This is a genomic window from Paenibacillus azoreducens (assembly GCF_021654775.1).
In the GTDB taxonomy this organism is placed as follows: Bacteria; Bacillota; Bacilli; order Paenibacillales; family Paenibacillaceae; genus Paenibacillus_AQ; species Paenibacillus_AQ azoreducens.
Window position 1 is genome coordinate 7,160,001 of record NZ_AP025343.1, and the last position, 57,671, is coordinate 7,217,671.

The 57,671-nt window shown below is 49.6% G+C and carries 56 protein-coding genes and 1 riboswitch (2 of these 57 cut by a window edge); of the genes, 2 read left to right on the forward strand and 54 right to left on the reverse strand.

Annotated elements, in window-relative coordinates; all coding sequences use genetic code 11:
- Nucleotides 1-189, forward strand: the final stretch of a protein-coding gene (locus L6442_RS32095; protein WP_212980897.1) for a TetR/AcrR family transcriptional regulator. The gene continues 417 nt to the left of window position 1, outside the view; 189 of the gene's 606 nt are visible here — the last part of the coding sequence; its start codon lies off the left edge, out of view; the stop codon is at nt 187-189.
- A 213-nt stretch (nt 190-402) separates the two neighbouring features.
- Here L6442_RS32095 and lysS read toward each other — a convergent pair whose 3' ends face one another.
- The 49 genes from lysS to L6442_RS32340 form a co-directional block, all read right to left on the reverse strand.
- Nucleotides 403-1,920 carry a lysine--tRNA ligase gene (gene lysS / locus L6442_RS32100; protein ID WP_212980898.1) on the reverse strand — a complete coding sequence of 506 codons (1,518 nt, stop codon included), beginning with the start codon at nt 1,918-1,920 and terminating at the stop codon, nt 403-405.
- 246 nt (nt 1,921-2,166) lie between these two features.
- A complete protein-coding gene (gene greA, locus L6442_RS32105) occupies nt 2,167-2,643 on the reverse strand; it encodes a transcription elongation factor GreA (RefSeq protein ID WP_194234397.1) in 477 nt (158 codons plus the stop codon).
- A 229-nt stretch (nt 2,644-2,872) separates the two neighbouring features.
- A complete protein-coding gene (gene dusB, locus L6442_RS32110; protein WP_212980899.1) occupies nt 2,873-3,886 on the reverse strand; it encodes a tRNA dihydrouridine synthase DusB in 1,014 nt (337 codons plus the stop codon).
- Nucleotides 3,887-3,969: 83 nt separating this feature from the next.
- Nucleotides 3,970-4,173: a helix-turn-helix domain-containing protein gene (locus L6442_RS32115; RefSeq protein ID WP_194234399.1), complete on the reverse strand. Its 204-nt coding sequence runs from the start codon at nt 4,171-4,173 to the stop codon at nt 3,970-3,972.
- Nucleotides 4,125-4,673 carry a 2-amino-4-hydroxy-6-hydroxymethyldihydropteridine diphosphokinase gene (folK, locus tag L6442_RS32120; RefSeq protein ID WP_212980900.1) on the reverse strand — a complete coding sequence of 183 codons (549 nt, stop codon included), beginning with the start codon at nt 4,671-4,673 and terminating at the stop codon, nt 4,125-4,127. The genes L6442_RS32115 and folK overlap by 49 nt, the downstream gene beginning before the upstream one ends.
- A gap of 9 nt (nt 4,674-4,682) precedes the next feature.
- Nucleotides 4,683-5,045 (reverse strand): dihydroneopterin aldolase, encoded by a 363-nt coding sequence (folB, locus tag L6442_RS32125; RefSeq protein ID WP_212980901.1) that lies wholly within the window; start codon nt 5,043-5,045, stop codon nt 4,683-4,685.
- Nucleotides 5,046-5,096: 51 nt separating this feature from the next.
- A complete protein-coding gene (gene folP, locus L6442_RS32130; RefSeq protein ID WP_212980902.1) occupies nt 5,097-5,960 on the reverse strand; it encodes a dihydropteroate synthase in 864 nt (287 codons plus the stop codon).
- A complete protein-coding gene (locus tag L6442_RS32135; protein ID WP_212980903.1) occupies nt 5,941-6,849 on the reverse strand; it encodes an aminotransferase class IV in 909 nt (302 codons plus the stop codon). The genes folP and L6442_RS32135 overlap by 20 nt, the downstream gene beginning before the upstream one ends.
- Nucleotides 6,846-7,427, reverse strand: a complete 582-nt coding sequence (pabA, locus tag L6442_RS32140) for an aminodeoxychorismate/anthranilate synthase component II (protein WP_212980904.1) — start codon at nt 7,425-7,427, stop codon at nt 6,846-6,848. Before pabA ends, L6442_RS32135 begins: the two co-directional genes overlap by 4 nt.
- On the reverse strand, nt 7,424-9,025 hold the full coding sequence (locus L6442_RS32145; protein ID WP_237100148.1) for an anthranilate synthase component I family protein: 1,602 nt from the start codon (nt 9,023-9,025) through the stop codon (nt 7,424-7,426). Before L6442_RS32145 ends, pabA begins: the two co-directional genes overlap by 4 nt.
- A 302-nt stretch (nt 9,026-9,327) precedes the next feature.
- The gene (gene cysK / locus L6442_RS32150; RefSeq protein ID WP_212980905.1) at nt 9,328-10,266 is read right to left on the reverse strand and encodes a cysteine synthase A; all 939 of its coding nucleotides are present in this window, start codon (nt 10,264-10,266) and stop codon (nt 9,328-9,330) included.
- Between the two features lie 282 nt (nt 10,267-10,548).
- The gene (locus tag L6442_RS32155; RefSeq protein ID WP_212980906.1) at nt 10,549-11,496 is read right to left on the reverse strand and encodes a peptidyl-prolyl cis-trans isomerase; all 948 of its coding nucleotides are present in this window, start codon (nt 11,494-11,496) and stop codon (nt 10,549-10,551) included.
- 12 nt (nt 11,497-11,508) lie between these two features.
- On the reverse strand, nt 11,509-12,393 hold the full coding sequence (hslO, locus tag L6442_RS32160) for an Hsp33 family molecular chaperone HslO (RefSeq protein WP_212980907.1): 885 nt from the start codon (nt 12,391-12,393) through the stop codon (nt 11,509-11,511).
- 116 nt (nt 12,394-12,509) lie between these two features.
- Nucleotides 12,510-13,277, reverse strand: a complete 768-nt coding sequence (locus L6442_RS32165) for a type III pantothenate kinase (protein WP_212980908.1) — start codon at nt 13,275-13,277, stop codon at nt 12,510-12,512.
- Between the two features lie 17 nt (nt 13,278-13,294).
- Complete coding sequence (nadC, locus tag L6442_RS32170; protein ID WP_212980909.1) at nt 13,295-14,155, reverse strand: carboxylating nicotinate-nucleotide diphosphorylase; 861 nt, start codon at nt 14,153-14,155, stop codon at nt 13,295-13,297.
- Nucleotides 14,145-15,761, reverse strand: coding sequence for an L-aspartate oxidase (locus L6442_RS32175; RefSeq protein ID WP_212980910.1), 1,617 nt, complete (start codon nt 15,759-15,761; stop codon nt 14,145-14,147). Before L6442_RS32175 ends, nadC begins: the two co-directional genes overlap by 11 nt.
- A 138-nt stretch (nt 15,762-15,899) precedes the next feature.
- Nucleotides 15,900-16,838, reverse strand: a complete 939-nt coding sequence (nadA, locus tag L6442_RS32180; RefSeq protein ID WP_194234410.1) for a quinolinate synthase NadA — start codon at nt 16,836-16,838, stop codon at nt 15,900-15,902.
- A gap of 401 nt (nt 16,839-17,239) precedes the next feature.
- Nucleotides 17,240-19,312 (reverse strand): ATP-dependent zinc metalloprotease FtsH, encoded by a 2,073-nt coding sequence (ftsH, locus tag L6442_RS32185; RefSeq protein WP_212980911.1) that lies wholly within the window; start codon nt 19,310-19,312, stop codon nt 17,240-17,242.
- Nucleotides 19,313-19,428: 116 nt separating this feature from the next.
- Nucleotides 19,429-19,968: a hypoxanthine phosphoribosyltransferase gene (gene hpt, locus L6442_RS32190; protein ID WP_194234412.1), complete on the reverse strand. Its 540-nt coding sequence runs from the start codon at nt 19,966-19,968 to the stop codon at nt 19,429-19,431.
- A gap of 47 nt (nt 19,969-20,015) precedes the next feature.
- Complete coding sequence (gene tilS / locus L6442_RS32195; RefSeq protein ID WP_237100149.1) at nt 20,016-21,467, reverse strand: tRNA lysidine(34) synthetase TilS; 1,452 nt, start codon at nt 21,465-21,467, stop codon at nt 20,016-20,018.
- A gap of 76 nt (nt 21,468-21,543) precedes the next feature.
- Nucleotides 21,544-22,491: a serine/threonine protein kinase gene (locus tag L6442_RS32200; protein WP_212980912.1), complete on the reverse strand. Its 948-nt coding sequence runs from the start codon at nt 22,489-22,491 to the stop codon at nt 21,544-21,546.
- Nucleotides 22,475-23,215: a vWA domain-containing protein gene (locus L6442_RS32205; protein WP_194234415.1), complete on the reverse strand. Its 741-nt coding sequence runs from the start codon at nt 23,213-23,215 to the stop codon at nt 22,475-22,477. Before L6442_RS32205 ends, L6442_RS32200 begins: the two co-directional genes overlap by 17 nt.
- Before the next feature lie 168 nt (nt 23,216-23,383).
- Nucleotides 23,384-25,831: a stage II sporulation protein E gene (gene spoIIE / locus L6442_RS32210; RefSeq protein ID WP_373871857.1), complete on the reverse strand. Its 2,448-nt coding sequence runs from the start codon at nt 25,829-25,831 to the stop codon at nt 23,384-23,386.
- 433 nt (nt 25,832-26,264) lie between these two features.
- Entirely contained in the window at nt 26,265-26,750 is a 486-nt protein-coding gene (locus L6442_RS32215) for a S1 domain-containing RNA-binding protein (RefSeq protein WP_212980913.1), read from the reverse strand.
- 125 nt (nt 26,751-26,875) lie between these two features.
- Complete coding sequence (locus L6442_RS32220) at nt 26,876-27,238, reverse strand: FtsB family cell division protein (protein WP_194234417.1); 363 nt, start codon at nt 27,236-27,238, stop codon at nt 26,876-26,878.
- Nucleotides 27,239-27,599: 361 nt separating this feature from the next.
- Complete coding sequence (gene yabQ, locus L6442_RS32225) at nt 27,600-28,184, reverse strand: spore cortex biosynthesis protein YabQ (RefSeq protein ID WP_212980914.1); 585 nt, start codon at nt 28,182-28,184, stop codon at nt 27,600-27,602.
- Nucleotides 28,181-28,462 (reverse strand): sporulation protein YabP, encoded by a 282-nt coding sequence (yabP, locus tag L6442_RS32230; protein WP_194234419.1) that lies wholly within the window; start codon nt 28,460-28,462, stop codon nt 28,181-28,183. The genes yabQ and yabP overlap by 4 nt, the downstream gene beginning before the upstream one ends.
- A gap of 315 nt (nt 28,463-28,777) precedes the next feature.
- Nucleotides 28,778-29,056 (reverse strand): RNA-binding S4 domain-containing protein, encoded by a 279-nt coding sequence (locus tag L6442_RS32235; RefSeq protein ID WP_194234420.1) that lies wholly within the window; start codon nt 29,054-29,056, stop codon nt 28,778-28,780.
- Nucleotide 29,057: 1 nt separating this feature from the next.
- Nucleotides 29,058-29,330, reverse strand: a complete 273-nt coding sequence (locus L6442_RS32240) for an HU family DNA-binding protein (RefSeq protein ID WP_212980915.1) — start codon at nt 29,328-29,330, stop codon at nt 29,058-29,060.
- 249 nt (nt 29,331-29,579) lie between these two features.
- Nucleotides 29,580-31,070, reverse strand: coding sequence for a bifunctional methyltransferase/pyrophosphohydrolase YabN (yabN, locus tag L6442_RS32245; protein ID WP_212980916.1), 1,491 nt, complete (start codon nt 31,068-31,070; stop codon nt 29,580-29,582).
- Between the two features lie 96 nt (nt 31,071-31,166).
- Nucleotides 31,167-32,807, reverse strand: a complete 1,641-nt coding sequence (locus L6442_RS32250; protein ID WP_212980917.1) for a putative polysaccharide biosynthesis protein — start codon at nt 32,805-32,807, stop codon at nt 31,167-31,169.
- Nucleotides 32,808-33,176: 369 nt separating this feature from the next.
- Nucleotides 33,177-33,719 carry a stage V sporulation protein T gene (spoVT, locus tag L6442_RS32255; protein ID WP_194234424.1) on the reverse strand — a complete coding sequence of 181 codons (543 nt, stop codon included), beginning with the start codon at nt 33,717-33,719 and terminating at the stop codon, nt 33,177-33,179.
- Between the two features lie 419 nt (nt 33,720-34,138).
- A complete protein-coding gene (locus tag L6442_RS32260; protein ID WP_212980918.1) occupies nt 34,139-35,227 on the reverse strand; it encodes a peptidylprolyl isomerase in 1,089 nt (362 codons plus the stop codon).
- Nucleotides 35,214-38,738, reverse strand: coding sequence for a transcription-repair coupling factor (mfd, locus tag L6442_RS32265; protein WP_212980919.1), 3,525 nt, complete (start codon nt 38,736-38,738; stop codon nt 35,214-35,216). The genes L6442_RS32260 and mfd overlap by 14 nt, the downstream gene beginning before the upstream one ends.
- A gap of 386 nt (nt 38,739-39,124) precedes the next feature.
- Nucleotides 39,125-39,355, reverse strand: a complete 231-nt coding sequence (locus L6442_RS32270; protein WP_212980920.1) for an anti-sigma-F factor Fin — start codon at nt 39,353-39,355, stop codon at nt 39,125-39,127.
- Between the two features lie 89 nt (nt 39,356-39,444).
- On the reverse strand, nt 39,445-40,005 hold the full coding sequence (gene pth / locus L6442_RS32275) for an aminoacyl-tRNA hydrolase (RefSeq protein WP_194234428.1): 561 nt from the start codon (nt 40,003-40,005) through the stop codon (nt 39,445-39,447).
- A 90-nt stretch (nt 40,006-40,095) separates the two neighbouring features.
- On the reverse strand, nt 40,096-41,049 hold the full coding sequence (locus tag L6442_RS32280) for a ribose-phosphate diphosphokinase (protein WP_127606669.1): 954 nt from the start codon (nt 41,047-41,049) through the stop codon (nt 40,096-40,098).
- Nucleotides 41,050-41,153: 104 nt separating this feature from the next.
- Nucleotides 41,154-42,536 carry a bifunctional UDP-N-acetylglucosamine diphosphorylase/glucosamine-1-phosphate N-acetyltransferase GlmU gene (gene glmU / locus L6442_RS32285; RefSeq protein WP_212980937.1) on the reverse strand — a complete coding sequence of 461 codons (1,383 nt, stop codon included), beginning with the start codon at nt 42,534-42,536 and terminating at the stop codon, nt 41,154-41,156.
- Between the two features lie 120 nt (nt 42,537-42,656).
- On the reverse strand, nt 42,657-42,941 hold the full coding sequence (gene spoVG / locus L6442_RS32290; protein WP_036712730.1) for a septation regulator SpoVG: 285 nt from the start codon (nt 42,939-42,941) through the stop codon (nt 42,657-42,659).
- A 195-nt stretch (nt 42,942-43,136) separates the two neighbouring features.
- Complete coding sequence (gene purR, locus L6442_RS32295) at nt 43,137-43,964, reverse strand: pur operon repressor (RefSeq protein ID WP_194234429.1); 828 nt, start codon at nt 43,962-43,964, stop codon at nt 43,137-43,139.
- Nucleotides 43,965-44,283: 319 nt separating this feature from the next.
- Complete coding sequence (ispE, locus tag L6442_RS32300) at nt 44,284-45,138, reverse strand: 4-(cytidine 5'-diphospho)-2-C-methyl-D-erythritol kinase (RefSeq protein ID WP_194234430.1); 855 nt, start codon at nt 45,136-45,138, stop codon at nt 44,284-44,286.
- 153 nt (nt 45,139-45,291) lie between these two features.
- Nucleotides 45,292-45,471, reverse strand: coding sequence for a small, acid-soluble spore protein, alpha/beta type (locus tag L6442_RS32305; RefSeq protein WP_194234431.1), 180 nt, complete (start codon nt 45,469-45,471; stop codon nt 45,292-45,294).
- Nucleotides 45,472-45,945: 474 nt separating this feature from the next.
- Complete coding sequence (veg, locus tag L6442_RS32310) at nt 45,946-46,212, reverse strand: biofilm formation stimulator Veg (protein WP_194234432.1); 267 nt, start codon at nt 46,210-46,212, stop codon at nt 45,946-45,948.
- A 201-nt stretch (nt 46,213-46,413) separates the two neighbouring features.
- On the reverse strand, nt 46,414-47,310 hold the full coding sequence (yabG, locus tag L6442_RS32315) for a sporulation peptidase YabG (protein WP_212980921.1): 897 nt from the start codon (nt 47,308-47,310) through the stop codon (nt 46,414-46,416).
- Between the two features lie 136 nt (nt 47,311-47,446).
- Nucleotides 47,447-48,331, reverse strand: coding sequence for a 16S rRNA (adenine(1518)-N(6)/adenine(1519)-N(6))-dimethyltransferase RsmA (gene rsmA, locus L6442_RS32320; protein ID WP_272880365.1), 885 nt, complete (start codon nt 48,329-48,331; stop codon nt 47,447-47,449).
- The gene (gene rnmV, locus L6442_RS32325) at nt 48,331-48,879 is read right to left on the reverse strand and encodes a ribonuclease M5 (RefSeq protein WP_212980922.1); all 549 of its coding nucleotides are present in this window, start codon (nt 48,877-48,879) and stop codon (nt 48,331-48,333) included. The genes rsmA and rnmV overlap by 1 nt, the downstream gene beginning before the upstream one ends.
- Before the next feature lie 196 nt (nt 48,880-49,075).
- Entirely contained in the window at nt 49,076-50,236 is a 1,161-nt protein-coding gene (locus L6442_RS32330) for a resuscitation-promoting factor (protein ID WP_212980923.1), read from the reverse strand.
- Nucleotides 50,237-50,509: 273 nt separating this feature from the next.
- Nucleotides 50,510-50,730: riboswitch (cyclic di-AMP (ydaO/yuaA leader) on the reverse strand.
- A gap of 206 nt (nt 50,731-50,936) precedes the next feature.
- Nucleotides 50,937-51,707, reverse strand: a complete 771-nt coding sequence (locus L6442_RS32335; protein ID WP_212980924.1) for a TatD family hydrolase — start codon at nt 51,705-51,707, stop codon at nt 50,937-50,939.
- A gap of 166 nt (nt 51,708-51,873) precedes the next feature.
- Entirely contained in the window at nt 51,874-53,154 is a 1,281-nt protein-coding gene (locus L6442_RS32340; protein WP_212980925.1) for an HD domain-containing protein, read from the reverse strand.
- Between the two features lie 313 nt (nt 53,155-53,467).
- On the opposite strand from L6442_RS32340, the gene L6442_RS32345 reads away from it, so the two are divergent.
- A complete protein-coding gene (locus tag L6442_RS32345; RefSeq protein ID WP_036712714.1) occupies nt 53,468-53,722 on the forward strand; it encodes an AbrB/MazE/SpoVT family DNA-binding domain-containing protein in 255 nt (84 codons plus the stop codon).
- 200 nt (nt 53,723-53,922) lie between these two features.
- Here the strand turns inward: L6442_RS32345 and rsmI are convergent, their stop codons facing one another.
- The 5 genes from rsmI to holB form a co-directional block, all read right to left on the reverse strand.
- Complete coding sequence (rsmI, locus tag L6442_RS32350; protein WP_212980926.1) at nt 53,923-54,807, reverse strand: 16S rRNA (cytidine(1402)-2'-O)-methyltransferase; 885 nt, start codon at nt 54,805-54,807, stop codon at nt 53,923-53,925.
- Nucleotides 54,804-55,565 (reverse strand): tRNA1(Val) (adenine(37)-N6)-methyltransferase, encoded by a 762-nt coding sequence (locus tag L6442_RS32355; RefSeq protein WP_212980927.1) that lies wholly within the window; start codon nt 55,563-55,565, stop codon nt 54,804-54,806. The genes rsmI and L6442_RS32355 overlap by 4 nt, the downstream gene beginning before the upstream one ends.
- A 159-nt stretch (nt 55,566-55,724) precedes the next feature.
- The gene (gene yabA, locus L6442_RS32360; protein ID WP_212980928.1) at nt 55,725-56,087 is read right to left on the reverse strand and encodes a DNA replication initiation control protein YabA; all 363 of its coding nucleotides are present in this window, start codon (nt 56,085-56,087) and stop codon (nt 55,725-55,727) included.
- A 29-nt stretch (nt 56,088-56,116) separates the two neighbouring features.
- The gene (locus tag L6442_RS32365; protein ID WP_194234441.1) at nt 56,117-56,917 is read right to left on the reverse strand and encodes a PSP1 domain-containing protein; all 801 of its coding nucleotides are present in this window, start codon (nt 56,915-56,917) and stop codon (nt 56,117-56,119) included.
- Between the two features lie 46 nt (nt 56,918-56,963).
- Nucleotides 56,964-57,671, reverse strand: the 3' portion of a protein-coding gene (gene holB / locus L6442_RS32370; protein ID WP_212980929.1) for a DNA polymerase III subunit delta'. The gene runs 267 nt beyond the window's last position; the window shows 708 of its 975 coding nt (coding positions 268-975); its start codon lies beyond the right edge, outside the window; its stop codon occupies nt 56,964-56,966.

Consider the following 57,671-nt stretch of genomic DNA (forward strand, 5'->3'; position numbering starts at 1 on the left):
GAATTAACGGCCATAGGCATGGCTCTACCGGATCTGGACATTGAGCTTGAAATCGAACGCTTCTATGCCCTGATTGACGGCCTGGCCATCCATGCCATCCTCAGACCGGAGATTGTGACGGCGGACATGATGCGAAGAGCCGTGCACAGGCATCTTATGTCCCTCTGCCGGCCGCCATCCGGTTCATAAATAACCCCACAAAGAGTAACGGAAGAAGTCCGACGCCTCTCACAGAGGGGCGCTCTTGCGAGCAAAAGTACTGAGTGACGTGTAGACTTTGAAGCTTATTCCAATTACTTTGTAGGGCCCCAAAAGCTTAAAAAAAAGGAACAAACGTGAGGTATCACGCTGTTCCTTTTTTTATCCGGCCATTGTTGTTCCGGATCGTATTTCCATTAAAAATTACTCCTGCGTACGATTTCTCATATGAGGGAAAAGCAGCACGTCACGGATCGATGGAGAATTGGTCAGCAGCATGACCAGACGGTCTACGCCGATACCCAGTCCGCCTGTAGGCGGCATGCCGTATTCAAGCGCGTTCAAGAAGTCTTCATCCATTTCATGCGCTTCGTCGTTGCCCTGTTCACGTTCTTTAAGCTGAGCTTCGAAACGTTGACGCTGATCGATCGGATCATTCAGCTCGCTGAATGCATTCGCATGCTCGCGCGCCACGATAAACAGTTCAAATCGATCCGTAAAGCGTGGATCCTCCTCGTTTTTCTTCGCCAGCGGCGAAATCTCGACCGGATGTCCGGTAACGAATGTCGGCTGAATCAACGTTTCCTCTACAAATTCCTCGAAGAATGCATTCAGGATATGGCCAAAGGTCATGTGCGGCTCAACTTTGACGTTATGTTCCTTGGCAAGGCGATGCGCCTCTTCATCGGTCATTTGCACGCCGAAATCAACGCCCTTGACTTCCTTAACCGCATCGACCATGGACACGCGCCGCCAGCCTGGAGCCAAATTCACTTCATGTCCTTGATAGTCGATCAATTGGGTGCCAAGCACTTCCTGAGCAATATGGGCGATCATGTTTTCGGTTAAGTTCATGATATCCTTGTAATCCGCATAAGCTTCATACAGCTCGATCATCGTGAACTCCGGATTATGGCGCGTGGAAATCCCTTCGTTGCGATAAACCCGTCCAATTTCATATACCTTTTCCAGACCGCCGACAATGAGGCGTTTCAAGTGAAGTTCGATGGCAATACGCATGTAAAGCTCCATGTCGAGCGCATTATGATGCGTAATAAACGGTTTGGCAGCAGCACCGCCCGCGATGGCATGCAGGGTTGGCGTCTCAACTTCCAGATAACCGTGCGAATCCAGGTAACGGCGCATCGATTGGATGATACGGGAACGCGTGATAAACGTCTGCTGAACTTCAGGATTGATGATGAGATCCACGTAGCGCTGACGGTAACGCAGCTCCACGTCCTTCAGGCCATGGTATTTATCCGGCAGTGGGTAGAGGGACTTGGAAAGAACCTCAACCTCGCTTGCTTTGATTGTGGTTTCTCCTGTTTTGGTTTTGAACATCGTACCGACGACACCAACGATATCTCCGAGATCAAGCAGGCGGAACGCTTCAAAAGCTGTTTCTGAAACGGAATCTTGGCGGACGTAAATTTGAATCTTGCCGCTAAGATCCTGAATATGGGCGAAAATAGCTTTACCCATGCCGCGTTTAGCCATAATTCTGCCTGCAACACGTACTTCGGCATGCTGCTCGTCCAATTCTTCTTTGGTCATCCCGTCATATTTTGCGAGCAAATCGCCGGCATGATGCGTCCGGTTGTATTTTTTTCCGAATGGATCGATCCCCATGTTGCGGAGCTCGTCCAATTTACCGCGGCGGATTTGCAGCATCTCGCTAAGTTCAGTTTCTTGTTCGTGGTTGTTTACTTCTTCCGACATTTCAAATTGTCACTCCTTCTATCTCACTGCCTGTCCGTCAAACGAATACAGTGGTCTGCTTATAAATGAACCTGTACCTGGCTCAAGGTGAATCCAAGAAGAAACGCCTACAGCGTCCTTTCAAGGGCGGTAAGCGATTCTGCAAAAAATATAAGATCAGAGTACGCGCAGCTTATACTTTCTTATATTTTGAAAAAAAGCTTCCTAAAGGAAGCTCTTTCTAACAATCCTAAAGCAATGCGGATCTTACTTCTTGATATCAATGATTTTGTATTGAATCACGCCCGCAGGAACGTTGACATCCACTACAGTACCCTTTTGCTTGCCAAGAATCGCTTTGCCAACAGGGCTTTCATTGGAAATTTTATTGTTGAGCGGATCAGATTCGGCCGTACCCACAATGGTGTATTCCATCGTGTCGCCGTATTCCAAATCCTTAACGATAACGGTAGCACCAATGCCGACAATATCGGTATTGATCTCATCGTTATTGATGATGCGCGCATTGCGGAGCATTTTTTCCAGGGTAATGATGCGTCCCTCAATAAAAGCCTGCTCGTTTTTGGCATCTTCATATTCCGAGTTTTCGCTGATATCCCCGTAGCCGATGGCCACTTTGATCCGTTCCGCAACCTCACGGCGCTTAACTGATTTCAGGTTCTCGAGTTCGTCTTCCAGCTTTTTAAGTCCGTCCTGTGTCAGAATGACTTCTTTATCGCTCATCTCAACCGATTCTCCTGTCATGTAAATAAATTTAAAACTACCGTAATTATAGAATGAACTACCCTTTTAACTTTAGATCAATCTATATTTATGCAAAGTTTGAAGGATCAGAACATCCCTCTGCTGTTTAAAGGATAAGTCGAATTTATACTGAAAAATTATATGGTAAGCATTTCAAAATGTCAATCGAATGCATCAAGTCTAAACTTTGACATTTTGACTTTACGTTTTATTGGGAAACAGCAGCTTCCTCTACCGGGCGTTCCTCACGGTCTTTAAGGCTGGCCACGAAATTTTCCAGAATTTTAACCATTTCATCCCGTTTGGTTTCTTCCATAATCTCATCCTTAATACGGGCTGATCCTTTCAGACCTTTCAAATACCATGCCAAATGCTTGCGCATCTCACGCACGGCCACCGCTTCGCCTCTAAGGGCAACGAGACGGTCCATATGCAAAATCGCAATGCGGATTTTCTCTTCAGCGGTTGGCTCCGGCAAAAGCTCGCCGGTTCTCAAATATTCGATCGTGCGATACAGCATCCACGGATTTCCGAGCGCTCCGCGGCCGATCATAACTCCGTCGACTCCGGTTTGATCCAGCATCCGCCGCGCATCTTCCGGCGTAACGACATCGCCGTTTCCGATTACAGGGATCGAGACGGACTCTTTTACCTGCTTTATAATATTCCAATCGGCATGACCGGTATACAATTGCTCCCGTGTGCGGCCGTGAACGCTGACAGCTTTGCCTCCGGCACGTTCGACAGCCTGAGCGTTCTCGATTGCGTAAATATGATCATGGTCCCAACCGATGCGCATTTTGACTGTTACCGGTTTGTCTACGGCATCTACGACAGCGGCTACCATCTCATAGATTTTGTTTGGATCGAGCAGCCAGCGTGCGCCCGCGTCGATTTTGGTGACTTTTGGCGCCGGGCAACCCATGTTGATATCAATAATATCGGCATTGGTATGCTTATCCACGACCTTCGCCGCTTCTACAAGCGAATCGCGGTCGCCGCCAAAAATCTGCAGGCTGAGCGGCTTTTCCCTTTCATCGACAAACAGCATTTCCTGCGTACGCTGATTGCCGTGTATGATCGCTTTGCCGCTGACCATCTCAGCGCAAACCAATCCGGTTCCGAACTCTTTGGCGATCAGCCGGAAAGCCGGATTGCATACCCCCGCCATTGGAGCCAGAACGACCTGGTTTTTCATTTCAATATCGCCAATTTTCAGCATATGGTCATTCGCTCCTTTCTATCATTTTTGTTCTTGCTTCATGATAAACCACAAAGCTTCGTTTCAAACTATATATGCAACATTTATTGATGGATAAGTTCCTGAATCGATACGTCCAAAAACTCAGCAATTTTCGTCAATGTCTGCTCATCAGCGCGCCGGTTTCCCCGCTCAATGGCCCCCAGTACCGCCAGTGAAATGCCGCACCCGGCTGCCAGTTCCTGCTGCGTAAATCCCTTTAGCTTCCGGAAGGCGCGGATACGCTGTGCCAGTTGCAAGTTTTCCAAAGCTGCAAACCTTCCTTTCCATCCAGTCTGTCCATTGCCGCCCGTATTTCTGTCCGCAGTCCGGACGTTTCATCCATAGGAACGATGTCCGTAAGCGGAACAAGCACAAATAAACGCTCCTGCATACGGGGATGGGGCAAAGTCAACTCCTCCGTGTTCTCCCGTAGCCCCTCCATCCATATCAAATCCAAATCGACAGTCCTTGGGCCCCAGCGGACATGGCGGACTCTTCCGAGGTCCTTTTCGATTTGCTGCATAACATGCAGGAGCACGTATGGATCGGGACCGGTACGCACGCGTACAGCCATGTTAAGAAAGAGAGGCTGGTCCACATATCCGACAGGTTCGGTTTCATAAATGTTGGAGCACTCAATCACGGTGACGCCCGGAGTTTCGTCAAGGCGGCGAATCGCCTCCAGCAGCGTATCCTCACGGTCACCCAAATTGGCCCCTAAAGCAATATAAGCCTCTGATGACTCAGAGGTGGAATGTGCGTTCATAGATGATCCTCACTTTCTTGTTCTGTGAAGTTCCACAGTGACGCCCTGAAAGTGGATGTCAAAGGGAGGGTGAGGTTTGGTCACTTTAACCGTTAAAGCATCGATACTAGTATAAGTGTCCAGTAACAAGGATGCAATACGTTCAGCCAAGGCTTCAATCAGGCGAAAAGACTCGGTTTCAACGACTTTTTTCACGTTTTCATGCACTTCGGCATAATTTACCGTTTGACTTAAGTCGTCTTTTTGGCCGGCTGCACGTAAATCAAGCTCAAGCTCCAGATCAATATAAAAGCGTTGACCCAGCTTACGTTCCTCTTCAAAAACGCCATGATATCCGTAATATTCCATGTGGTGCAGTTTCATTTTATCCATCACTCGTCAGTCCTCCACTTCATTTCGGGATTGAAATCCCATCATCCTCGGCTAGAGACGTACCCGCGTAAGATCCGTCGAACCATAAAGCATTGCATCGCACATCGTAACCGTCCGCTTGATCTGCTTCACATCATGGACCCGCACCATTTGGCAGCCTTGGGCAATGCCGAAAGCGACAGTCGCTGCCGTTCCTTCAATAATGTCGTCTACCGGCAGATCGAGTGTTGTACGTATAAACTTCTTGCGCGAAGTTGCGAGCAGCACCGGATAACCGATAGCTACCAGCCGGTCAAGCTGTGTCATAATTTGCAGATTTTCCGGACCGTTTTTGGCAAAACCGACGCCTGGATCCAAAATAATCTGTTTGCCGTTCACGCCCGCTTTCAGCGCCAATTCGACACTTTCCTTCAGATCCTGCACGACGTCAGCGGCAAAATCGCCATAGTTCATATCTTTCCTGTTATGCATCAAAATAATCGGACAGCCGAGTTCGGCTGCAGCTTTCAGCATATCCGGATCTTTTTTGCCTCCCCAAATATCGTTCATGATATGGGCTCCAGCCTGAATGGCTTGCCGGGCTACCTCAGCCTTATAGGTATCTATGGATATCGGGATATGCGGAGCCTCGCGGTGAAGAGCCTCGATAACCGGGATTACGCGGCGCAGCTCTTCTTCGGCAGATATAGGCACATACCCCGGACGCGTGGATTCGCCGCCGATATCGATCAAGTCCGCCCCTTCCTGGACCATCTGCAGCGCATGGCGCACCGCTTGTTCAGGATCCACATATCGGCCTCCATCGGAAAAAGAGTCGGGTGTGACATTCAAAATACCCATGATTTTGGTGGATGCTCCTAGCTCAAGCACCGCTTGTCCCATGGTATAAGTTCGTTCATAAATGGTCGTTTTCATGATAACCTCCCGTTCGCCTCCGGTACAGCGACAGCAGCCGGTTTGTGACTGCGCCGCAGCGTCCGCCGCTGATTAACGTTTCTGCACCTGCGCCATCGATTAGTCTCGTAACCGGAACAAGCTCCTGAATGGAGGTTGTCAAAAAGATTTCATCCGCCCGCTTCAAATCCTCCCACGTATAAAAACCTTCTTCGCAGCTTATTCCTTCTGACGATGCCAGCTCCAGAACTATGCCGCGCGTGATGCCTGGCAGCAGGGCGCAAGCTGTATCCGGTGTATAAAGTTGATTATTTTTCACGAAAAAAAGATTGCTGACGATTCCTTCCGAAAGATAGCCGTCCGAATTCAGCATCAAGCCTTCGGCATGTAAGCTTACAGCTTCAGGGTAGGAAGAAAGCTCTCTTTTTGCCAAAATGTTGTTCATATAATGAAGCGACTTCAGGCGCGTGGCCCCTTCCGGCGAATTGCGGCGGATGGTAAGCAGCCGCAGTGCTTTCCCCTGGGAGTACAGCTGATCCGACGCCTCCGGCAGAGGTTTGGCCATCAGCACCGTATTGGGATGGTTGTACATCCCTGTAGGCAGGCCCAATATATCCTCCCCTGCGCTGACAGTATAGCGGATGTACGCTTCCTTTAGTCCGTTCGCTTCCATAAGTTCGCGTATCCACTGCCGCATCTGCCGGGAATCAGGCAAATTGCTAGTTCCGATCCCCAGTGTTTCGCAGCCCTGAGCCAACCGGTCCAGATGCCTTTCAAGCAAAAACGGCTCGCCGAGATAGGTCCGAAATGTTTCAAACAAGCCCATGCCGTATAAAAAGCCGTGATCCATAACGGAAACCACGGCTGCTTGAGCATCGGTACATTGACCGTTCAGCAGAATCCATTTCATACGCCTGTAGCTGCCTTCCGCTTCAGGAAGTTACGGAGCATCTGATGACCGTAATCAGTAATGATCGACTCAGGATGGAACTGGACGCCCTCAATAGGATATTCCTTGTGGCGCAGCCCCATGATCTCGCCTTCTTCCGTTTCTGCCGTAATTTCCAGGCAATCAGGCAATGTACTGCGCTCTACCAGCAAAGAATGGTACCGCGTCGCTGTAAACGGAGACGGCAACCCCTCGAAAACGGATGTGCCCTGATGAATAATCGGCGAGGTTTTGCCATGCATCAGACGCTCCGCGCGTACAACCTTGCCGCCAAATGCCGCTCCGATCGCCTGATGTCCGAGGCAAACCCCGAAAATCGGGATTTTTCCTTTAAACTGCTCGATTGCCTTCAGGCTGATTCCCGCCTCATTCGGAGTACAAGGCCCTGGCGAGATCAGAATATGATCCGGCGCAAGCTCTTCAATCCCCCGAATATCAATTTCATCATTGCGGAATACCTTGACATCTTCCCCCAGCTCTCCAAGATATTGGACCAGGTTATACGTAAAAGAATCATAATTGTCAATCACCAGAATCATACTCTCATCCCCTTTTCCCGCCGCTTCATGCCCGCGGCCGCTTCCTGTTCGCTTAACAGTACGGCCTTGACGACAGCTTTGGCTTTATTGTAACACTCGCGATATTCGCGATATGGCTCGGAATCGATTACAATCCCCGCGCCGGTCTGAATCATGCCGATTCCATCCACAGCAACCAGCGTTCTTATGATAATATTTAATTCCAAATTTCCATTATAGTCAATCCAGCCCATCGAGCCTGTATACGGCCCCCGTCTTACGGGTTCCAGCTCTTCGATGATCTCCATCGTGCGCACTTTGGGCGCCCCGGTAATCGTCCCGCCCGGAAAGAGGGCGGCAATCACATCATATGCGTCTTTGTCTTGAGCCAGCTTTCCCTCTACCTGGGAAACCAAATGCATGACATGGGAATAATGTTCGACCGTCATCAGCTCCGGAACCCTAACCGTGCCGTATGCCGCCACTTTGCCGATATCATTACGCTCAAGGTCCACAAGCATGACATGCTCTGCACGCTCCTTTTCGCTGCCAAACAGTTCCTCCGCCATCTCCCGGTCCTCTTCAAAGGTATGCCCGCGGCGGCGGGTTCCGGCAATCGGACGGGCGCAAATCTGCTCTCCCTGCCGTTTGACCAGCAGTTCAGGGGAGGCGCTCGCCAGATAAAAATCCGGAGAACGAAGAAGCCCCATATATGGCGATGGATTCAAAATCCGCAGCCATTCATAGACCCGCTCCGGTTCCGAACGCAGCTCCTGTTCCTGCCGAAGCGACAGATTGACCTGAAATACGTCGCCTTGGCGGATATAATCCTGAACGTCTTCAACCGCCCGCTCGAAGTCCGCCTGCGGAAAGGCGCTCCGCATGCCCGGCCACTGTCCTGAATCAAGCTCGGGCTGTGCTACCTGCATGAGCTTGTCACGCTCAAGCCGCTCTTCCCCAAGCGCTTCTCCCGCTTGATCGGTAAACCCGCGCCACCGATTCAGCATCGACTGGGCAATAACCCGGGCTTCATCGTATAGGCGCTCCAGTTCTTCATTGGCTGCTACCCGCTGATGGACAACGCAATACAGCTTGCCGGCGGCATGATCATAGATCCATATCTGTTCAAACCGCATCCATAAATAGTCGGGAATTTCGGGATCGTCTTGCGCCTGCTCAGGCAGCCGCTCCAGAGAACGGACCACGTCGTATCCCAGGAAGCCGACGCAGCCGCCAAGAAATGGGGGCAAATCGGCAAGCATCTCCTCCCGATCCTCGGACGCTGGCGCCCGGAATGGCTCCATCCACCGCTTGATGATCTCCAGCGGTGCTCCCGACTCACGAGTGTGCCCTTCATGCAATCCGGTAATCACCGCTGCGTTTCCCTTTCCCTTCACAATTGAAACGGGATCAAGTCCCAGGTAAGTATAACGTCCATCCTTGCCGCTTTCGAGGACAAAGGAATGGGGGGACGCCTGCCGCCAGGCATATGACCAGGAAACGGGAAGGCCGGAGCCTTCTGCCGAAATATCCGTTTCAATGACATATGGCAGAATGGTAAACCCCCGGTCCACCCATCCCTTCCATTGTTCTAACCTAAATATGCCGTCCCCTTTCAATTCCCATCTCTCCTTCAGCAAGCTTTCTATTGGTTGTCAGTATACTTTGTCCGCTGCCCTTTTGAAAAGACCCTACGCCCGGTTTTTTGCAAAAAACAGACCTGAAGCTGCACAAAACTTCTTCTGACGTATATTCAAAGCAGACAGACAGCGGTAGGAAGTAATTTTTTCAGCGAATATAAAATTGTTCGGCTCAGCTTAAAACTTATAATTCTATAATCACAAAAAAACCTGCCGCGTAAAAAACAGCAGCAGGGGCGAGAACTCTAAAAGATTGCAGCCACTTCCGAAAAGCCGGAATATTAGCTTTCAAAATTGTACAGCGGCGTGCTCAGGTAACGTTCCCCATTGCTTGGAATGATGGCAACAACGCGTTTGCCCTTTCCAAGCTCTTTGGCTACTTTCAATGCGGCATATACCGCTGCGCCTGAGGAGATGCCAGCCAGAACGCCTTCTTCCTTCGCGACGCGGCGCGCCGTTTCAAAGGCTTCATCGTTTTCCACATGGATAATTTCATCATAAATGTCACGGTTCAGAATTTCAGGGATAAAATTGGCGCCGAGACCCTGGATTTTGTGAGGGCCTGGTTTGCCACCGGACAAAATCGGCGATGCTGCGGGCTCTACCGCTACGATTTTGATATCCGGGAAGTTATTTTTCAGCACTTCACCCGCACCCGAGATCGTTCCACCCGTACCAATCCCGGCTACGAATGCATCCAAAGTACCGCCGATGGATTCAATCGCTTCCACGATTTCAGGACCTGTCGTTTCGCGGTGGATTTTAACGTTCGCCGGGTTTTTAAACTGTTCGGCCATGAAAAAACCAGGATTATCGTTTACGATTTCTTCAGCCTTTTTAACCGCGCCGTTCATTCCTTCCGCTCCCGGCGTCAACACCAGTTCGGCCCCATAAGCACGAAGCAGGTTGCGGCGCTCCAAGCTCATGGTTTCCGGCATGACGATAACCGCTTTATATCCTTTGGCTGCTGCCACCATGGCAAGGCCGATCCCCGTGTTGCCGCTTGTCGCTTCAACGATCGTGCCCCCAGGTTTCAAGGCTCCGCTCTTCTCCGCTTCCTCTACAATGCTGATTGCGATCCGGTCCTTTACGCTGGAACCCGGGTTTTGGTATTCCAATTTGAGATAGATTTCCGCGCTGTCTTCCGGAACCAGGCGGTTCAAACGAACAAGCGGGGTGCTTCCGATCAGTTCAGTAACATTATTAACGACTTTAGCCATGGAATAAATCCTCCCTTAGAACTGTAGTATTTCATCATTTGTTATATACCGATTCAGCATGTGCATCTGGCTGTTAAATAGATTTTTATATCCGAGTAATTAAGTAGGTATTTAATATCTTTATCTTATCAACCTTCCATGCGGATGTCAATATGAACACCCGTGACAACATCCCAAACTATGGAATTTTGGCAAAAAACAAACCCTGCTTGATGGAAACCATTCCATGTAGCAAGGGTTTGCAACAACCATCTTATTTGATCCTCTTCAAGAAACTCATTCTTAGAGGTTTGTTTTCTCGATCAGCTTTGCGCCATACTTTTCCCTCAGAGCAGCCTCCAGATCGGTTAGTGGAACAGCTTCATTAAGAGCAAGCTGCTTGCGCACGCTGGCGCGAATTTCTGCGCGGCCCGGCTGCCTGTCCTTCTCAATATTGATCACCTGTATGACTGCATAACCATCATCCTTAAGCCGAATCGGACCGGCAATATCGCCTGCTTCCAGCCCTTTGGCCGCAGCCAACAGCTCCTCCGGAACAAACGGATCGTCTTCCTCGATCAGCCCAAGCTTACCTCCCTGCATTCGGGTGTATTCGTCAAGGGACAGCTCTTCGGCCAGTTTGCCGAAATCTACTCCCTGCTCAAGTCGGTCAAGCGTTTTATTGGCTTCCTTGCGGGTTTTGAGCTTAATCCAAGCCAACTCGTATTTCTTTTTGGGCTCAAGCTCCTCCTTATGCTGATCGATATAACGATCCACTTCCTCGTCGCTGATACGGATATTAACTATAGCGATCTTCTCAAGCGTCAATTGATACGCGGCCTCTGTCTTGATATCCTCGGAGGTGAGACCCAACTGCGCAAACATCGCTTGATAATAGGCCTCCTCTGACTCGTATCCTGCGGCGTCCGCCTTGATTTTGTCCTCTATTTCCTCCGGCGCAACCCGGATCCGGAGCGCTTTCGCCTCCGCTTCAACCGCTTTCTGATTCAGCAGCTGCACAAGCACTTTTTGGCCGTGCGTCCGTTTCATTTCCTCGACCCATTCGTCTTCGGTTACGACCTGTCCGTTAAAGGTGGCTACCGCTTCGCGGCCCCCCTGCTTTTCTTCCGGCTCATGCTCGTTTACTGCAGGTTGTAACCCGCGAATGACGATCAGGCTCCCCATCAGCAATACGCCCGCCGCCAAGATGATGACTGCGGCCCAAAGCGTTCTCACCTGTCTGGTCATCATTCTGTCCCACGCTTATTGGCTTGCTATTTCTAAAATTTGCTGCAGCTCATCTTTATTAAAACTGTAGGCTTCATTACAAAAATGACATACCACTTCCGCTTTGCCATCTTCCTCAATGAGCTGTTCAAGTTCGCTTTTTCCAAGGCTCACCAGAGTTTGCTCCACCCGTTCACGCGAGCACTGGCACTTAAATCCGATCTCCATTTGCTCAAGAATTTCCACATCCGGCAAAAGCCACCGCAGCATTTCCTCAAGCTCCAGCCCTTGATCCATAAGCGCCGTTACGGGCGGCATCGCGCCTACAGCCTGTTCGATTACCGTGATTTCCTCATCGCTAAGCCCCGGCAAAAGCTGTACGACAAATCCGCCTGCTACGATAACGGAGTTATCCGGAGCAACGAGCACCCCAAGTCCGACTGCGGACGGCGTTTGTTCCGATGCGGCGAAATAATAAGTAAAGTCCTCACCCAATTCACCGGAGATGATCGGCACGCTGCCGCGATACGGTTCTTTGAGACCCAAATCCTTGATCACATGCAAAAAACCCTCTCGTCCTACCGCCCCGGCCACATCAAGCTTGCCTTGGCTGTTGCTCGGCAGATGGATATGGGGCTCGCTTACATAACCTCTTACTTCTCCATGTGCATTCGCGTCAACAACGATTTGGCCGATCGGCCCGTTGCCCTGAACCTGAATGGTCAGCTTCTCTTCTCCTTTGAGCATGGCACCCATCATGGCGCCGGCGGTCAAAGTACGCCCCAGAGCCGCGGTTGCGGTCGGCCAAGTGTCATGCCTTTGGCGCAGCTCCTCCACGAGCCCGGTTGTTCTAACTGCGAAGGCCCGTACGCGTCCGCTCATTGCAGTGCCTCGAATAAGGCAGTCTTGTTTTTGTTCCATGCGTATCTTAGCCTCCTTTATTTTATTGTACCGAATTTTACGTGGTATTGGGCGTCATAATAGATATTTTCTCTAGGATTCCCAAATGTTAGCCGGCTCAACTCCAAATTAACAAATCAGTTGTTCCGCTCATAAATAATTCGCAGACCCTCCAAGGTCAGCAGAGGATTCACCTTATCAATGGTTTCCGATTCGCCCGCCATCAGCTCCGCCATTCCTCCGGTGGCGATCACCTTCACCAGAGGGGTTTGCATCTCTTGTTTCATCCGTTTGACAATGCCATCCACCTGACCGGCATATCCATATATAATTCCGGACTGCATCGCGTGAACCGTGTTCCGTCCGATTACTCTTTTCGGTTTCTCCAGTTCGATACGCGGAAGTTTCGACGCCCGCTGAACCAAAGCCTCGGTCGCTATGCCAATGCCCGGTACGATGGCCCCGCCAAGATAGTTCCCTTTTTCATCGATGCAGTCAAAGGTGGTCGCCGTGCCGAAATCAACCACGATCACCGGACCTTTGTACAATTCCACTGCCGCCACTGCATTTACGATGCGGTCCGCACCTACCTCACGCGGATTTTCATACCGGAGATTCAATCCTGTTTTGATGCCCGGGCCGACCATAAGCGGATCCTTATGGATATATTTGCGGCACATCTCCTCAATCGTATGAATCATCGGCGGCACGACGGAAGATATGATGATACCACGGATATTTGAAACGGGAATCCCTGCCATGTGGAGCAAATTATGAAACCACACACCGTACTCGTCGGACGTGGACTGGCCAATCGTGCTGAGACGAAAATGGTGCAGAAGTTCGCGCCCTTTGTAAATGCCGAGCACAATGTTGGTATTCCCGATGTCGATGACAAGGATCATGGGGATGGATTCCTCCTTTACTTTACAGCGTTGAGATCAAGGCTGATATCAAGACTCTCAAAGGAATAGGTTAACCGCCCCACGGATATCACGTCAACCCCACATTCGGCAATTCCTTTAATGGTTTGCAGCGAAACATTGCCAGAAGCCTCGACGCGAACATGGGGGGCTTTGGTTTTGATCCGTCTGACCGCTTCCTTCATCAACGCTTGATCCATATTGTCCAACATGATAATGTCGGCTCCGGCTTTCAGCGCCTCTTCAACCTGCTCCAAAGATTCCGTCTCCACTTCAATGGTCATGGTATGCGGAATGTGGGCCCGGGCCCGCTCGACGGCTCTGCGGATTCCACCTGCTGCCTTGATATGGTTGTCCTTGATCATAACAGCGTCATAAAGCCCGAAACGATGATTCGCGCCGCCGCCAACCCGAACGGCATATTTCTCAAGCATCCGGTGCCCGGGGGTCGTTTTGCGCGTATCTACAAGCTTGGCAGGCAATCCCTCCAGCGCATCCACGAATATGCGCGTCCGGGTGGCAATGCCTGAGAGCCGCTGCAGTATATTAAGTGCGATCCGCTCCCCTGTCAAAATATGATGCGTGCTTCCTTCAACAACAGCGAGCACCGTACCCTTGCTCACATGTTCTCCGTCCTTTACATGAGCCGTGAAAGACAAGGAAGGGTCCACCACCTGAAACACCAGCTCCGCAACGGGAATGCCCGCCACGATGCCGTCTTCTTTGGCATGGATAATTCCTTTCGACTCATGTCCTGCCGGAACGGTCGTCATGGTCGTGACATCCCCGGACCCAACGTCTTCCTTCAGCCATAAGCGAATGGATTCCACTAGACCTTCATTATATCCATTAAACATCATCACTGAATTCCTCCATGATTTCATCTTCGCGATGCAAAAGCAAATGCTTGCGCCACACCGCATCATTTTTATGAGGATAATCCTCCCTGTAATGCGCGCCCCGGCTCTCCTTGCGTTCCATGGCGGCATGGGTAATCAACAGACAGCTGGTCAGCATATTTGCAAATTCAAATTCTTCCTTGCGGGTGAGCTCGGCATCGAATATCGGAAGCTGGCGCTTTAGCTCGTCCATTCCCTTATGAAGCAGCGTCTCGTTGCGCCGCAATCCGACATATCTAACCATCACTTTCTGCAGCTTAAGCCGCCGTTCGATCACCGCTTGTTTTGGGGCGCCGGATCGCTGTTCAAGCTCATGGATCATGCTTAACTCTCCGGTAAGCGGGGCAAGCTCCTTGATCCGGTTGACGATCCGTCTGCCGAATACGATCGCCTCAGACAGCGAGTTGCTCGCCAGGCGGTTAGCCCCATGCACCCCCGTTGACGAGACTTCGCCGCAGGCAAAGAGGCGGGCCACACTGCTCTCCCCGTTCAAATCCGTTTTGACTCCACCCATCATATAATGCGCAGCCGGGGCCACCGGAATCCAATCCGTTGCCATATCCAGACCGTAATTCATGCAGGTTTCGTATATGGTCGGAAAACGGTGCTTAATGACATCCTCCGATTCATGCGTAATATCCAGATATACAAAAGTGGACTTTGTTTCTTCCATTTCGCTTACGATAGCCCGGGCCACGATATCGCGTGGAGCAAGCTCAAGCAGTTCATGATATTTGGCCATAAAGCGCTCGCCCTTGATGTTCCTGAGGACCGCCCCTTCCCCCCGGACAGCCTCCGAAATCAAAAAGCGAGGGGCACCCGGATAACAAAGCGCCGTCGGATGGAATTGAATGAATTCCATATCGCGGATAAGCGCCCCGGCCCGGTAGGCAATGGCGATTCCATCCGCTGTCGCCACATCCGGATTCGTCGTATAACGGAACAGCTGTCCCGCCCCTCCGGTACAGAGAATCGTTGCAGCAGCCTGAATATACACTCTCTGTCCGTCAGGACGCTGCACGAGAGCTCCAAGGCATTCATTATTGACACTAATGACATCAATGACATAATGATGCTCCCATACCTCTACGCGCTCATGAACCCGTACCTGGGCCGCAAGCGCCCGCACGATTTCAAATCCGGTCGCATCCCCGTTGGCGTGCAGAATGCGACGCCGGCTGTGGGCTCCTTCCTGGGTCAGGGCAAGTTCTCCGTTCTCCACATCAAACGAAGTGCCCAGCCGAATCAGTTCCTGCACCCCTTCAGGCCCCTCGTTGACAAGCACATCTACAGCTGCCGACGAACATAGGCCTGCTCCGGCCATCAGCGTATCATCGCGGTGATAGGCCGGTGAATCATCCTCCGCCGTGACGGCGGCGATACCGCCTTGGGCGTAACGGGTGTTGCTTTCCAGAAGCGCATTTTTCGTGATCATGATCACATTGCGGTCTTTACCAGTCTCAATTGCCGTATATAGGCCTGCAATTCCGGAGCCAATAACGATCACGTCCGTCTTCACGCATGGCAGGGATTGCAGATCAAAATCAACCAAATATTGAGGAATCATAAATCGGTCACCTGTCTTAAAAGAAAGAGTAGCGTATGCTGGCGGATCAAAAAAATGTTTGCTCTAATTAGCAAGAAAAATGCCCACTGTTACGCTATTCTGGGCATCTAATGGGTCTATTATTTTCTTGATCGCGCCTTACTGAACTTGTAACATGCGCTCTAAGGAGATTCGGGCTTGATCCGCAACAACCGGCGGCACATATATTTGCGGCTTCATCGTTTCGAGACACTTTACCAATTTTTTGAGATTATTCACTTTCATATTTGGACATACCAGAAACTTCGTTGCGAAACGGAACGTCTTATGCGGGCTGTCCAGGCGAAGCTGGTATCCGGTTCCGTCTTCCGTACCCACAATAAATTCCTGGCAGTCGGATTTTTTGCAGTAGTCGATAATGGCGGTGGTACTGCCTACGAAATCCCCCATCGCAACAACCTCAGGGCGGCATTCCGGATGCACGACAAACTGGGCGTTAGGATGTTTCGCTTTCATCTCCACAACATCCTTCACCGTCAACATATCATGCGTGTTGCAGTATCCTTCCCAAATGATCATTTTCTTGTCGGTATGCTGCTGTACATAATGACCCAGGTTTTTGTCAGGCACCCAAATAATCTCCTCGCAGTCCAGCGATTGAATGACCTTAACCGCATTGGAGGAAGTGCAGCAAATATCCGTCTCCGCTTTCACATCGGCGGAAGAATTGATATAGGTCACAACCTTGGCGTTTGGATGCTGAGCCTTCAGCTTGCGCAGCCCATCCACATTGACCATATCGGCCATCGGGCAGCCGGCGCGCTCGTCGGGAATCAATACCGTTTTGTTCGGAGCCAAAATCTTGGCACTTTCGCCCATGAAATGCACGCCGCAAAATACAATTGTGTCCGCATCGGTTTGCGCTGCTTTCTGGGCAAGCAAAAAAGAATCCCCCCGAAAATCGGCAACCTCTTGAATTTCGTCCCTTTGATAATAATGGGCTAGAATGATTGCGTTTCTTTCCTTTTTGAGCTTTAACAGCTTTTCGGTCAGTTCCCGTTTTTGTTCCTCTTTGTGCTGAAGCGCAAGAGCCTCCACCAGAGATCCACTCCTTTAGTGATGTCGTCATAAGATTAATATGATTGTGAATTTTCTCTCAAAGTTGGGTGTTCAAGCTTTGAGGGCTTTTCAGTTACCAATTAATGTACACAAGGTTTCATGGACTGTCAATTGGGCGGCAAGTTCAAAACCGGACGGCTTGTTTCACAAAAAAATCCCTTTGCATCGCATGTTTCATGTATACCTTCACATAAAAAAGCTTGTTTTGAAAAATAAAAAAAATTTATAAAGCGGCGAACGATGTGTTTCCCGCAGAATGAAAAACATTTTCTAACTGGTATTTATTAGAAATTCCGCATTGCTCTTTTGGACTTAAAGCACAAAAAAACCCGAAAGACGATTGCCGTCGTCCTTCGGGTTATTCATTCTTGTGATGCGGTTTACAATTTTGTTCCAGGTCCGCCTTTACCTGTATCCGGTTCATCCGCTGGCGGATTTGTCGGATCGTTCGGAATGTCCGAAGGGCTCTCCGGTACATCATTCGGAATTTCATTCACCGGTAAATCGGATGCATCCTCTTTGCCTTGAATGCGGACACGCACATCGCCAACAGTGTCGATAATCGGCGCCCCGTTTTCCGAAGAACCATCGTTTCCTTCTTCACGCGGTCCATCTTCCGAAAGGTAACCTTGCTCGATCAGTTCCTTGATTTGTTCAAGCTCAAGCGTTTCCTTCTCAAGCAACGTATTTGCAATAAGGTGAACCTCTTTGGAATGCTTAATCAGCAGATCTTTACAACGCTGATAACATTCGTTGGTCATGCGCTGCATTTCCTGATCGATTTCATAGGCGATGGAATCACTGTAGTTCTGTTCATGTCCGAGATCACGGCCCAGGAACACCTGGCCTTGGGACGAACCGAACTGCAGCGGTCCAAGCTTCTCACTCATACCGTATTCCATAATCATGCTGCGAACAATGCCTGTCGCTTGCTGGAAGTCGCTGTATGCGCCTGTTCCGATTTCCCCGATAAAGAGTTCTTCGGATACGCGGCCGCCCAGAAGGCCTGTTACTTTATCCAATAGCTCTTGCTTCGTTACGAGCATACGGTCTTCCTTCGGCATCATGATGACGTATCCGCCGGCACGGCCACGAGGAATGATCGTAACCTTGTGAACCATATCGGCATTTTCCAGGAAGTAGCCGACAATGGTGTGACCGGCTTCGTGGTAAGCGACAATCCGTTTCTCGCGGTCGCTGATCACGCGACTGCGTTTCTCCGTACCGACAATGACGCGGTCGATCGCTTCATCAACCTCGCGCATGGAGATATCCTTCCGGTTGCGGCGTGCCGCAAGCAGGGCCGCCTCGTTCATCAGGTTCTCCAGTTCGGCGCCCGTAAATCCTGTGGTACGTTTCGCCACAACATCCAGCTTGACGTCTTTAGTCAGCGGTTTGTTGCGTGCATGGACCTTCAGGACCGCTTCGCGTCCTTTCACATCTGGACGGTCTACCGTAATTTGACGGTCAAAACGTCCCGGACGCAAAAGGGCAGGGTCGAGAATATCCGCACGGTTCGTTGCCGCAACAATGATAATACCTTCATTGCCGCCGAAACCGTCCATCTCTACGAGCAATTGGTTCAGCGTTTGTTCGCGTTCGTCATGGCCACCGCCAAGTCCGGCGCCGCGCTGACGGCCAACCGCATCGATTTCATCAATAAAGATAATACATGGCGCGTTTTTCTTCGCGTTCTCAAACAAGTCGCGGACACGGGATGCGCCGACACCCACGAACATTTCGACAAAGTCAGAACCGGAAATGCTGAAGAAAGGAACGCCGGCTTCGCCAGCCACCGCACGGGCGAGGAGCGTTTTACCGGTTCCCGGAGGACCTACGAGCAGCACCCCTTTAGGAATGCGCGCGCCAACAGCGGCAAACTTCCGCGGATCCTTAAGGAACTCCACGACCTCGACAAGCTCCTGTTTCTCTTCGTCGGCTCCGGCTACATCCTCAAATGTAACCCTCTTCTTCTCTTCATTATATAAACGGGCGCGGCTTTTGCCGAAGTTCATGACTTTGCCTCCGCCGCCCTGCGCCTGATTGAACAGGAAAAAGAAGAGAATGAACATGATAACCAATGGAATCATGGAAGAAAGCAGCGTCAGCCAAATGCTTTCGCCTTCCATTTTCTTTTGGGTATATTTCATGCCGGTTTTGTCACTGGCGTCCACCAGTTCCTGAATCGCGGCATCTGTAGCCGGAATATAGGTCGAAAAGCTGTCGGATTTAACATTGTCCGGTTTTTGATTATATTTACCGGTTACGAGATAGGCGTAACCGTCAAATTGAACCGTTATATCCTTAACATTTCCAGCCTTGATCTCTTGCCGAAATTCATCGTATCTAGGATTGTGAGCAGATTCACCGCTGTTGCTTACAAACTGGACAATGCCCACCACAACTAAAAAAAGAATCAAATAAAAACCAGAATTCCGGATGAACCGATTCATCCCCTACCTCCTCTCAAAACACTTAAATTATTTTACCATAGCCTGTCTGACCATCTCAACAGAGGTGGTATTCGCATGAACCGTAAGTAACACGTCCATGGGCTGGAGTATCACCATTAGTGGGAATAGACTTCCGGTTTCAAGATCCCGATGTAGGGCAAGTTCCGGTAATGTTCGGCGTAATCTAAACCATATCCGACGACGAAAGCGTCAGGCAGAGTGAAGCCGGTGTAATCCGCTTCCAGATCTACCGTACGGCGTGCCGGTTTGTCAAACAGGGTGACTACGCACGTCGATTTGGCATTGCGGCTCTTCAGAAGCTCAATCAAATGGCTAAGCGTAAGACCGCTGTCGATAATGTCTTCGACGATCAGGACATCACGTCCTTCTACAGGCACATCCAAATCCTTAATAATTTTGACGACGCCCGAGGATTGGGTTGATGCACCATAACTCGATACAGCCATAAAATCGAGCTCAAGAGGTACTGTCATATTTTTAACCAAATCGGCCATGAAAATAAACGCACCTTTCAGCACGCAAATCACCAAAGGATTGCGGTCTTCATAAATCTTGCTGAGCTCGGCTCCAAGCTCTTTAATCTTCTTCTGAATTTCTTCTTCGCTGATAAGTATTTCCTGAATATCGTTTTGCAACTGAGCGAACCTCCTACGTTTATACTATGAAAGTCTTACAATGACCATTACAGTAGCTCCACTGCCTTTATATCCTCCAGACACATGTGAAGGACGGATATCGTTTGAGAACCGACCGCAGCATGCTCGGATCGCCGGACCCCTGGTATCCAAATGATGTGGCCTGAACCATCAACCAACACAGGAATGCGGGAGCGCACGGATGGAGGTATCTTCGCATCAATGAAAATATCTTTTACCTTTTTGCTTCCGTTTAATCCCATGACCTTCATGGTATCTCCAGGCAGTCTTGAGCGGAGTGTTAATGGAAACTTCAATTGACCGGCATCAAACACTGCTTCAGCGCAGGATCCGGCCCTTGCGGAAAAACAACTGTTCTGAGGCGACTGCAATTTCATTTTCAACCTCTTGCCAATTTCAGGAATACACAGTTCCAAAGCAGCAGCTTGCAGCTCATATGTATAGCTTTTGGACTGCTCTGGCGGCTTATGCATAAACAATATCATATCGTATTCGCGTATGCAGGCCAAGCCTCCTCCAATATCGAGGCTCCAGGTCGTGCTTTTATTCTGAATTATGCTTTGGCGGATGAGTTCAATCTTATGAAAATCTGCAATTTCGAAGCCTAAAGGCAGATAATTTAATATTAGTTTAATCAACCTTCGTTGTAAAGCGACATGTAATCGCAAAAAGGAAGGCGCCTCAAAATAAAGTCCCCCATTCTTCTGCCGTACCATTTCGCGATATGCGAGATCCGCGCTCTGCCCCATGAAATCATCTTCCATTCCGGCAATTTCGGCTAGTTGAACCAGCGATTGACTAATTCGCCCATTATATTGTCCCAAAAAAGGAAGCACATCAAGCCGGATCGCATTCCGCCGGTACTTATTCGAATAATTGGAGCTGTCTATGGCATAGGTATAACCATTTTGCTTGCATATGTTTAAAAGATCCGTTTTGTATATACGTAAAAAAGGACGTATGAGTTCCACGTTTTTTTCACGTCTTTTAATTTTCATGCCTTTAAGGCCTCCAAGACCGCTGCCCCGAAGCAAATGCATCAGAACCGTTTCCGCTTGATCGTCGGCATGATGCGCCAGCGCGATTGAAGCCGCGTTCCAGCGCCGCGCCGTTTCATGCAGAAAGGCATATCTCTGATCACGCGCCGCCTCTTCAAAGCCTTTACCGCTTTCCTTCATATAAGAAGGGACGTCGATCCTCGCGAGTTCAAATGGAATATCCAGCTCCCGCGCCAAATTGCGGACAAGCTCCTCTTCATGCTCCGACTCCTCCCGCAGCCCGTGATGGACATGCGCACAGACAAGCTTGAGCGGAACATGCCGGATGGAGATCTGATGAAGAACATGCAAAAGAGCCACAGAGTCCGGCCCGCCGGATACTGCGACTACAATGACATCATGAGGCAACCATAAATCATGCTCCGCGGCCATGTGAAGAACATGTTCTACCAGCATATTCAAATCAGACCTGCTATCCATCAAGATCCCCTCTTCTGCAGCACACCGTATGTATGTCTTCTATTACCCTTTTTCCAAAATATCCGACTGCCTAAAATCATAAGAAAAAAGCCCATAAACAAGCCAGGCACACAATCATGATCGAAAGAGCGAAAGCGTTGATCAGCCATCGCGGCGTCTTACCTGGCAGCTTCCCGGCCAAAGCCGGCGTATAAATCGTTTGCTTCCACAACTGAAGCGCCTCTTGCGAACCTGCAAACTCCCCGCGGATGGCCCGCCGCAGCCACTCGGAATAAGGTTTCAGCCGCGAACTCCGCTGTACGATCGCAAGCAGCTGTCCCGAACTCCGCGTTTGCGGCAAATGCTGGGCGGAAGCAGCCTTCAGCTCTTCTTCATGAAAAAGCTGTATGATCAGAACGGCAAACGCAAACAGATCATAACCCTCATCGCTCGTCCGCGAACCGGCATTCCAATACCCCCGGTCATACCACTCCGTGAACTGCTTGACGCTCCGCCCCATAGAGCTCACTCCGCCATAGTCGACCAGCTCGACGCGGCCGACGTCGGATACCATCACATTTTCCGGCTTCAAATCCCCGAACACAAAACCCAAGCGATGCAGGGAGTTCAGCTTTTCCAAAAGGCGCAGCCCCGTCAGGCCAATCCATTCCCGGCCGCGCTTGCGTATAAAATGATACAAGGAATTGCCGCGGATATATCTCATGACATAAAACGGTATGTCCCCGTCGCGCCCTTTAAAATCATCCACTTCCAGCAGATAGGGCATCCGGGAGCCGCTTCTTGTCGATTCCGAAGACCTTCGCTTCGACTGCAGCGACATCAGCACATTGATCTCGGATTGAAGATCAAGCGTATCATACCCCATTTTAAGGGCATACGGATCACGGGAACCTTCTTTTTGGACAAGATAAACGATTCCGTTGGCCCCCTGGCCCAATACGCGCCGGATGATAAAGCGGCCCTTGCGCCACTTGCCTGTAATGACCGTACCGGCCGGATACACCGGTTTAGACGACGTAGTCACCAAGCATCCCTTCTCCTTCATCGGTATTTCCCCGCCATGTTTGATGTTCATCTAGTGTACCATAACGGAAGAAATCAATCACCTTCATGATGGCGGGCCCCGTCGGCGTCGCCCCCTTCATCTGGATGCGTTGAAATAGCGATTTCAACCCGCTTACATCCGTTGTCCAGCCGCTGTCCATGACGGCATCCTCTCCGCTCCGGCGTCCGGGAAAGTGAAATACGGCCAGTTCGCTTATGCCTTCGCGCGCCTGCAGGCTGAGCATCAAATCGCGGATGGCATCCTCGACAGCACCAAGCTTAGGTTTCATGCTGGCGCTGGCATCGATCAAAAGCGCGACCTGAAGCGGCGTTGTTTCCGTCATGTCATCCACGACCTGTACCACCTGCGAACGCTGGGACGGATGGAGATCCTCCAAGGCGGCGCCCCCCAATATTTGCTTTAATTCTTTATTAACCGCCTGCTGTATCGTTTGAACCACCGTTTTCCGCGTCATCATTTGCATCGTTTGGGCCAGTTCCCTCGTTCCAACGATCCGGCTTACGCCTCCCCCCGCTTTAGCAATTTCGGCGATTTCCAGACTGCCAAGCTCACCAATCGTTCCGTAATCGATCACCCCCGCCACATTGACCGTAATCCCCTCCTGAAACGCGTGCGCTGCCGCAAGCACCGGGCTTGTCCCCATGTTTGAACATCCGTCCGTAATCAAAAGAATCTGTTTCACGATCTATCATCCTCCCCAAAATGGCCTTCTCTTGCTTCTATCATTTCCATTTTTGAGAGATTCCAAACGCGGTTTATCCTCCTTTCACCTCATTTCCCCCTAGGAACCGTGCCTATTAACAGCTATATAGCATAAAAAGATTCTAAGGATGGAGGATCCGGTGAAAAATCAGCTTACGGTACGCGGCCGTTCCATTCGTTCGATTCCAGGCACATGCAGGGTCGCCCATTCCGGAGCGTAATGCTCCACTTTGCCCACGACAACCGTCATATCATCATGGATGATGTTTTGCTGATAGCGGATCACTTTTTCCAAAAGAATATCGGCGATCTGCTGCGGATCTTCGCTGTCGATTTCCTGAATCATCCGCTTCATCCACTGCTCTTTATTCACGGCATGCCCAGGCGCGTCGTAAATGCCGTCCGTCATCATGATCACAATATCGCCGGCCTGCAGTTTCAAGGTGACAAGATCCACTTCGATATCCTGAATAATGCCGATCGGCAAATTGCTGGCGGATACCGGAATCACTTCGAGCCCCCTTTTGATAAAGCTTGGCGCGGACGCGATTTTCATAAAGATCGTCTCTGCCGTGTACTGATCGATCAGGGCCATGTCAACCGTGGCATACACTTCGTCCGGCGAGCGGAGCATCAGGATCGAATTGACGGACTTGATCGCAAGCTTCTCGTCCATACCGCTTTGCAGCAACTGCTCCAAAATGTTCAGTGCTGTGCTGCTCTCCTGTTTAGCCCGTTCTCCGTTGCCCATCCCGTCGCTGAGCGCGACCGCAAAGGTGCCGTTGCCAAGCTCGACCATGCTGAAGCTGTCTCCCGACAGCATATCCCCGCCTTTTGCCGCCCCGGCAATCCCTGTTGTGATTTCAAAGGTTTTGGCGGATCCGAACAGGACCGTTGCCAAGCCATCTTTGGACGAAATGGACGATTCATGGAGCACGGCAATATGCTCGTCCAAGATATCGGATAATAGCGGCGCGATAATTTTACGGCATTCATCATATCCACGTGTAAACGCATGCACGATTTCAATCTCGACATGTCCGGAATCCAGGCTGATGATCTCGATGTCCTGAATAGACAGGCCCAATTGCTCCAGAGCCTCGCGAATTTGTTCCTCCTGCCGGTACATGGCCTGCCCTTCCCGCTGGATTTCCCGGGCCAGGTCTTCCATGACCTGCGATACACCCGATAATTGCTCCGCAACCAGCTGCCGGCTGTCGTATATTTGGCGTTTCCACTGCATATCATGCTGGTAGAGGTTATATTGCTGCTTCATTTCATCCAGCACCTCGGAGGTTTTGCCGCAGATCCGCATCCATTCCTTCGGAATTTGCCGATCGGTGATTTCCGGATTCTCTTCAACCGCGGTCATTACATCCGTCATGTATTTATAGGTCTGATAGAATTTTGCATCCCAGCAGTGGCTGCGTTTGATGCAGCTTGAGCAGGCCCCTTGCGCAACCGCGTTCATAAAATGGTCCACTTCGCCCGAGCGATTGCCGATCTCCTCCGTGCCGGCCACCTGCCCGAAGCTTTGCGAAAGCTGCCGGAATACCCGGGAAAATTGGGTGACCCGCTCCGCCGTCAAATCCCTGACTCTCTTGGCGTACTCATGCTGGGATTTGCTGTGGTCATTCGTTCCGGGAACATATTTGGAAATCATCGTAATCAACGATTTAGGCGTCAGCAGAAATAAGACAATTGCCGCGCAAGATTCCCATGTGGAGTTCATGACATCGGCCGGTCCGCTGAAATAGATCGATAAAATCGAGGAACCGAGTAGCATGCCCAGCATAACCGCTCCTTTTTTCCCTTCCCGCAGCATACCGGCCAGCATCCCCGAAAAAGCGAGCAGGCTCATTTGATAAATGGCGGATATGTCCGCTAGACTGAGGATCAAACCGGTAACAACGCCTACGGAAGCACCGAGCGGGGCTCCGCCAACCAAAGCGAACAGCAAAATAAGATACCGGGAAAGGATATGCTCCACCGAAAGGGAGTAAATCGCCCATCCGACAGCTCCTGTCATCACGGAAGCCAGCAGGATGATCAGGCAGAGAATTTCCTCGCTCCGCAGTTGATAGTTCTTTTTGCGATAAGTGAATATCGGAATCGCCTGGATGAACACCAACGTCAGCACAAAGCTGAGGACGGAATCCAGCGAGCTTATCATAAGAGAATACCAAGTAAACGTTGAGGCGGTCATGATCGTAAACAGCTTGACGACAAAAGATGAAACGAAAACCATGAGGGGCGCGTAGGAGAGTTCGGCATGATCAAAGGCGCTTAGCCCCCGATGCATAAAATAAAAAATCAACAGTTCAGCCGCGATTACCAGCGGAGCCGGAAAAGGAGCAAACAGGCTTCCTGCAAGCAGCGCTCCGGTTACGGGAAGTAAATAATCTCGCCGCAAAAAGGCAATGACCGCGAAATAAGCGATTGCAAATGGCGATAGCTCGTCCAATATCATGGCTTTTCCCAGCAAAAACGCCATCAGCGTCAGCAAGAGCATCCACTTCTTGGCTGCAAACAGTTGAAGCGGACGCTGGAGAAAGGGCATATTCCGTAGACGGGCCATGAGGCCGCTTTCTTCCATGGCTGCTTCCTGCAGCGTTTTGAATCCGGTCATGTTCACGTTCAACTTTTCCATGTTAAGCACCACCATTTCGTAGATTTTGATGGTACCCATTATAAAAGCCCCCGAACATGAAAGTTTGTCAGAACAGCGGACAAGCTTAAAAAAAGTTTCCGACAAAAAGGAACCTCGCTGCGAAATGTCGGGAATCGGCCGCAACTTCCTCCGCCTAGCCCATTTGAGCCTTCCTCACTCTCCCCTTCATTGCGGCTCCGCCCCGAATCGCCACCGATAATCCGCTATCGATTGCTATAGACAGAGCCGGAAATGAGTTGGATGCTGTCGGTATTTTTTTGCGAAGCGACAAAAAAACCGCAGAGCAGGCTTTTAGGACCTGATGCGGTTTATCTTTTTTTATTCAAGTCATCGGCGCTTGCCCGCGCCGGGCATGTTATTACATGCGTTTGGCGCCGCGTCCTCCGCGCTTGGATTCCGTATGTTTCTTGATCGAAGATATGCGTTCTTCGCTATCCTTCAGGAAACGTGACATTTTATCCTCAAACGAAGTTTTGCTGGCCGCAGGCTTGAATGGGCGCCCGCCACGTTCACGATTATAGCCTCCGCCGCCGCCAGAACGATCTCCGCTTCCAAATCCGGAGCGCTCCGGTCTTGGCCCTCTTGGAGGTCTAGCTTCGGATGCTGGCTTATCAACAGCTTGTTTGATGGAAAGTCCGATCTTGCCGTCCTTGTCGACGTTGATCACCTTCACGGTAACAACATCATTGATTTTCAGGTGATCGTTGACATCCTTGACGTAATTATCGGCGATTTCCGAGATGTGAACGAGACCCGTGACACCTCCTGACAGATCCACAAATGCTCCAAAATGCGTTATGCCTGTCACCTTGCCTTCTAACTTGGTGCCCACTTCGATTGCCATAGAATAAAATGATCCTCCCTTAAAAATATACAACAAGATTTGAGTCAAACCTTGGCTGTGGTGATTTGATTATACAAAAAGCGCAAACTAAGGTCAACTGAGTAATCGCCCGGTTCCACGCCGTATCACGGCTTTGTCCCCTCCGTATAAATAGGCGTTTCCCCAGGAAGATACATTCCGTAGTTCTTGCGTGCCAACTGGCCGATATATTCGGGATCCTTGAGCCGATTCACTTCATACATCAGCTGCTTTTTGCTGTTCTCCGTGTTGTCCTGCTCCACCTTCTTCTTGGCGAGCTCGGCACTTTTTTCCGAAATTTGCGACTGTTGGGAGATAAAGGTGAACAGCGCCCATCCCATAAAGATGACCATAAAGGATAACCAGATCAATATCCGCCTGCGCGCACCGGCTTGCTGGCCGGTTTTATTATCCCGGTTCCTTTTCGCCGCTTGCGTTCGCGCTTGCTCTTTGGCAGCATATTTCCCCATACATTTCCTCCTTTACAGACACTTTAAGAAGTTGTTCAAAAAGTCCGCTTTTGATAAGAAAACCTAATCGATGCCACTTCAAGGATGAAAGGGCCGCGATGCATAGGTAGGTTTTCTTGCGATATAGAATTTCATCAGCCTCGGCTGATAACTAAAAAATACTATATCTAACACGAAGTGAATCAGGGAGCGGGATCGACATCGAATCTTGAATTCAGCCGGGCCTTCCGATGCTCACGTACCTATACGTACGCTCCGCTCCTTTCGTCCCTAGCTTCATTCAACCTTCTCGGTGCTGAAAACCAACCTTTTTGAACTCGCACTTTAAACATGTATTTCTGGGTATGGCCCCTGTTTTCCTCTATTCCTTCTTCTCCGGAAACCATTTTTTCCAGAGCAAGACCGCTGATCGGTAAAGCTTGTCAACCCATGAAAGCTTCGAAAGGCGCGAGGTAATCGGCCTAAACAGCCACTTGGCCAGCTTCCAAAACGGCAGCAGCATTTTCAACACTACGTGAAGGACGAACATCAGCAGGCTGCCGAGCATGACGGCCAGTCCTTTCAGCAGCTTGAGCAGCAGCCGGACCGGCGTCCATACCGTAAGCCTGAAAAGTCGCTTCAGCAGGTCAATTATATAACGCACTACCTTTATTAACATTACCACAAAACGCTGAGTTGTAACACTTAAGAATAAAAAATATAGCCATACCCCGATGAAAAGTCCGACAAACACATAAAACCGAAGTTGTCCGTAATTGTTTACATACAGCATCCTGAACACAAAAATAGCCGCTCCACACCAGTAGAAGAGGTCCAGAACATGAAGCGTCCATCTTGGAAACCGCAGCTGGCCCGACAGCACCCGGTAGCTGTCATAGGCCAGTCCCAATGCTGTTCCCGAAAACAGCATCCAGAGCAAGGTCATCCACTGAATATGCGGGCTCATTTGAAAAGCTTGCCGAACATTCCCTTATTTTTTCCGTGTGAACCGGGATCCAGGTAAATCAGGGAATGGACCAGACCTTCGATGGAGAGCAGGCCTTCTTCGAGGCTCAGGTTTTTGATATGTAAATTCTGTCCTTTAATGTTCAGATGTCCAAGCTCGGTATGCAGCAGGAATTCTTCGCTGTCGAAGCTTTCCACGTTATAGACTCCCGTCAGATTCAGCTGCTTGCGGTTGTGCATGTGCAGCTCATGCTGTTTGTTTTTGGCCGGCTCGATCATGGCATGTACCCCCTCCTTCTTACCAATAGCTTATGGGTGGGGAACGCACTTTAGAACCGGCAGCCAAAACAACTTACTGAAACTAAAATAACCCCGCAAAGAGTATCGGAAAGAAGTAAGGGCGCCTCTCACAGAGGCGCTTTTGCGGAGCAAAAGTACGGAGTGACGTGTGGCCTTCGAAACTTTTTTCCGATTTTTTTGCGGGGACTCCCGATACATCAAAAAACCGCGCAGGGATTCTCACCTAAAAACGAGCAGGGCACCCCCCGGATACCGGAGAGTGCCTTTGTATATGCTTGCTATAAAAGTGCCTTGTTACCAATTCAAACCGTTATCTTTTGCAATCGGCTCTTCCTTGACCAAGGAGTACAGGCTTGCGGCCTCATCCTTTCGGGTCGTCTCGGCAAGACGTTCCACCTTCACGGTCACCAGCTTCTGTCCGAATTGAACGGTAATTTCATCGCCGATTTTCACCGTGCTGCTCGGTTTCGCTTCCCTGCCGTTAATGAGAACCCGGCCTTGATCCGAGACATCCTTGGCTACGGTACGCCGTTTAATCAGCCTGGATACCTTCAGGAATTTGTCGACACGCATCTTATTTTACGGCTTCTTTAAGCTTGTTGCCTGCTTTGAATGCAGGTACGTTAGCTTCTGGAATTTCGATTGTTTTGCCGGTTTGAGGATTGCGGCCTGTACGACCGGAACGTTTGCGGGTTTCGAAGGTACCGAAGCCGATCAGCTGCACTTTATCACCGTTTGCCAAAGCGTCGGTGATTTCGCCAAGAAAACCGTTAAGAACGGATTCCACGTCTTTTTTAGTCAAACCGCTTTTAGTCGAAATGTTGTTGATCAGATCTGTCTTGTTCATAAATTATTATCCTCCCAATATACAAAGAAATAAGTATAGGTGCGTCATGATAGCAAGGGCACGCAATCATATCCGCAGTTTTCATGAGTATGGTTATTCTTGATGCCCTGCCCGAATTCCTGCCTGGTTCCGCCAATTTTTTATGAATTATGAGGAAATTCTTGCAGGCGGATTGCTTGGCCGACATTTCTTCACCTCATGTCGCCTGATAGATGTCGGCTACCTGTCTTTTAGCAGGCTGAGTTTTTATCATACCTGATTTTTGGCTTGTTGCCAAATGGCGTCCATCTCTTCTAGTGAACTTTCATGGACTGTTTTGCCCCGGGCCCTCAGCTCATCTTCGATGAAATGAAAACGCTGGATGAATTTGCGGTTCGTCATGGATAAAGCCTCTTCCGGATCGGTATGTAAGAAGCGGGCGGCATTGGCGGCGGCAAAAAGCAGGTCTCCAAGCTCTGCCGTCTTCTCCTCAAGAGTCAGATCCTGCTCGACGGCTTCGCGAAGCTCCGCGAGCTCCTCTTCGATTTTGTCCAAGACATCGTTAATCCGCTCCCAGTCGAAACCGACCTTGGAAGCTTTCTTCTGAAGCTTGTACGCCTTCATAAGCGCAGGCAGGTCTTTAGGGATGCCGTCCAGTACGGATGCCTGTCCTGGATCTAGCCCTTTGCGGCGCTTCTCCTCGGCTTTCATCTGCTCCCAGTTTGATAGGGCGGCCTCGGCGTCTTCAGCCTTGTTTTGGCCGAAAACATGGGGATGCCGGAAAATCAGCTTGTCATTGAGCCCTTGAATGACGTCAAAAACGTTGAAGGTGCCGATTTCCTCTTCCATCTGCGAATGCAGCATAACCTGCAGCAGCAAATCTCCGAGCTCCTCCTGCATATGCTCCGGATCATCTTCATCGATCGTTTCCAGCACCTCATAGGTTTCCTCGATCAGATTTTTACGGATCGATGCATGCGTCTGCTCCCGATCCCAAGGGCAGCCTTCCGGACTCCGCAGAATCGCTACGATTTCATGCAGCCGGGCAAAAGTGCGCTGTCGCAGCATCTCGTCCTCGCTGCGCGGCACATAAACCAGCGACAGGTTGCCGTATCCTTCCACGCGGTCAAGCTCATACAAAGGCACCTGAAGGATCTGCTCCTGCCCTTCTACGCCGAGCGCATGCCCGACAGTGATCTTGTAGTCATCCGGATACAGCTCCATCAAAGCGAGTTTGACATCCGATGCCGTAAACGTATCGTAGACCTGTCCGATCACCGTGTGCAGCCGAGGCTGAAGCAAGCTTGCATCAAGTCCGCTTGCGTCCAGCAGTTGAAAGCCTTCAATCGGGTCAAAACCAAGGCGGATAAAAGCTTCGTCCAGAAACGACTCGCCGCCGAGTATGCTGAGCCGAATCCCTTCATGTGCGCAGCGCTCACGGAGAATTTGCACGGTCGCTTCGGCGACCATCGGATGGCCGGGCACGGCGTAAACGATATTCGTTCCTTCTTGCCCTGCAGCGGCCTTCTCTATCAAGATATCCGCTATGGATGCGTACACCTCGGGAAATGAATCCCGGGCTTCATAGACATGGTCAAAAGACTGCGTGGCGACATTCAGTTCATCCAGCACGGACATCACCGGATGTTCTTGGGTCCGGACATATACTTTGGAAGCCCGCTGCAGCGTTTTGACGATCCCCATGGTCAGGCGGTCCGGATTTCCGGAGCCCAGACCAACGATTGTTATGGATGCGCTCATCTTTATTCCCTCCGCTCTATTTACCATTCTTCCGGTAATGGATGGTAGATATACTATAACATGGCCAAACCCCGCACAAAAATGATTTGCGTTAGGTCATGCAAACAAGTGAAGCCGCTGAAGCAGACGGGCAAGCGGCGCGCCGATCTTGGGCACCATCCGCAGCTCCCGCTCGCTGAGCAGCCCTGTCTTGGCGGCGCCGGCAAGGAACGCGGCGCCCCCGCAAGCGGCCCCGGCCAGGCTGGCCGCTGTGGCCGTAAGGCGGGCGTGCAGCCCGAGCGCAGACAGCAGCGCTTCCGCTGCGAGCATGGCGGCGCCCGCCGCCAAAGCCATGCCGGCGAGAACAAACGCCGGCTTCGCGAACATGCGGCCGGCGCCCACGCGCAGGCCGGCCTTGCGGCACAGCAGCGCGATATTCAGCGCTGCGGCCAGGAAGTGCGCGGCTACGCTGGCGAGGGCCGCGCCGGTGATGCCCTGCTGCGGGACGAGCAGCAGGTTCAAGGCCGCCTTCGCCGCCGCTGCGGCCAAAAGATGCAGCGCCGGCGCCTTTACGACGCCAAGCCCTTGCAGCAGGGCGGCCGATATAATGCTAAGGGCGCTGCCTGCCGCCGTAAAGGCGATCCAGCGAATCACGCCTGTGCCTGTCCCGTCCTGGTACAATGCAATATTGACAGGCTCAGCCAACACCGCAAGCCCTATAGAGGCGGCCATTCCCACCAGCCAGAACCAACGCAGGGACAGGCGGCAGCGGTCGGCAACCAGCTGCTTGTCGCCCTGAACCTTAGCTTCAGCGAGCGCCGGAATGAATAGAACCGACAGCGAGGTCGCCAGCATCGTTACAAGCTGGACGACCGGCATGCCCCGGTTATAGACGCCAAACTCGGCCATGGCCCCGGCCTCGTCCAATCCGCCTGCTTTCAACAGACGCGGAACCGTAAACGTATCCGCCAGATTCACCAGCGAAATGGCCAGCGCCCCCAAGCATACGGGGATGGCATATTTCAGCATGCTCCACAGCAAGGCTCCCCTCGGCTGCCCGTTCTTCGTGCCTTCTGACGGGGCCGCTCTCCCATCCGTCGTATTCAGCATGCGCCGGTAGCTCCGCCAGTAACCGCCCATAACGATCAGTCCGGCCGCCCCGCCAGCAGCTGAGCCGATTAATGCTCCCGCCGCTATATGCTCCGCCGAAGCCCCTACGGATGTTAAGTAAATCAGCAGCATGATCATCACCGCAACCCGTACGCACTGTTCCGTAATTTGCGAAACGGCAGTCGGCATCATGTCCTGGTAACCCTGAAAAAAACCTCTAAGTCCGGACATCACCGGGACGAATAATAACGCAAATGCCGAAGCTTTCAGAGCCGGCACCACGCTTGCATTGTCGATCATCTTCCCCAGCAGCGGCGCGCCAAAATAAATCGCCGTCCCAAACAAAACGCCGGAGCATGCCAAAGCGGCTGAGGCGATCCGAATGACCTGCAGGCTTTGCGCCCGTCCGCCCATTGCCGCGTCCTCGGCAACAAATTTGGAGATGGCCGCCGGAAAACCGGCCAGCGCTACCGTAATTATCAAGGTATAAAACGGATACACCGTATTATAAATGCCGAAAACCGCATCGCCGCCCATATTTTGCAGCGGTATTTTCTGCAGCGTTCCAATCAGCTTCGAAAGTACCATCGCAATGCTCAGCACAAAAGCGCCCTGCAGTATTTTCGAGGATGTTCCCGCTTCCTTCATCTTCGTTTCCCTACTTCTCCCGTTTTTTATGATCTCATTTACGATATCAGAAAGTTAAGCCCTAAGAAAGATGCATCCCGAGATCGCTTGTCAAAATGCCGTTTACGATCCAGCTGTCACGCAATCATGTATCGGTCGTTTAATTATACCCGGTAAATGCAAAATAACCCCACAAAAAGTATCGGAAAGAAGTAAGGGCGCCTCTCACAGAGGGGCGCTTTTGCGAAGCAAAAGTACTGAGTAGGATCTATGCTTCGATGCTTATTCCAGGTACTTTGCGGGGAACCCAAAACTTCTTAATGCCAGAAAACTCCCGCTTATTGGCTCGGCCGCTGCATACGGCCCGCGAAAGCGGGAGTTCCTATAGTTTTACTGCTCCATTTGTTTACCAAGAAAAGCGGCTGCCGTCTCAGACATTTTAATTTCAAGCTGCGACATTTTAACCGAATCGTCCTTGCTAAGCAGAATCACAGTTCCGATCGGATCTCCGCCGGAGATGATTGGCGCGGCTACAAAAGAAGACAAGGTTTCCGGATGATCCTTGGTAATTTCATAGCTGCCGCCGTTTGTTTCCAGCAGCGTTTTGCGGTTATCCATGCAGCCCTCAATCAGAGAACCGATCGGCTTCTCCAGAAATTCCTTTTTGGAGCCGCCCGCTACCGCAATAAAGGTATCCCGATCGGAAATGATCGTCGTATGTCCCGTACCTTCGTACAGCGATTCGGCATATTCCTTGGCAAAATCGCCAAGTTCCCCGATCGGGGAATACTTCTTCAGAATCACTTCACCGTCACGATCAACAAAAATTTCAAGCGGATCTCCTTCACGGATTCGCAGTGTACGTCTAATTTCTTTAGGGATGACCACTCTGCCCAGGTCATCAATACGGCGGACTATTCCAGTAGCTTTCATTACATGTTGCCCCGCTTTCTCGAGAAGATTTTTCAACTACTGTTTGGATGGGAAGAATGCGTCCCAGGAATATAAGTGTGATATCTGACCATAGTATTCATCCTTTCCCATTTCCTTATACATGATCTTGGAATGAATAGTTGCGGTGAATCACGCATTTTGGACAAAATGAACTATCTATTCTGTATCATAAGACAGACGCGTTTAGCGGATGTTTTTCTTGCCTGCAGAAAGTGTTCATCTTCCGCTGAAAATTCTTTCCTCTTCAAAAAAACGCGGATCGCTCCGCGTTTTTAAAGGTCCATATCCTTGTACCGCACGGAAACTGCCGCGACAATGGCGGTCTATTTTTCCGTAAAAATACGCCGGTACATTTTTTTATACTACCCTGTATCCTTGAAGATTACACTTCAGGTAACTTATTTCCCGCTTGGTCCTTGAGGATTTACCGTTTCCGAATAACCCTTGGCACCGTCCCCCGATTTTGGCGCATCCTTCTCGGATTTATTAGCATCTGCGCCTCCGGCAGGCGTTTCCGCCGCTTTAGGCAAATCGATTTTTTGAATGATATCCTTCAGCTGGTTCTGCATGAAGTCATCGATTTTGGCAGCGCCCAAAGTCTGTTTAATAACGTTCTTCTGCTCCGAAGACAGTTTATCGTAAGGAGTCTCTTCGCGCGAATCCACCTTCACGATATGATAGCCAAGCGCGGACTCAAACGGGTCGCTGATTTTATTCAGCGGCAGTTTCAGTATCTGCTCCTTGAATTCTTTGCTATTGAATTGCCCGACAGTAAAATGGTCATACAAGCCGCCGTTTTCTTTGGAGGACGAATCATCGGAATATTTCTTGGCCATTTCGGCGATATCCGCCCCCTGATCGAGCTGGGATTTAACGTCTTTGGCAATTTTGAGCGCTTCGTCTTTCGTCCGCTCTTTTTTATCTCCATACCGCAAAGCGATCAGCACATTGTGAAGCGTGGCCACCATATAATCTTGTTTGGTCGCCTCATATTTATTTTTGATCTCGTCCTCGGTCACCTTGCTGGTCATATCCTCCATCGCGGTCATTGCCTGTACGAGATACTGCTTTAGATCTTCCTCATTCAAACTTTGGGCCTTCAACAGATTTTCGTATTGTTTATCCCCCAAGTTTTTCCGGTTTTGCTCAAGCACTTGAGCCGCCTGCTTTTCGCCTTCTTTCTTCGCGGACTCGCTCGCTTTGCTGCTCAAATATGCGAAAGCAATCTTCTGCTTGACCATATAATTTTGAAACTCGCTCATATTAATCAGCTGGGCGTATTCCGGAGACATGAAGGAAATGATTTTTTTCTGGGTTTCCAGCTCCTTCTCCGTAATTTCTCCGCCTTTATAGGTTGCCACGACTTTCCCCGGGTTCGTAGTCTCCCCAGATCCCTTTTTCTCGCAGCCAGCCAGCATGGACGCAGCCAAAACCGCAGCTACAGCGCAAACGCCTAACTTCCACGCCTTCTTTTTATTGAACAACATCCTGAAGTTCCTCCTTCGATTTGAACAGCTCTCGAATTGCCTTCAGAAATTGCTCCAGCAAACTCAGCAGCTGCTTATCGTCGAGCCCCTTTCCTTTGATGCGTATCGCCAAATGAGACTCCTGCTCAAATTGTACACGTCTTTCAAACTGATTGCCAATTTCGGCAAGGCGTGCCGGTCTGAGTTTCTTTTCTTGGCCTTCATAAAATTTCAATAGCAGGTCGTCTCCGCGCCGGGTGATCGTGTCGATCCCGTACATTTTTCCGTACAGTTTCAAACGCGCCACGGCAAGCAGATTCACCACCGCTTCAGGCAGTTCCCCAAACCGGTCGAGCAGTTCATCTTCCAACTCTTTTTCATCGTCAAAGCTGCCGATGGTCGCGACCTTCTTGTATATTTCGATTTTCTGAATACTGTCATAGATATAATCGGCAGGCAGATAAGCATCAATGCCGATATCAATCATCGTATTCCATGCTTTGGACGGCTCCTCTTTTTCGCCAAGCATGGATACCTTCCGCTTCTTGATCTCCTCAGCCAGCATTTGCGAATACAGGTCAAAGCCGACCGACGCAATAAAGCCGTGTTGTTCGGCTCCAAGCAGATTGCCCGCCCCGCGGATAGACAGGTCGCGCATGGCGATTTTGAAGCCGGAGCCCAGTTCCGTAAATTCTTTTATCGACTGCAGCCGCTTTTCGGCCACTTCGGTCAACACCTTGTCCCGTTGGTAGGTGAAATAAGCGTACGCGATTCGGTTGGACCGGCCTACGCGCCCGCGCAGCTGATAAAGCTGGGACAAGCCCATTTTATCGGCATCATGCACGATCAGCGTATTCACGTTAGGGATGTCGACGCCGGTCTCGATAATGCTTGTGCTGACCAGCACATCGTATTCTCCGTCCAGGAAGTCCAAAATGGTCTTCTCCAGCTCTGATTCCGACATCTGTCCATGTCCTACGCCTACTCTGGCATCCGGCACAAGTGCCGTGATTTGACTGGCCATTTCCTGGATGCCCTGCACCCTGTTATACAGATAATAGACCTGTCCGCCGCGCGCCAGTTCACGCTCGATGGCCTCGCGTACCAGGGTCTGGCTGTATTCCACCACATAGGTCTGCACGGGGAACCGGTTCTCCGGAGGTGTCTCGATGACCGACAAATCGCGTACGCCCAGCATTGACATATGCAGTGTGCGCGGAATCGGAGTCGCCGTTAAGGTAAGCACATCCACATTGGTTTTCAATTTCTTCAATTTTTCCTTATGGGTTACGCCGAAACGCTGTTCCTCGTCGACGATCAAAAGCCCTAAATCTTTGAAAACGATATCCTGGGACAACAAGCGATGCGTGCCGATAACAACGTCTACCGTGCCCTGACGGATGCCCTTGATCGATTCATTTTGTTCCTTGCGGGAACGGAAGCGGCTGAGTACCTGAATATTGATCGGATAACCGGAGAAACGCTCCCGGAATGTCTCATAATGCTGCTGGGCCAAAATTGTCGTCGGAACGAGCACCGCAACCTGCTTGCCTTCCATCGCTGCCTTAAAGGCCGCGCGGATAGCCACCTCGGTCTTGCCATAGCCGACGTCTCCGCATAGAAGCCGGTCCATCGGACGGTTTTGTTCCATATCTTTTTTGATCTCTTCGATTGCCCGCAGCTGGTCGCGCGTTTCGTCATAAGGGAACATTTCCTCGAATTCATGCTGTTCGGCCGTATCCTTTTCAAAACCGTAACCTGGCGTCGACTGCCGCTCCGCATACAGCTTAATGAGATCGTCGGCAATATCCTGAACGGAGGAACGGACCTTGCTTTTGACTTTGTTCCATTCATTGCCGCCGAGCTTGTATACTTTGGGCTCCTTATCTTCGGAACCGACGTATTTTTGAATCAGATCGATCTGTTCAATAGGTACCGACAGCTTGTCGCCGCCTGCATATAAAATATGCATGTAGTCTTTATGAATGCCGTTGATTTCAAGGGTGCCGATGCCCATGTATTTGCCGATTCCGTGGTTCTGGTGAACGACATAGTCCCCGACCTTCAGCTCGGTATAGCTTTTGATGCGCTCGGCATTGTCCATATTTTTGCCTATTTTGCGAATCTTGCGCTGTTTCTTCGAAAACATTTCACCTTCGGTGATGACCGCAAGATGAATGGACGGCATTTCAAATCCTGTCTGCAGATTCCCCTGCAGCATGACGGGTTCATCAATATTGTAATCCTGCAGCACGCGCCGCATCCGGTCGAGACGATCCACGCTGCTGGCCAGCATCATGACCTTCACTCCCGACTTATGCCAGCGCTCCATCTCCGATTTAAGCACATTCATTTGGCCATGGAAATCCTGCATGCCCCGGCTGATAAAATTCAAAATATTTTGTGGCTGAGTATGCGGAACCTGACGCAGAAAAATAGACATGAAAATGGTTTGGAACGGACGATGATAGAGGACCTCTTCATTTTCAACCGACAGATGGAGCTGCGGTAACGTTTTACCGTTTTGAAGCAAGTGAAGGTTCCATTCCGCCTCATCACGTTCGAGCTGCTTTGCTGTCTCCAGAAGACGGGCCGGCTCATCCAAAATTAGCATCGTGTCCTTCGGCATGTAATCATACAGCGTCTTGCGCTCCGGATAGAGAAGCGAAATATATTTATATATTTCCGGAAAATATACTTGCTCGCGCAAAAGCTCCATTTCCCGGTTCATTTCCTCAGTGAGGCGCAGTTTGGCCTGACGATCCGTCATTTTCCCAAGCTGTTCTTCCAACAATTGTGCGGCGCCTTCCGCAGCCTGTACCAGCCGGTGCGCGTCGGCAATGATCTCTTTGCACGGAGTAATGATCACTTCCTTGACCTTGTCGATGGAACGCTGGTCAGCCGGATCAAACGTCCGGATCGAGTCTACCTCCTCATCAAACAACTCCACCCGGTACGCAAGCTGAGACGTCATCGGATAAAAATCGATAATGCCACCGCGAATGCTCATTTCGCCCCGGCTTTCAACACGCTCCACCCGCTCGTAACCCAGTTCGATCATCTTGGACATAAATTCATCCACGCCAAGCGTTCCGCCATCCACGATGCGAATGCGGGCGCTGCCCATCACTTCAGGAGCAGGAAGAAACCTTCTTGCTCCTGAAAACGGCGCAACCACGATGCCGGAGAAACCTTCAGCGCATTTCATCAACACGTCAATGCGCTGCGCAAGCGTCTCGGGACTGGACACGGCAGATTCAGCAGCCACCAATTCATTGGCGGGATAAAGTAGAACCTGCTCCTGCGAAAGCGCTTCCTGTAAATCCTCAGCGATTTTTTGAGCGGAAAACATATTATGGGTGACGATGAGCATCGGCCGTTTCACTTCGTCAAACAGCGCCGCCAGCATCATTTGCCGCGCAGAGCCGGACAACCCTGACACCAGCTGTTCTTTCATGCCGGACTTAATGCCAGCTGTCACGGATTGGAGATCCGGATCTTTGGAAAACGCTTCTATAAGTGCTTGTAACAAAAGGGGCACCTCTCTCATTTGCTTATCTTTTAACTTGGAATTTTCAGATTTTGCAAACCTAAAAATAGCGGCTTAACGCAAGAGCAGTCTAGCGAGAAATATCCGCTCGCTAACGGCTCTCCTGCCGGTTTACATCATTTTTTGTTTCAATGGTACTTTTCGAAATATCGCGATTTTAGTTTTCTATCCTGCAAAAGCAGATATCCCGCAAATCCTTGCTCTTTATACAGGTATCCCGAAAGATTTTACCATAAAATGGTCCACCTTGCGATTCTCTGTACAAGTATCCTTCTTGCTGAAAACAAGCTATTGGGGAATACCGAAAAGAAGCCTCAGCAAAACTGCCAAGGCCCCAAAATGTCGGGTATCCCTACCGTATATTACGTTTATTGCAGCGGACTGTTAACAAGGCTCAGCTCCGGATGATTCTCCAGGGCCTCCCTGCAGTATTCGCATATCACCTTAACCGTCACGTCTCCGCTTAAATCATACGATATTATATCTCTACGTTCCGCAGGGGTCAAGGAAAGAAAACCAAGCTGCGTGTCGGTCACCTGCCTGGAATCAAGGCTTCCGAGTTGGGTTCGACAGTGCCGGCAGATATAATTTATAGCCATTTATATGCCTCCTGAAGGTGATTTATACCCTCATTATGCCCGCTTCATCCTTGATTTAGCCCTGTGTTCGCGAGTGGATCCCTGCTTTTTTATCCGTTAAACTTCGCCATCGTTTGCTCGTAAGTGTGATCCAAACTATATTCAGCCGCATCGCAGGCTTGATCGATCATGCTCTCGAGCAGCTCTTTTTCCTTTTTGGGGAATGACGTCAGCACATAATCAACGATGGCAAAGCCGGGTTCGGGACGGGAAATGCCCATCCGAATCCGGTTGAATACCTGGGTTCCCGTATGCTGAATGATCGACTTAATTCCGTTATGCCCGCCGGCGCTTCCTTGATAGCGCAGCCGTATTTTGCCGATTTCCGTATCCATATCATCGTACACAACGATCATATCTTCCAGCTTAACCTTGTAATAATCCATATAAGCTCTTACGGCTTCGCCCGATAAATTCATAAATGTCATCGGCTTGATGAGTACCACTTTATTCGTGCCGATAAAACCCTCTCCGACGAGAGCTTTGCACTTGCTCGGGCCGAATGCAATTCCATGGCGTTTAGCCAAGGCATCAAGCATCATAAAACCGACATTATGCCGCGTTTTTTCGTAATTGGAACCGGGATTTCCCAGTCCGACGATCCATTTCATAGTGCTTTTTTTCCTCCAAACGCACGTTTATGACGAGAAGGGTTACATTTCCCTGATCTAGGAAAATATAACCCCTTCATCGCCTGTTATCTATTCGATTTCAAACAGCTTGCTGATCGACAGTTCTTCATGAACCCGGATGATCGCTTCGCCCATAAGCGGAGCTACCGAAAGCACTTTAATTTTGTTGCTGGGATCAGGATGCATGATCGGAATGGTGTCCGTCACAATCACTTCACTCAGCGGAGAGTTTTCAAGGCGTTCCATCGCTGGACCGGAGAATACCGGGTGCGTACAGCAAGCATAAACTTCCTTAACGCCCCCTTCCATCAACGCGTTGGCGCCAAGGACAATTGTACCGGCCGTATCGATGATGTCGTCGATAAGAATCGCGGTTTTCCCCTCGATATTACCGATGATGTTCATAACTTCACTTACGTTCGGTTCCGGACGACGCTTGTCGATAATCGCCAGCGGTGCATTCAAGAAATCAGCCAGCTTTCTCGCACGCACAACACCGCCATGGTCAGGAGAGACCACGACAGGATTCTCGATTTGCTTGGAGCGGAAATATTGCGCCAGAATTGGCACCCCAAGCAAATGATCCACCGGAATGTCGAAAAACCCTTGAATCTGCATGGCATGCAAATCCATCGTGATGACGCGGTGCGCACCGGCCTTCTCTATCAGATTCGCTACCAGCTTCGCCGTGATTGGATCACGCGAACGGGCTTTGCGGTCCTGACGAGCGTACCCGTAGTAAGGAATGACAACGTTGATGCTTTTCGCGGATGCGCGCTTCAGAGCATCAACCATGATGAGCAATTCCATCAGATTGTCATTGACAGGTCCGCAGGTGGATTGTACTACATACACATGACAACCGCGAACACTCTCATTCAGTTTCACCTGAATTTCTCCATCGCTGAAGCTGGTGGTGTGTGAATCACCCATCGGGATTCCGATGTAATCGGCAATCTGCTGGGCTAGCTTCGGATTGGAGTTACAAGTAAAAATCTTTAATTTCGAATCACAATAAGTCATAGAATAAAAACCCTCCGTGCTGGTTCATTGAAATTCATGCCTGTCTCCATTGCCGTTTGAACAATGTTACCTATTACTATTTAACCATCCTTTGGACGCAAAAGCTACTTCTTGTCTTTTTTTGCCTTTGCGCGGTCACGGATTTTTTCCGCATATCCCGGTTTATTTTCCTGACGTTGTCTGGCGATTCCCAGATCGTTTTCAGGCACGGAGTGCGTAATAGTCGAACCCGCAACGACGTATGCACCTTTTCCGATCGTCACGGGGGCAATCAAATTAACATTGCTGCCGACAAAAGCATCGTCTTCAATTTCTGTCATAAACTTATTATATCCATCATAGTTGACCGTTATCGCGCCGCAGCCGACATTGACATTTTTGCCTACGTTGGCATCTCCGATATAGCTAAGATGGGAAACCTTGGAATCATTGTCGATTCTGGCGTTCTTCACTTCCACAAAATCCCCGATCCTCACGTTTTCGCCCAATTTGGTTTTTGGACGCAGATACGCAAAAGGACCGACAGTCGTGCGGTTGCCGACTTCGGCCTGATCGAGCACGGAGTGTTTGATGGCGACGCCTTCGCCGATCACGGAATCCTTAATGTCGCTTTGCGGTCCGATCTGGCAATCCTCGCCGATGACGGTGTTCCCCTTGATTACGGTGCCCGGATAAAGAACCGTATCGGAGCCGATCTTTACATCAGCGTCAATATAGGTGGAGGCTGGATCGATAATCGTAACGCCGCCCAGCATATGGCGCAGATTGATACGTTCCCGCATGAGGCGTTCCGCTTCGGAAAGGGCCAGGCGGTCATTCACACCGATCGATTCCGCATAATCCTCCGTCATATAACCAAGAACCGTTTCACCTTGATTGACCAAAATTCCAATGACATCCGTCAAATAATATTCCTGCTGAACGTTCTCATTTGTGACCTTCTCCAAAGCCGCAAATAGTTTGGCATTATCAAAACAATAAGTTCCTGTATTAAATTCGCAAACGGCATCCTCTTCAGGCGAGCAATCCTTCTGCTCCACGATGCGCTGAACGCTGCCATCCTCGCTGCGGATCACGCGTCCATAACCCTTAGGATTATCTGTATAGGCTGTTAGTACCGTTGCGGCTGCTTTTTTACTTTCATGAAGCTCCGTCAGAGCTTCTAGTGTTTCTGCGGTTACCAGCGGTGTATCCCCGCAAATCACAATAGTGGAGCCTTGTTCCGATCCGAGCAGATCCTTGGCCATTTTCACCGCATGACCGGTTCCAAGCTGCTGCTCCTGTAGTACGTACTCCGCGGCCTCGCCCAGATAAGATTGGACTGCTTCCGCTCCATGTCCTACGATAACGATGCTCCGTTCACAGTTGACTTTCTGCACCGTATCCAGCACATGACCGACCATAGGCTTTCCACATACCGGGTGCAGCACTTTGTACAGTTTCGATTTCATTCGTTTACCCTGCCCGGCGGCAAGAACAATCGCCATTCTTTTCAAGGGTTTTGACCTCCCACTCTTAAACTCATTACTGAATATATCGTATTATCTGCAAAAAGAAAAGAGAGCCATAAGTCTGGCTCTCTTTTCCTTGAACCCCAATTGTAAACCTTAAGCGCCTTCTTCAATCACTTCTTCTTCATTGGCAGCGCGTTCATATTCCGCCAGAACAGCCGTTTGGATCTTCTCCCGTGTACCGGATGAGATCGGATGGGCAATATCGCGGAATTCTCCATCTGGAGTGCGCTTGCTCGGCATAGCAACGAACATTCCATTGTTGCCATCGATGACCCGAATATCATGAACCACAAATTCGTTATCAATGGTAATGGATGCGATTGCTTTCATTCTCCCCTCAGAGTTGACTCGGCGGAGTCTGACATCCGTAATTTGCATGTGTGTTCACCACCTTTTTCCATCAGAGACTTGGTGTATAATTTCCACACAGCATTTCGAAATCCTCTTTTTTCAGGCAATAAAATATCCTAAATTCAGGAATTTTTTTATAAGATTGATATTGTCGACAGACTTCGGAACTATTCGCCTATAAAATATTTTAATCGACAAATTTTGCAGTCGTCCTGTCGTTTATCATTTACTGAAATAATTACCCGGTTTCACGTTAATTTCCTTCGATTTGGAATCGACGCCGGCCAAAGTCGCCAAGGAGACGTAATCGCGGAGCAAACGCTCCTCGCTCTCCACCTCGCCCGACTCCACCAATACGCCTACCCCTGCCACTTCAGCATCAAATTCAGCCAGCAGATCCACCATGCCCTGAATCGTTCCGCCCGCCTTCATGAAGTCATCCACGATCAGAACCTTGGACTTCTCTTTAAGCGCACGCCGCGAAAGCGACATGGTATGAATGCTTTTATGGGAACCGGAGACATAATTGATGCTTACGGCCGAGCCTTCTGTGACCTGATGGTCCCTGCGCACCAGAACAACCGGCAGATTCAGCTGCGCCCCGGTTGCATAAGCAAGCGGAATCCCTTTGGTTTCCACCGTCATCACCACGTCGATCTCCTGATCGGCAAAGGCGGTGGCAAATATTTTGCCTGCTTCGTTCATCAGGGAAGGCTGTCCTAACAGATCCGACATATACAAATATCCGCCGGGGAGAACCCGATCTTTCTGCTGCAGTTGGCGGCATAACTCCTCGGCAAAAATAAGCGCCTGATCCTTTGGCATCTTGGGAATGAATTTCACGCCCCCTGCCGCTCCCGCATGGGTCTGAAGTTCTCCCATCCCCTCATCCTCGAACACTTCTTTGATTATGACCAGATCTTCGCTGATGGAAGATTTGGCGGCACCATACCTGTCGGCGAACGTGGTGAGCGGAATTAATGTATGAGGTCTGGACAGCAGATATTGGGTCATCTCGACCAGACGCGCGCTTCGCTTTAACTTTTTCACAAAAATTCCTCGCTATCACATTATTCAGGATCTCTCCCAAAACTCTATCATGGCTGATAATGCTGTATCTCTCTTTGTTTTAAGCCATTTTCCAATCTGAACTTAATGAAAATCCTTAATCCAAACAATTTTATAGTGTAATTTCCGAATATTATAGTATAAATATAACATTTTTGTACGTGTTTGTACAATGATATTCATTTCTCAGCGATGGTTTTAAACGCAAATCCATTTCCCTTAATCTATATCAACGGAACGGAAGAAAAATAGCTGTCTTATTTATCACAGCGAAATCAAATGATTCGGATTGGGTTCCATGCTAGGTAAGCAGTCGCACAGCGTACACTTCTTTGCAAAATCCCCGAAGCCCGTTATAAATACGTGCTACTTTCGACTCCTTATATACAAGGCCGAAAACAGTCGGGCCGCTTCCGGACATTAAAGCACCGTCCGCTCCAAGCTTCAGCATCGCTTCTTTGAGCTGTCCTACTTGCGGATGGAGCTTCAAGGTCACATCCTCCAGCACGTTTCCAAGGCCGCCGCATACAGCGCCGAAATCGCCGGCTTCCAAAGCACGGATCATTCCGCTTGCAGACGGATGCCGTTTAACCTCAGCAGCTTTGAATTTGCCGTACACTTCTGCGGTCGACACATTGATCGGGGGCTTGGCCAGAATTACCCAACACTGCAGCGGATTACGGACAGGCGTCAGCTTCTCCCCTCTGCCGGTTGCAAGCGCGGTCCCCCCCGTCACGCAAAAGGGAACGTCCGATCCCAGTTCGGCGCCAAGCTCTTGCAGCTCTTCCGCCGATATATTCAAATTCCAAAGCCGGTTCAGCCCTCTCAGCGCCGCAGCTGCATCACTGCTGCCCCCGGCGAGGCCGGCGGCCACAGGTATTTTTTTATCCAAATGAATATGTACGCCGCTCCGAACGTCGTAACGGTCTTTAATCAGTCTAGCCGCCTGAAAAGCCAGATTTTTCTCATCAAGCGGAATATAACCCGCCTGGCTCGTAATGATGATCGTATCGCGCGGCAGTGCCGACATTTCCAACCGGTCCGCCAAATCGACCATCGTCATAACCATTTCGACCTCATGAAATCCATCAGGCCGTTTATGTAATACGTCCAGCATCAAGTTGATTTTGGCTGGCGCTTTTTCGTAAATTTTCAAGGCGTTCACCCACCCTTAAGTTTCCCTCTTATCAGCTTCAAATCATTATATCAAACTGAAACATGCAAGTCATTTCGAACCTTGCGGCTTGATTATGAAAAACGGAGAACCCCTTAAGTAGGTGGTCTCCGCAAATATTGCTTTTCTTCGGTTTTACGATTTTCGCGCTGCGGCCTGCTCGGCGAGCTGGATGGCACGCTTCACCATGTTTCCTGCATCCTTGGCTTTAATACCGCCCCAGCCTTCCTCCTGCACTGTTTCATAAAAACCCAGGTCTTTAGCAAGCTCCGTTTTCAGTTCTTCCGACATGACACTGCGGCGTCTGCGGCTCATGGGCAGTCCTCCTTATCATCGTCTCATCCTGAGCGCGATCCTCCCGTTTACAAGATGATGCGCTTTTGAATTGTATAGGGGAACGCTTTATGTATTATCCCTCGCCGACCTTCCCCTCATTCGAAAAGTCCCTGCTAAAATAACCCCGCAAAGAGTATCGGAAAGAAGTCCGACGCCTGAAGGGCGCTTTTGCAAAGCAAAAGTACTGAGAGTATCGGAAAGAAGTAAGGGCGCCTCGCAAAGAGGGGCGCTTTTGCGGAGCAAAAGTACGGAGTGACATGTAGCCTTTGAAGCTTATTCCGATTACTTTGCGGGGACCCCGGAAGTTTTTAATACCCCCACAAAGTGACGCATGACCTTCGAAGCTTATTCCGATTACTTTGCGGGGACCCCGGAAGTTTATACTTTCTAATATGTCAACAAAAAGCAGCCTCCCCAAGGAAGGCTGCTTCAAATTAAAAAAGTTACGCTTTATCACACTTCATCCGTGTCTTTGGCATTATCGCCGCAGATCGTTACTTCTACGGATTCAGTAAGAATATCCGCATAGCTGTACGAAACACGCTTAAATGTTTGCTGTTCTTGATCCAGCTTCACAATAAAAACAGAAGGGTACGTTTCTTCTAGCACACCCGTGCGCTCGACGGTCTTTCGGCGACCACCGTTAGCACGCAGTGATATTTTCTGACCTACATGAGCTTCGAGATTGCGTTTGATTTCCAACAGCGCATTTTTAGCCATTGTCGACGACCACCTCTTTCCTTGTCCATTATAACCTGAAAAGAGTTAATTTGTCAAATAAAATTTCAATTATAACAGCAACAATTTTATATTGTCAACGGATTTTTTTGCGATATTTTGGCATATTTCCGCATACAACCGATTAACAACAAAAAAACCTTAACCCGCAAAGCGGAATTAAGGTTTTTCTAGCTTTTTCGCCTACATGGCTGACGGCGTTACCTTCAGCTGTGACAAATCATTTAAACGCGGTAAGCCAATCCTGTAGCTCCCGCGTGTTTCGATGCCTCCGACACCTTGAGTGCCGCTGATCGTATTGTGCAGAACGTCCATCATGTTAATCGTATCCCTTACCGATGTAAAGGAAGCTTTGGCGGCCACGTACACAGGATCCAGCGCATGAATGAGAATGCGCCCCGGCGAGCTGGCGAAATTCGCTCCCGCTTGCAGCAGCGCCTCAAAGTGCGACTGGCAGGCACCGGCCACAATGGTCAGCGTATCGTAATGCCTTTCATACTGGCGGGCTACCTGAATCGCCGATACAAAATTTTGCGAATTTTTATAGCTGTTCAGACTATACAGATCATTATTCGGCCTATGCTTGAGTACCCCGTCATGACCGGTAATGACAACGATGTCCGGCCTCACTCTGGGCAAAAGCCGGTATAAGGCATCCGCCATCCCCGTTTCGTTCACGTAGTGGCCCTCTGCAGGTACTCGGAGCTGCTGATAAAGACTGAGACTCTTTTTTAAGTAATTTAAATCCCCATCGAGATGGAGAACTTTACCCGGAACCTCAAAATAAGATGGCTGCTCCATCATAGGCCAACTTCCGCCCAGGTCAGCCTGGTTACGCTCAGTCATTTCATCACGGTGGCGTTTCAACCTATTTAACGACTCGTTTGCTTTAATATTGGCCTTCTGGGATCTTTCACTAAGCGGTGCATACGGCACTTTCACAAGGTCATCCAGGGGCGAATCAGCCAACAGCCGAAACTCGGTCCCCTTGATCACAGCCAGATTGCTCCGCAGATCTTCTACTCGAAAAGCGATATCACCGCCATAAGATTTGCGGACGACCAGGTCTCCTACATTCATCACAACATCACCCCTACCCCATGTTATGGGCAAATCTCCCTAATGGTTCATCACTTTTGGGAAAATAAAGCGCAGCAAGCGCCTCCAAAGTTTTTTGTACCTGTGATGGAATGAATGACCTGGGATTTTTCCGGCACTACCGTAGTCCTGCTCCCAAAAGCACATTGCTAAGCGTTGCGAATTCCTGCAGGCTAAGGGTTTCCCCGCGACGCGAGGGTTCGATCCCGGCTTCACCAAGCAAAACCTCAAGACGCTCCCGGCCTTCTTTCGGGAAAAACCGTGTTTTGAGGTTGTTGGAAATCGTTTTGCGGCGCTGGGCAAAAGCAGCATGTACCACCTGGAAAAAGAAATTCTCATCATCGACCTGTACCGGCGGTTGCTCGCGTACCGTCAAACGAATGACGGCCGATTCCACATTCGGCTGCGGAATAAATACCGTCTTGGGCACAATGCAGACGAGTTCAGGGACGCTATAGTACTGTACGGCGATGCTGAGGCTGCCATAGTCCTTTGTTCCCGGCGAAGCCGCCATCCGCTCTGCGACCTCCTTTTGAATCATCACCACGATGTTCTCAAGCGGCAACTTCTCTTCCAGCAGCTTCATCAAAATCGGCGTCGTTACATAATACGGCAAATTGGCTACGACACTAACCTTGGATACATCCGCAAAATCCCGTTTAAACAAGGCCGCCAGATCGGTCTTCAGCACGTCCCCGTGGTGTATACGCACTTGAGGGTACGGCTCCAGCACCTCCTGAAGGATCGGTATCAGTCTTTGATCTATCTCGACGGCCGTTACGGCAGCGGCTTGCTGAGCCAGCTTCTCGGTCAGCGCCCCGATTCCAGGTCCGATTTCCAGTGCTCCTTTGCTGGAATCCAGGCCTGCAGCCTCGACGATTTTATTTAAAATATTTTGGTCAATTAGAAAGTTCTGCCCCAAGCTTTTCTTGAAGGAGAACCCATGGCGGTGAATAATCTCCTTCGTCCGCCTTGGCGTTGCGATTTCATCCATACTGTGCATCAACTTTCACCTTCCTCCTCCAAACGCGCCAATGCCTCTGCAAATTCCTCGCGCGTGATTTGAAAAACAGCCAGACGTTTGTAGAACTGCTTCCCGTTGCAATACCCGATGCCAAGTAGGTTGCCCATGATCATGCGTCTACGGGCCGCATCCTCGTGGACCAGCAGGCCTGCGGCCATCAAATCCTCCATATCGATTTGGCTCTCGGCGCCTTCATAAGACGTATGTACCCGGGAGAGCGCTTTTTGTATTGCCTCCGGAGAAGCGTTCTCCACACCGATGTCGCCTTTGCGCGTCGCGTCCACTTCCGGAATGAAGGCATGCTTGCAGCCGGGAACCTTGTTTGCAATAATTTTGCGGATCCGTTCCCCGGCATGATCGGGATCTGTCAACACAATGACTCCCCGGCGTTCCTGCGCTAGCGCAATCCGCTTCAAAATCCGGGCGTTAATGGCCGATCCTCCGGTTTCGATCGTATCGGCTTCCACCGCCCGCTTCACGGCCACTGTATCGTCCCGTCCTTCCACGACTATAACTTCTTTGATCATGTACTGGCTTCTTCCTTTCCAACAAGCTCATCCGTTTCATGACGTCATGTCTGACGAACAGCTACATAACAAAAAGAAGAGGAATGCTCCTCTTCTTTAGCATGACATTTTCATGATCATAATACTATAACATTAGAAAGATATTGTAAAACCAAATTAGAGGTTGTTCAAAAAGTTCGCTTTTGAACACGCACAATTAATTCAATTCAGGCTTCACCGGACCGATGACATATACCTTAAGACCGGATTTACGGCCAAAGTTATTGGCACGCTTCACGGAATCGTAATAAATATCGATTTTGTTGCCTTTGATCGCCCCGCCCGTATCTTCAGCGCGGCGGTAGCCTACGCCTTCAATGTATACCCACCAGCCAAGCGGAATCACTTTGGGGTCTACGGCGATGGTGCGCCCTTCGGTTACGCGTGTGCCTGTGGCGGTACGTGTTCCGATACCAGGCTCACCGGCGGAATAGGCAGTCATCGATACATGGATCATTTTTTTGTATTGAAAATTAGCACCGGCTTTGTTTGCGCGGTTATTGCTGCTGACCGCTTTGCTCGTTTTGACCGTGCTTGTGCTTGTCGGTTTGACGACTGCGGTTTGAACGACCACTGGAGCCGGCTTTTTGGTTCCTACAGCAACGACTTTATCAAGCGTCTTCGATTTTACTTCTTTGCCAACCATACGTTTAGAGACCATTTGGCCATCATGATACACCTTTTCGATATGTTGGACCATTACGCCCGGAGTACCCTTCTGGATGACACGGACCTCGCCTTTGGCCAGGCTAGGGTCAGAAGTTTTGATGACGCGGAAAGGCAAGCTTTCTTCGCGTTCAACGATCTGCTTGTTAATGCGCACGATGCGAATATCCGTTTTGTCTGTTACAGGTTCCGTCAACGCCGGTGTAATCTTATCGGTCTCCTTCAGCGCGACTCCCATTTCCTTGATGGCATCGCCAACGGTATCCTTGGTTGTGTACCAATTTTTGGTGGAGCCGTCCACCTTCAGTTGTACAGGAACGGCGCGATCGATAACCACCTTGTCTCCATCTTCAAGCGGCCCGCCTAGCGGCATGGATATCTGATCATGCGGCTTGACGCTGATCGCCTGTTCTTCCAGCACTTCTTGTAAAACAGATTTATGTGTCTGAATCGATTTCACTTGACCATCTACCACCAAGTACACCTGCTTGCGCGTTGATGTGTTGACAAGCAGCAAAATCATGATGGTGACCGCGATTGAAACGATAGCTGCAGTAGAGATTTGGCGCAAATTCTCATGCTTCCATCGCAATGCGTAAGACATGCTGGAGATTTTTGAATCATGGGTCTTCTCTGGTTGGAAAACGCCCACTTTCTCGATCCTCCTTACATAGTCCCGCCATTCTAGAGTTACGCATGAATGATTTGACGCGGACTATACTCAAATTTTTACAAGAACCCACAAGGATCATGAGTTCTTGCACCATGAACCCGTCTTTTTTTCATGATTTGTCACCTCCTGTTATACAACAGTATGATGATGCCTTCTCCTTTATTCAAAAACAAAAGAAGCCTGGTAAAGAGCTTATGAGGACTCTTTCGTGGCTTCCTGGGTGTCTGAATGTAGGAAAAGTAAATGCACGAAAACCTCTCTTTATGACGCTTACGAGGTTAGCTGTCGGGTTTGGGCGTAAAAGAGAGTCGCCCGATCCTCACCTGCCCGCTCATGGCGGACGGTTCCGGAATTCACCCCAAAGATTTCCAAACAGAAATCTAATACATAAGCCGGTGCCGGACTTAATCGACCTGCTTGATGTATTGGTTTCCCCGTTCTTTCGAGACCGAAAGATTCAGCGAGACTGATTCATGGAACTGCCGCAAACAAGATACTCCTTACAGCAGCTCTGACTCACTGACAAGATGATATCCTGTTTTGATGCATGTTGTAAAGCGGTAATCAACCACGTTTATTTGAATATATGGTTAAAAATTTGTAATATTCATCGTTTTTTTGGTTAAAATTCTTTAATGCTTCGCTCATTCTCATTTTTTCAGCTGTTTTTCTCCCGTTTTCAAACAATTCCAAATCGTTCCATCGCATTTCTGGTCGTTATTTGGGCAATTTCCTCTACTTCCACCCCTTTAATTTGGGCAGCGGCTTCCGCTACCAACCGGACGTTAGCTGACTCATTTCTCTTCCCGCGGTACGGGTGGGGAGTAAGGTAAGGTGAATCGGTTTCAATCAATAAACGGTCCATCGGCACTTGAGCAAGCACTTCTTTGGGTTGTCTCGCGTTTTTGAACGTGATCGGTCCCCCAAAGGATAGATGAAAGCCCATATTCAGGCATAATTTGGCCGTTTCCCAGCTTCCGGAATAGGAATGCATAACGCCTCCGACTTCACTGGCTTTTTCTTCACGCAAAATTTTGACGACATCCTCATGCGCATCCCGGTTATGGATGACAATCGGCATCTTCAGTTCACGTGCAAGGCCAATCTGCTGGCGCAAAACATGATGCTGTACTTCCTTGGGGGACGTGTCCCAGTAATAATCAAGTCCGATTTCGCCGATCGCGACGACCTTCTCATGACTGCATAAGGATGCAATCCACTCCAGATCGCCCTCTTTCATCGTAATCGCATCCTGCGGATGCCAGCCGACGGCGGCATAAATAAAATCATATGTTTCAGCCAGCTTCATCGTGGACGGAATGGTGTCCCGGTTAAAGCCCACATTGATCATACGGCTGACGCCGTTATCCAAAGCCCGCTGGATGGTCTCTTCGCGATCCTCGTCGAACTGCGGAGCATCCAGATGGGTATGAGTGTCGAATAAATTCATCGTGCTTAACTCCTTTCATGTCGCAAAACATAGTGTAATATTCGCGTCATATTTTGTCATTATCGCATACGAAAAACGTCTATCGTTGTACTTTCACAGAAGACAGACCGCTTTTAGCGGCAGTTTTCTTGCGATATAAGAAGCGTAGGTCGAAACTTACACTTTCTTATATCTTAAAAATACGGGATACCGGGTCGGAAAGAGAAGAAATGACGTCCTTCAGTTTGGATCCCGGATAATATAGATGGTACTTGCCGCGGTGAATGCCGCTGATAGATCGGACAATATCCGACACCTCTGAAATTTCACGCAGCCGTTCCTGACGGTCAAGGAGCAGAATTTGCTTTTGGCTGGAATCGTCACCCGGCCGAAATACATCGTACGGAAGATCCGTCGGAAAATCAATCTCGAGGTCATATTCAGGATGGAGTCCCACTCGTTTGAACTCGCTGCGAATCTTCTCAATCATGTTCGAATCCACCGATTCAACTTCTACATATTTATACAACTTGCGGTGCATAAAACGGCTGCACAGCTCCCGCAGCACGGAATCCTTTTCCCTTGTCCACTGCATAAACGCCATTTGGATCAGCGCCTCATCGAGCTGCAAATAATCCTGTACGGAAAGTTTGTCCTCAAATAGACCGGGAAGAGGTTCGATCATAAAGCCAAAGGAATAACCATCTTGATAAAGCTCCTTGGCACGACGGAAAATTTGCCGTAAAATAATTTCCGAACTACGGGTCACCGGATGAAAATATACTTGCCAGTACATCTGATACCTGGACATGAGGTAATCTTCCACCGCGTGCATGCCTGATTCTTTGACCACAATCCTTCCCTGATAAGGGCGGAGCATTCGTAGAATGCGGTCAATATCGATGGTTCCGTAATTTACGCCCGTATAATAGGCATCGCGCAGCAAATAATCCATCCGGTCGGCATCAAGTGGACTTGACACCAGATTCACCACGATGGGATTAACGTAATCCTTGGCAATGACCGACGCGACCTTGGAAGGAAAATCAGTGGATACCTCGGTTAAAATCTCATTCACTTCGGTGTCGCCCATAATGATTTTTCGGGTCCAATCTTCATGATCCATATGAAAAGCTTCTTCGATGGAATGGGAAAAAGGCCCGTGTCCCAGATCATGCAGCAGGGCCGCACAAAGCGTGAGCAGCTTTTCGCTGTTAGGCCAATCGGCATAACCGCTTCGCTCAAACTGCGAGATAATCCGGCGGGTAATCTCATACACGCCCAAGGAATGGGAGAATCGGCTGTGTTCCGCCCCATGAAATGTTAAATAGGAGGTGCCAAGCTGGCGAATTCGCCGCAGACGCTGAAATTCTACCGTATTAATAAGCCGCCAAATGGTGGAATGTTGAACATGAATATAATTATGTACCGGATCCTTGAATACTTTTTCTTCATTTAAGGTATGCATGGTCTTATTCATCCCCTTCTTTATGATTTAAAATTAAAACATTTTGAAATTTTTTCGACAATCATTGTCGAAACATGTCATTAAAGGTAGAAATAAAGGTTTCCAAATCGACATTATCCTTCCAACGTTATATAATGGGGGAGAATCTTGATATTAGTGATACTTACGGTATTCGTTCAATCTGTGCCTTTCCTGGTAACAAATTTTCAGGTTGACTGTTTTGGGAATCGTTGGTATTATTGATATCATAAAAGAGAGAACGTTGTCGAATTATGACATTATAAAACTATGGCGAGAGGAGCAATGATCAGTTATGATGAAATCAACTGGTATTGTAAGAAAAGTAGATGAACTGGGCCGGGTCGTTATTCCAATTGAATTGCGCCGCACTTTGGGCATCGGTGAAAAGGACGCATTGGAAATTTACGTGGACGGGGAGCGCATCATGCTCAAGAAATACGAACCGGCCTGCATCTTCTGTGGAAATGCTGAGAACGTAACTTATTTCAAAGGTAAAATTGTTTGCCATGATTGCATTTCCGAAATTCCTACACCTGTGACAAATTAAGATTTTTAGTATATAATAGTATTATTCTATTTGTTAATTCTAACCTTTTTCATATCTCCTTGGTGTCTCCTAGGCTATGAACCCGGCCTTTGGAGACATTTTTTTGCCTGTCACCCGGCTGCTGCCTATACACGGGGGCGCTATAAATCGCTATTCCCCCGCGTTCCTTCTATTTTCATCCCAAAATTCGTCTTTCAGACCTAAATTAATGCATTATAAACGTCCCGCTTCGAAACACCCCGGTCCCCTGCTGTTTTCTTCATGGCATCTTTGCGGGACAACCCTTCTGATTCATAATGTGCCACATGCTGCTCAAGGGTCAAATCCTTCCACCAGGAGGAAAGCTGTTCCTGCTCCTCTTGAAAGCTCGCGCCTTCCACTACCAAACAATACTCCCCTTGCGGCGGATGATCCTGAAGAAATGCCAAACATTCATCTATGCTGCCGCGGACAAATTCCTCATAACGTTTCGTCAGTTCTCTTGCCAAAGCTACCTTCCGGTTGCCAAGTACATCCTGAAGGATATTCAAGGTTTTGATTACCCGATGCGGCGATTCGTAAAACAACAACGTCCCTTGTGATGACCGGAATGCCCCGAGAATGGACTCGATTTCTTTACGTTCCCGCGGCAAAAAGCCGATAAAGGTAAATCTATCGGTTGGAAGGCCGGAAGCAATCAAAGCGGATAATGCGGCATTGGCTCCTGGAATTGGAATGACAGGGATTCCTTCCTCGACCGCAAGCTTCACCAGATCCGCTCCCGGGTCGGAAATCGCCGGCAAGCCGGCGTCACTGACGAGCGCTAAATTTTTTCCTTCTATTATATATCGTATTAGTTCAGGCCCGCTCGCGGCCTTATTATGCTCATGATAACTGAACAGCATCTGCGGGCTAATCTCGAAATGGGTCAGCAATTTGCGGGTCTGGCGCGTATCCTCCGCCGCAATAATATCGCATTCCTTAAGCGTCCGGATGGCCCGGAACGTGATGTCCTCCAAATTGCCGATCGGTGTGGCCACAAGATATAGCGCTCCCTTGCCACTGCCAGACTGCTCTTGAAAACTGCTTTGACACGTTAGACTCATACTTCTCCCTCTTCGGAACCGTAATATATTTTCATGATTTCCGGGCAATACCGGTTATTGTCATCGTAAACAATCAGCGGCGGCAAAAGCCTTACTTCCGGTTTGCCGTCCCGTATAGCTTCAATTAACACCATATTCGCTTCCAGATGTGCCCTTGGATGCACAAACCGAAGCCGTTTCGGCTCAAGCCGATACTGCCGCATCAATGCCATAATATCACCAAGCCGCTGCGGTTTATGTACCATATTTATCTTTCCGCCCGGCTTGACTAAACGGTAACAGGACTCGATCACTTCCTCCAAGGTGCAGCTGATCTCATGCCTCGCGATTGCCTGATGCCGGTTCAACTTAATATCGCTTCCGTTCAGCGGCATGTAAGGCGGATTTACCGTAACGGCATCATATACGCCATACCCCGTTTCCTTATACAGTTCCCTTAGATCACCTTCCCGGATCATGATTTTTTCCTGCAGCTCGTTCATGATCACACTTCGTTTTGCCATGCCTGCAAGCCGAGGCTGAATTTCTATCCCTTCGATCTGCGCCTTGGTGCGTGTGCTCAGCAGCAGTGGAATAACCCCGTTGCCTGTGCAAAGATCCATTATTTTCCCTTTGGATGGAATACCCGCAAAGCGGGCGAGAAGAACAGCATCCATCGAAAAGCTGAATACCTCATCGCTTTGAATAATTCGCAAATCATGGGTCAGCAGATCGTCAATACGTTCTGATGGTTCCAAAAGGCCATTCTCTTTATTCATCGGTTCCATTCCCTTTTATCCATAATCTTCATGTTATTTCCATTTATTATATACAATTACTCGCTTCAACAAGCAAATGATTTCGATTGAGGAATCACCGGGGCATTTCATAAGTCTCCCCATATCTGAAAAAAAACCGTAGGAGTCGCTCCTACGGCCTCATTTATTCAAAAAAGACAGGCAGAAAAGGCAATCGCCTTCCGTACGCAAATGTCCATAATACACATTGCAGATGTGAAAGCCTTCATGATAAAGCCTTGCCAAATTGTCGTATCCTTCCCCCACCACTTCATTTGGATGCTCATTCTTCATCGTGACATGCGGCTGGGGCAAAGGAGTTCCCTCTTCGGCAGGCAAAGCTTCCTTCAGTATTTTGCGGAGGTGTTCATTTTCTAACGTTAAGCGGTGATTCTCCTCCAACAGTTCTTTCATAATAAGCTTCATCTCACCCAGATCACTGTGGATCTGTCCCATTTGCGTTTCCATTTCTTGAATGTGTGCAAAAATACTTTTCTTTTCCAAGTCTCCACCCCGAAAGTAACCCTATTGGTCTACTTAATGACAACGTCATCCATTTGCAGTTCCTTGACCTTTCCGATCTCAAACAGCTGGACGTGAACGGAACGGTTTTCGGCGTTGATGCCAACCACTTTGCCTTCGCCCAAAGACGTGATGACGATTTTGCCTACCGATGGCAGTTCTTCCTTCACACTTTCGTAATTATCATGCTCAAATTTCAGACAGCACATAAGTCTTCCGCATAAACCGGAAATTTTGGTCGGATTCAGCGATAGGCTCTGGTCCTTCGCCATTTTGATGGATACCGGTTCGAAATCGCCGAGCCACGAGGAGCAGCAAAGGATGCGACCGCATGGGCCAATACCGCCCAACATCTTTGCTTCGTCCCGGACCCCGATTTGTCTGAGCTCGATCCGTGTCCGAAATATCCCGGCCAGATCTTTAACCAGCTCCCGGAAATCCACTCTTCCTTCGGCCGTAAAATAGAAAATGATCTTATTCCGGTCAAACGTAAATTCCACGTCCACCAGCTTCATTTTGAGCCCGTGATCGCGAATTTTATTTAAACAGGTGGTAAAAGCCTCTTTGGCAGCCCGCTTATTCTCTTCCACAATACGTGCGTCAGCGTCGCCGGCGATGCGGATCACCTTTTTCAGCGGCAATACCACATCGGCTTCCTGCACCTCTTTTTTTCCAACAACAACTTTACCATACTCGATTCCGCGCGCCGTTTCAACAATAACGCTATGATCCCTTTCGATCGGGAAATCGAGCGGGTCGAAGTAATATATTTTACCCGCTTTTTTAAAGCGGACTCCCACTACACTGTACAAAAACTAACCCCCTTGTATGCCAGAGAAAATTGGCTGGCCCTTGAAGCTATCCTTCCAAACCGATCAAAAATTGTTCAAGACAAAGTTGGCCGTTCACATTGTAGCGCAATTTTTTCCGGCACTCTGCGGCCATGTCCATATAGGAGACCCATTGTGCTGTGCTGCGGGATGAGGCATATGTGGATAAGAACTCCAACTGATCTATGAAAACGATACTTTCGTGCTTACCGTATTGTACGTAAAGCATATCTTTGAACCACAAATGAAACAAACTTAACAGTAAATCCAGATGATCGGAAAGTCCGGCTTTGAACACCTTCTGCCCTGCGGTCACCAGGGCGGAGCTGCCGCGTCCGAGAGCTTCCTTCCCTAATTGTAACACTACGTTTCTAATTTCTGCAAACCAATTCTGCTCAATCAATTCGCGGCAGCCGTCCAGTCCAGAGGATAGATGCACGGCACAGCGGGCAAGGAGCGGAGGGTGTCCCTCATCAACCAGCTGCTGCAGCATATGAGCCGGGTTCAATGAAAAAAAAGGAACAGTCTGGGCGCGCGATTGAATCGTCGGCAGCAATGCCTGTCCATTTTCGGTGATCAACACGGCAACAGCCGGCAGCGGAGGCTCCTCTAGAAACTTGAGCAAACTGTTGGCCGCCTGAACAGTCATGGTATCTGCATGATCAATAATATATACTTTCGGATTCTTCGATTCCGAACGATAGGAAAAGACCCGCTGCAGTTCGCGGATCTGATC

Bases quoted from the DNA above. Each gene is read 5' to 3' on its own strand.
- spoVT (WP_194234424.1), bottom strand. From the start codon at position 33,719: ATGAAAGCTACTGGAATAGTCCGCCGTATTGATGACCTGGGCAGAGTG.
- L6442_RS32215 (WP_212980913.1), bottom strand. From the start codon at position 26,750: ATGGCAATCGAAGTGGGCACCAAGTTAGAAGGCAAGGTGACAGGCATA.
- L6442_RS32135 (WP_212980903.1), bottom strand. From the start codon at position 6,849: ATGAAATGGATTCTGCTGAACGGTCAATGTACCGATGCTCAAGCAGCC.
- dusB (WP_212980899.1), bottom strand. From the start codon at position 3,886: ATGCTGAAAATTGGCGATATTGAAATGAAAAACCAGGTCGTTCTGGCT.
- yabN (WP_212980916.1), bottom strand. From the start codon at position 31,070: ATGAGCGCATCCATAACAATCGTTGGTCTGGGCTCCGGAAATCCGGAC.
- L6442_RS32175 (WP_212980910.1), bottom strand. From the start codon at position 15,761: ATGATTCCTCAATATTTGGTTGATTTTGATCTGCAATCCCTGCCATGC.
- nadC (WP_212980909.1), bottom strand. From the start codon at position 14,155: ATGATGTTTAATGGATATAATGAAGGTCTAGTGGAATCCATTCGCTTA.
- L6442_RS32220 (WP_194234417.1), bottom strand. From the start codon at position 27,238: ATGGGGAAATATGCTGCCAAAGAGCAAGCGCGAACGCAAGCGGCGAAA.
- rsmI (WP_212980926.1), bottom strand. From the start codon at position 54,807: ATGAGTCTAACGTGTCAAAGCAGTTTTCAAGAGCAGTCTGGCAGTGGC.
- L6442_RS32270 (WP_212980920.1), bottom strand. From the start codon at position 39,355: ATGGCTATAAATTATATCTGCCGGCACTGTCGAACCCAACTCGGAAGC.
- L6442_RS32165 (WP_212980908.1), bottom strand. From the start codon at position 13,277: ATGATCCTTGTCATCGACATCGGGAATACCAACATTGTGCTCGGCATT.
- greA (WP_194234397.1), bottom strand. From the start codon at position 2,643: ATGAGCGATAAAGAAGTCATTCTGACACAGGACGGACTTAAAAAGCTG.
- ftsH (WP_212980911.1), bottom strand. From the start codon at position 19,312: ATGAATCGGTTCATCCGGAATTCTGGTTTTTATTTGATTCTTTTTTTA.
- folK (WP_212980900.1), bottom strand. From the start codon at position 4,673: ATGAACGCACATTCCACCTCTGAGTCATCAGAGGCTTATATTGCTTTA.
- yabP (WP_194234419.1), bottom strand. From the start codon at position 28,462: ATGATCGAGCCGGCCAAAAACAAACAGCATGAGCTGCACATGCACAAC.
- L6442_RS32250 (WP_212980917.1), bottom strand. From the start codon at position 32,807: ATGAAGGAAGCGGGAACATCCTCGAAAATACTGCAGGGCGCTTTTGTG.
- spoVG (WP_036712730.1), bottom strand. From the start codon at position 42,941: ATGCAAATTACGGATGTCAGACTCCGCCGAGTCAACTCTGAGGGGAGA.
- spoIIE (WP_373871857.1), bottom strand. From the start codon at position 25,831: ATGGAAGAAAGCGGCCTCATGGCCCGTCTACGGAATATGCCCTTTCTC.
- L6442_RS32280 (WP_127606669.1), bottom strand. From the start codon at position 41,049: ATGACTTATTGTGATTCGAAATTAAAGATTTTTACTTGTAACTCCAAT.
- folP (WP_212980902.1), bottom strand. From the start codon at position 5,960: ATGAAAACGACCATTTATGAACGAACTTATACCATGGGACAAGCGGTG.
- L6442_RS32235 (WP_194234420.1), bottom strand. From the start codon at position 29,056: ATGCGTGTCGACAAATTCCTGAAGGTATCCAGGCTGATTAAACGGCGT.
- rsmA (WP_272880365.1), bottom strand. From the start codon at position 48,331: ATGCACAGTATGGATGAAATCGCAACGCCAAGGCGGACGAAGGAGATT.
- L6442_RS32240 (WP_212980915.1), bottom strand. From the start codon at position 29,330: ATGAACAAGACAGATCTGATCAACAACATTTCGACTAAAAGCGGTTTG.
- yabQ (WP_212980914.1), bottom strand. From the start codon at position 28,184: ATGAGCCCGCATATTCAGTGGATGACCTTGCTCTGGATGCTGTTTTCG.
- L6442_RS32340 (WP_212980925.1), bottom strand. From the start codon at position 53,154: ATGCATACCTTAAATGAAGAAAAAGTATTCAAGGATCCGGTACATAAT.
- L6442_RS32345 (WP_036712714.1), top strand. From the start codon at position 53,468: ATGATGAAATCAACTGGTATTGTAAGAAAAGTAGATGAACTGGGCCGG.
- tilS (WP_237100149.1), bottom strand. From the start codon at position 21,467: ATGGATAGCAGGTCTGATTTGAATATGCTGGTAGAACATGTTCTTCAC.
- pabA (WP_212980904.1), bottom strand. From the start codon at position 7,427: ATGATTCTGGTGATTGACAATTATGATTCTTTTACGTATAACCTGGTC.
- yabG (WP_212980921.1), bottom strand. From the start codon at position 47,310: ATGAATGTAGGAGACCTGGTCGTCCGCAAATCTTATGGCGGTGATATC.
- cysK (WP_212980905.1), bottom strand. From the start codon at position 10,266: ATGGCTAAAGTCGTTAATAATGTTACTGAACTGATCGGAAGCACCCCG.
- folB (WP_212980901.1), bottom strand. From the start codon at position 5,045: ATGGATAAAATGAAACTGCACCACATGGAATATTACGGATATCATGGC.
- lysS (WP_212980898.1), bottom strand. From the start codon at position 1,920: ATGTCGGAAGAAGTAAACAACCACGAACAAGAAACTGAACTTAGCGAG.
- L6442_RS32335 (WP_212980924.1), bottom strand. From the start codon at position 51,707: ATGAATTTATTCGACACTCATACCCATCTGGATGCTCCGCAGTTCGAC.
- L6442_RS32155 (WP_212980906.1), bottom strand. From the start codon at position 11,496: ATGATGACCAGACAGGTGAGAACGCTTTGGGCCGCAGTCATCATCTTG.
- rnmV (WP_212980922.1), bottom strand. From the start codon at position 48,879: ATGATCAAAGAAGTTATAGTCGTGGAAGGACGGGACGATACAGTGGCC.
- veg (WP_194234432.1), bottom strand. From the start codon at position 46,212: ATGGCTAAAAATGCGCTGTTGGAAATCAAACGCAATCTCGAAGCTCAT.
- L6442_RS32260 (WP_212980918.1), bottom strand. From the start codon at position 35,227: ATGTTGTTCAATAAAAAGAAGGCGTGGAAGTTAGGCGTTTGCGCTGTA.
- L6442_RS32355 (WP_212980927.1), bottom strand. From the start codon at position 55,565: ATGAATAAAGAGAATGGCCTTTTGGAACCATCAGAACGTATTGACGAT.
- glmU (WP_212980937.1), bottom strand. From the start codon at position 42,536: ATGGCGATTGTTCTTGCCGCCGGGCAGGGTAAACGAATGAAATCGAAA.
- pth (WP_194234428.1), bottom strand. From the start codon at position 40,005: ATGAAATGGATCGTCGGACTGGGAAATCCCGGTTCCAATTACGAAAAA.
- hslO (WP_212980907.1), bottom strand. From the start codon at position 12,393: ATGGAACAAAAACAAGACTGCCTTATTCGAGGCACTGCAATGAGCGGA.
- L6442_RS32305 (WP_194234431.1), bottom strand. From the start codon at position 45,471: ATGAGCCGCAGACGCCGCAGTGTCATGTCGGAAGAACTGAAAACGGAG.